This window comes from Paenibacillus sp. FSL K6-2393, assembly GCF_038002545.1.
Taxonomy (GTDB): Bacteria; Bacillota; Bacilli; order Paenibacillales; family Paenibacillaceae; genus Paenibacillus.
The window spans coordinates 1,845,487-1,903,157 of the sequence record NZ_JBBOCU010000001.1; the positions used below are offsets into that span (position 1 = coordinate 1,845,487).

Genomic DNA, 57,671 nt, shown 5'->3' on the forward strand with positions numbered 1-57,671 from the left:
TGCCAGCATTCAGGGTATCATTCCCCACAAGTGTATTGTACATAATCTTGCTATCCTCGGTAGCTCCTCGTTCCTCGTCATAACCTCCCATGGCAATACCCGTCAATCTGTTGGAATAAATTAGGTTATCCCGCAAGGTAATGTTGCTGGTTGAACGTCCGGCATGCTCTGAGGCAATTTCAATTCCGATATCGCTCCGATATACCCGGTTCTGGTCGATGATATGATCTTTCCCGCCATCTACATAGATGCCACCGGCCGAGTTGGTATCATTGGGCAGGTCTGTTCCATAGGAGGGATTGTTATTGGACGTAATATCGTATACTTCGTTGCCTCGTACAATGCCGTTCCGAGCCTGATCGTACGTGTCGTCCTCGGACGTACCTTCGTACCCGATCAGATCAATACCAATGTTGTCAGTATCATGGATGACATTATTCTGTATGGCAAAGGTATCAACATTGCCGTTGACTGCAAGTGACTCGCTTGAACCAAGTGTGAGATCATACAATTCATTATCCTTGATGATGATATTGCGTAATGCTTGAGGGTGCTCTGTGCCATAAATGGCAATACCGTGGGCATCCCTGCCCCGCAAATCGGTACCTTCAGGAGGTGCATAACTAGCAATCGCGTGTATGGTGTTGCCTAACAGCTGAATATGCTCACCTGCTCCGTGGACATAGATCCCGGTTGGAACTTGGCCCCCAAGTTTGGTTGTAAAATTACGAATTTCGAGATTCTGAATCGTGATATAACTGGCATTTTCAATTTCAATCAACCCTTCAATGCCCCGGACAGATAAACCTTTACCATCAATGATAACCTGCTCCTGAGGATAACTTGAAAATAGGGTTGGATTAGCGGAAGAATTACCGCTCCTGGTGATTTTGACTTTCTGATGATAGACACCTTCACGCACATAAATCGTGCTTCCTGGCGAAGCGTGGTCGGCTGCGTGCTGCAACGTTTTCCAAGGGGATTGAATCGTTCCTTTATTCGAGTCGTTTCCTTGGGGTGATACGTAATGGATGACCCGGGGATCAGACTTTTGAACCGAAGCGGGTTCCTTCATGGAAGATGTATGATTCTGACAACCGGATACAAGCACCATCAGAATTGGAATCATAAGTATAACTACGCGAATCAAATCGTTTCCCCCTTGAATTTAGCTTTGAAGATAGATTATAGCAGATTTGAACGGGTTAATAAGCCATGATATGCTCTAATAAAATCAGCGAGGAGACTGCTCATGAATACATTAACGATAGATGAATTAGTAGATCGGGAGAATCACGCATGGGAAGATCTCAAGGAACTCCTGGATAGTGGGCAAAATACATATGTGTATGTTCCAGCAAAACAAGAGGCTGGAGAGGATACCCTCTATCGTCTGCAAATAAGCACCAAATCCTATTTGGGGGCTGTTGCTTATGAGACAGAAGGTATTGTACTGGACCATGGCTGGATCACGCTGCTTGGTGCGGGTGGTGACAGTACCTCGGGGAGTCTGACCAGTTGGAATGGTGTGAGTGAGCAACCTTGGGTAGATGTGCTGGAAGGTATGATGGTCGTTGCATATGATGCGGCAGGCGGTTTCTTCGGACTGGATACAGGCAAGTATGGCCGCACGGGACACATTTATTATTTTGCACCGGATACACTCGAATGGGAATCGACAGAACTGGCATATTCAGGTTTCATGAACTGGCTGGCGAATGGCGATCTGGAGCAGTTCTATCAGACCTTTCGCTGGAAAGGCTGGCAGGAAGATATGTCTCAACTACAGACAGGGCAAGTATTCGCGTATTATCCACCACTTTGGACGCAGGAAGGTGACGGCGAGAGCAGCAGTAAAGCCCCAATTAGCATCATGGAGGCCTGGAAGTTCGCACTGGACGGAAAATAGTTGGCATGCTGCTGTAGGAGGAAATAAGAAAAGTAACCTGTAAGTTCAAGTTCATTGAGTGATCCACTTTGAAAAAACGGCATTTCTGTTCCAAACTAAAAAAAAGGCTCGCGCTTGGTGCGGGCCTTTTTGGTTCTGAACTTTAAACATCAATTGTCCAATGTAACAGGTTTAATGCTTGAGCGTGAAGCTCTGCTATGCCAGACGGTCAACCCGAGTGAAACAACGCAGACGAGCAACAGACAAGCATACACCACATGATAAGCTTCCTCGACCGAGACTCCCGGAATGCTGTGTAGCAGCAGCCCACACACGGCTACAGACACCGAACCACCGAAGAACTGAATCAGTTGTAACATGCCCATACCGGAACCTATTTGCGCTTTGGGCAGCACTCGTGACGCTTCATTATTCAGTGAAGCCATGGAGGCTGACAGTGCCGGTGAGAAAAAGAGATAACCACTGGTAATGATCAGTGCGGATTGATCCAGTCCGAGCATGAATAGGGCAAGTACCGCTGCGAGCAGGATGTGTCCGATGATCATAAATCGCATATTACCATAACGGTCGATCCAACGTCCGACGAAGCGGGTGCAGAATGCTGCAACAATGGCTCCAGGAGCAATCAGCAAACCAATGGCGAGCGAAGAGCGTCCATATAGATCAGCAAGCACAAGTGGCATCAAAAACAGATTGCCCAGATTTACCACCAGCACGCAGAATCCGATAAGGATTAAACGGGTGTATCCTGGCGTTCGGAATACTTGTGGATTTACAAACGGAAGACTTGCTTTCCGAATATACAAGAGGTGTGCAACAAGTGAAATAACACCAATGGCAAACCATAACCAGGACTGCTGGGTGATCGCGACGAGAAGTGTAGTTGCATTAATGACGGTTAGGATGGCACCAATAACATCAAACGGCTGATCCGTTTTGACGGATTCACGTGGGAGAAAATAGAGCAATACAGGCAGGGCGAGCAAGACAAGCACGGTTATGGCAAAAAGTCCGTTCCAGCCCCAGTACTCGCTAATGAGTCCGCCTACAATGGGGCCAAGTCCAAAAGCCATGGCGCTACCTGATGAGATCAGTGCGATGGCAGCTCCGCGTCGTTCCACCGGAATGTAACGACTCGCAATGACGAGGCCCAGACCGGCCATCACCCCTGCACCCGCAGATTGCAGAATACGTGTCAGCAACAGGATCGCGAAGTTATGCGCGAACAATCCGAGCAATGAAGATAACCCCAGGATTAGGAGTCCAACCGTTAACAGTTTGCGTACCGGAATACGGTCTGACAATCGACTGTAAATCACCGTCGACAGGGCGTAACCAATCGAATAACTTGAGATGACCCAAGACCCCAGGTCCGAGGTAATCTGCAGATCATGAATAATGACTGGCAAAGAAACATTGAACATGGTGGTATTCATCACAACGATGAACAAACAGCACGTCCAGAGTGGCATGACAATTTTATCTTTCACGGTACCATTCCTGTCTTATCTATGAATGTGAATTCGGATTGAGCTTTGATGAAAATGTGACGAAAAGCAATATATCATTTTTTACACTTCATTTTATTATATGGCAATAATGTCATACTGTATATTGCGCAGTATAAGCGAAATTTAAGAGACATAGGGTCGGGATTTATAGACTATTTCCCTGAAATTGGGTAAGATGATGGTTGGATTACATAATCATGTTTTGAAGAGATTTTGAAGGAGACTACAGTATGACTCACTTATTATTAATGTCCCACAGCGTATTTCCGACTCTGGATATGAAGCGAACGGCGCAGTTTTATGAAGAAAAGATGGGCTTCCGGGTGGTCGAATATCTTGATGCCGCGGAATCCCATATCTGCCTGTATCGTGATCTTACCGAGATTATTTTAACCCAAAGCAATGGACAGAAGGTCATTCCCAATAGAGAATTATATGGTTATGGATATGACGCCTATTTTATTACCAAGAACCAGGAAGAGCTTCAACAGGAATTGATCAACGCCGATGTGAAAATCGTACGTGTCCTTAATCACACAGACTATAATAACAAGGAGTTTGTGATCGAGGATATTGATGGACGATGGATCGCTTTTGGCATTAAACAGGGATAATTAGATACAGAAACAGGCGCTCCGATAAGGGGCGCCTGTTTGTGCATACGATATCTGCAGAACTTATGCTGCAGTGACTTGTTTGCCGCGATTGCGAATCCACTTGATGACATCCATCAGTATGACGGCAGCAAGAGCAAGTCCGCCTGCAATCAGGAACTCATTCCAGCCGAATGTATCCGGGATGGCGAAGATGCCGCGAACACCTGGAATCAGTGTGATTGCATAGAGACAGAGACATACCAGAATAGAGCCAAGCACGAATTTATTGGTCATGAAGCCCACCTGGAAGATGGTTTGTGTATTGGAACGTGCTGCAAAAGTTTGCAGACTGCGTGCCAGAATCAAGGTTGTGAAGGCCATAGCTACGCTCATTTCCTCCGAGATGCCAAGCCCGATATATTGGGACACAATAACAGCTGCACCAATCAGGACACCACGTGTAATCACAGCTTGCAGGGTTCCGCCTGCGAAGATCCCCTCGTTAATATCACGCGGTTTGCGTCGCATGACATCCGGCTCGGGTTTCTCTGTACCCAAAGCAATGGCAGGCAGGGAGTCGTTCACCAGATTGATGAACAGCAGCTGTAGGGCCGTAAATGGATTAACCCAGCCGACGATCAAGGCAAACAAAATGGCGATAATCGCGCCGAGGTTACCAGCGAACAGGTATGCGATAGCTTTTTTGATGTTATCAAATACCATCCGCCCAACACTAACTGCATTCACGATGGAGACAAAGTTATCATCCGTCAGAATCATGGCAGCCGCATCCTTGGCGACATCTGTTCCGCTACCCATCGCTACACCGATGTCGGCTTGTTTCAGCGCAGGCGCGTCGTTAACCCCATCTCCGGTCATGGCTGCAACTTTGCCTTTACGCTGCCATGCACGCACAATCCGGATTTTATTCTCAGGTGATACTCTGGCGTATACCGAGATGTGTTCAAGTTGTTGATCCAGTTCTTCATCGGACATTTTGTCCAGTTCGGCTCCGGTAATGGCGAGGTCATCCGGTTCGGCAAGGCCGATATCCACACCGATGGCCTGAGCCGTCGTTTTGTGATCTCCAGTGATCATGATGGTGCGAATGCCCGCTTTTTTGGACTCTTCAATAGAGCCGTATACCGCTTCACGCGGTGGGTCAATCATCGCTGTCAGGCCAACCAGTGTCAGATCATGCTCGTCATCAATGGTGACCTGGTTTTTGTCATCGAATTTTTTGTACGCATAGGCCAGCACACGGAAGGCGCGTTTGGAGAATGCCTCATTTTTCTCTTCAAACTGTGTGCGAATCTCGGGTGTGAGTGGCTGAACTTCTCCGTTGATAAACACATGGCTACAGCGACTGAACAGCACATCCGGTCCACCTTTGGTCAGCAAAGCCGTCTGTCCCTCGAAGGTATGCACCGTACTCATGAGCTTTCGATCCGAGTCAAAAGGAAGCTCAGCTTCACGCGGGAACTGGTCACGGATTTCATTGTAATCCTTGTTCACCCGGTTGCTGAAGGCAATGAGGGCCACTTCGGTTGGATCACCCAGTTCCTTGCCTTCCTGGTTAATATTCGAATCATTGCAGAGCACCGCAATATGTAACAAACGTCGTTCCTCTTCCGACCACTGATCGGGATCATCGGGGAATTCGTCTTTGGTGCCATGGGGAATGTAATAATCGACGACAGTCATCTTATTCTGAGTTAGTGTTCCTGTTTTATCTGTACAGATGATACTGGCAGAACCGAGCGCCTCCACGGCAGGCAGTCTGCGAATGATCGCATGTTGTTTGGCCATCTTATTTGTTCCAAGTGACAATACGATAGTCACAATGGAGGATAACGCCTCAGGAATGGCAGCAACCGCAACAGCTACGGCAAACATCAGTGCATTTACGATGGATGGCCCGATATTCTCCGTACCTTCGGTCAACCATACACGACCGGCTTCAATGCCAAAGATGAGAATCGACAAGCCGAGGATGAAAAAGCCCAGTTTTTTGCTGAAAGATTCCAACTTGCGCTGTAATGGCGTGTTTTTGGCTTCGGCATTTTCAATCAGTTCGGCAATTTTACCGATTTCGGTTTTGAGAGCCGTACCTGTAATGACAAGCATGCCCCGTCCATATACGACGAGTGAGCCACTGAAGGCCATATTGCGACGATCTCCAATAGGAGCTTCATCCGGGATGGTATCGGCGTGTTTCTCCGCAGCTTCCGATTCTCCGGTCAGCATGCCTTCGTTGATTTTCAAACTTCCTGATTCCAGGATACGCCCGTCTGCCGGGACATAATCACCTGCATCCAGCATAACAATATCACCGGGAACGAGTTCTCTTGCTGGAATGGTCTTTTTCTGCCCGTCACGAATGACCTTGGCTTCAGGAGCAGACATTTGTTTCAGCGCGTCGAGCGAGCTCTCGGCTTTTTTGGTCTGAACTACGCTGATTACCGCATTGAGCAAAATAACCAGGAATATGATCAACGATTCAATCAGGTGTCCAAGTACAACCTGTACAGCGGCTGCAATCAGCAGCACGATGACCATCGGATCTTTGAAATTTTCGAGGAACAATTTCCAGACTGGTGTTGCATCTTTACCTTTTAACTCGTTATATCCTTCCGTTTCAAGTCTCTTGGCAGCTTCGGATGTTGTGAGTCCCTTGGAGGAACTCTGCACATCCTGAAGGGTTTCCTCCGCACTGTGTCTGTAATGTTGCAATTGACCAGCTCCTTGAATATTAGATTTCTCTGTGTATTACCCTTACGGGCAAAATCTAGAATCGTTTCATTTCCGTATTTTTTAAAATTATGGATTTATACGTTTTTAGCTGTACACAGTATTTTTCATAATGATCCGAGATATGCCTTTTTTTGAATGTTATTATTTCCAGTTTGGATGATGGTCTAGAGAACTATATTTAGATGTTGGTCAGAAAGTGTGTGCACCATCACACTAGCTCATATCAGGGTCTGTTACGCTATTCCATAACGAACTGCGTTTAATCTAAGTTTGGAGGGGAATCCATATGTTTTGTTATCAATGCGAACAGACGCCGAGTGGCGGGTGTACTGTGGTAGGGGTATGCGGCAAAAACGAAACAATCGCAAGTTTGCAGGATACGATGATTTTTGCGTTAAAAGGCATTGCTGCTTATGCGACACATGCACGCCAGTTGGGATATTTTGATCCTGAGGTGGATCGGATTACACATGAGGCATTATATATGACATTAACGAACTCGAATTTTAATGTACAGGAACATCTGGAGATGGCGATGAAGGTAGGTAATGCAGCAATCCGCATTATGGATGTGTTGGATCGTGCGCACACGGACCGCTTTGGTGTACCGCAACCGATTACGGTTAGCCAGAACCAGATTGAAGGACAGTGCATTGTGGTGACGGGACATAATCTGTATGCATTGGAGGAGCTGCTGCGTCAAACTGAAGGGAAAGGAATCAACATCTATACCCACTCGGAAATGTTGCCTGCGCACGGTTATCCTGCGCTGAAGAAATACGCCCATCTCAAGGGTAATATCGGCAAAGCCTGGTACGATCAAAGAAGACTCTTCGAACAATTCCCGGGTGCTATTCTCGCAACAACGAACTGTGTTATGCCGATCAAAGGCACATATGCAGACCGCTTTTTCTCATACGAAGTGGCGGGTCTGGAGGGTGTTGCCAAAATTACAGAGGATGACTTCTCACCTCTAATTGAACGCGCATTGTCACTGCCTGCGGCTAATGTACAGTCCGAGCAAGTCTTAACGACAGGATACCATCATGAGACCGTGATTGGACTTGCGCCCGAGATTATTCAGGCGGTAAAAGACGGTCATATCCGCCGATTCTTCGTTATTGCAGGTTGTGATGCGCCAGGCAAAGGTGACAACTACTATCGTGAACTCGCGACATCCTTGCCGAATGATACTGTAATTCTGACGACATCCTGTGGTAAGTTCCGCTTCAACGATGTGGATTATGGTACGGTTGGAGACACGGGTATACCGCGTTATATCGATCTGGGTCAATGCAACAATTCCGGTTCTACGGTGAAAATTGCAATGGCTTTGGCGGATGCTTTTGGCTGTACCGTAAACGAGTTACCTGTCAGCATTGTGCTGTCCTGGTTTGAGCAAAAAGCAGTTGCGATCCTGCTTGGCCTGTTCAGCCTCGGCATTCAGGACATTCGAATTGGACCGAAACCGCCTGAGTTCATATCGGAAGGGGTCTTGGATGTACTCGTGGATATGTTTGGTCTGAAGTTAATTACAACGGCAGAAGAAGATATGAACGCGATGTTGGCACTGTCATAGGATGAAGGATGTATATTTACGTGCCTTCGCCATCTGATGGCTGAGAATGTCGTTTGTGAGTATGAAGAGTATGACTCATAAGTAAAGATGGATAAGAGCCTACATAAGAGTAGGCTTTTTTTGCTTTTTCGACCTTCATAGGTCAATATACCTTGTATAAATGAACATGCAATGTCAGGGAAATTAGTTTTTTTATCCTATTGAAGTTTTTTCATGGAAATGTGTATATAGATAGAGGCATATTAGATCATAACACATCACAAAACACGGGTTTACCGTAATATGAGGAGATTGTACATAATGCATGACACACAGATTGAAGATTGGTTGAAACTCGCAGGTGGCAAGGAGAACATCAAGCTTGTAGAACATGATAAGGGCACAACGACGCTGGTAATAAAGGACAGTACTCAATTGAACATGTCTATTCTTGCTTTCTCAGATGTTGTGGCAGATATTCGGATAACGGGTGAGCAGTGCCATCTGGCAATAAGAGATGAATCTTCACTTATCTACAATACGTTACTGGGTATGGGTGTTGCGGAATCGACAGGGACAGGGTTGCAGGAAGCAGGGCACACGAAGAAGAACAGATTCTCAATCTTACATTTTGTATCCGATGTGTTCAGGCCCTTGATGCCTGCAATTCTCGGAGCCGCTGTTATTAAAATTATAGTCGCCATTATTGCGTTAATGGATACGTACAGTTCTGCGGACTCTTCAGCATTGATGGACAGCCAGACCTTTACGATCTTCAGGATCATTGGAGACGGTGTATTTTATGTACTGCCTATATTGGTAGCAATCAGCACAGCGTATCGGTTGAAGAGCAACATCTATGTTGCTGCATCGATTGGCGGACTCATGTTTTATCCGGAGATGACGATGCTGATGTCAGGGGAAAAAGAGGTGCATTTCCTGGGTTTGCCACTGGTGTCCCAGCCTGCTTTTTACTCTACGCCCATCTGGGTCATTCTAACGATCTGTGTAGCCGCCTTCTTGGAAAGAGTTGTTGAACGATATAGTCCAAAATTTTCCAAAGGGATGGTTGCTCCATTCCTGACGTTACTGATTCTTGTTCCGCTAGTATTGATGATTCTTGGTCCAGTCGGCACCTGGATTGATGAACATCTGCCGGAGGCATTGGATTCACTAGTAGCTAATGCTCCAGTGTTGTCGGTGATGTTACTGGGAGCGGTCTTCTCGCTGATGTTAATTACGGGATTACACTACTGGATAATTGCCATCATCATTAATGAAATGGTTATGAATGGTGGCTCTATGGTGATTGCTGCCATGTTAGTGGCGATTGTAGGACAAGCAGGGGCTGCGCTTGCAAACGCTTTGCATTCGAAAGAGCCAGCATCCAGAAGACTTGCTTTCTGGGCAACGGGAACAGCCCTCCTTGGAGTTGTAGAGCCTGCATTGTATGCGGTCAACATGAGAAAAAGATCCTCTTTTTACGCGGCATTGCTGGGTGGAGCTGCGGGTGGACTGTATTTAGGACTGTTATCTGTCAAGGCATTTGCTATGGTGGGGAATCCGAGCTTGGTCAGCCTCCCGCTCTTCATCGAAGAGGGTAGCCTGAATCTGTTACACACATGCATTGGTGTGGTTATTGCTTTCGGTGTCTCAGGTGGACTGACGTATTGGATGGCAAGAAAAGGACAGAAACGGGGACAGGGGTCACCGAAGGCCAGCATTGAGTAATACGTAAAACGTAGCATTGAAGAAATATCATTAAAGTTGTAAGAAAGAGCTTGTACCTGATGGTGCGGGCTTTTTTTGTGTTTTTCTGATTAATGTAAGTATGAGATGTATAATCGCTGTCCACCATTTTATTCAAGCCATAGCTTGTTGGTTATGGAGTTGTCATGTATTTTGATATAGTGAAACCTATAAATCTGGATTACTAATCCCTTTGAAAGGATAACCTATGTCTGACAACATGGAATGGATTGCTCAATGGAAGTCAACGAATGCACTAAGCAACGCATGGATAACAAAAGGCGAGCTGCATCACTTTCCCAGTCACACCTTGATATTTATCATTGATGGAAAAGCGATCTGGAATATAAATGGACACCGAGTTCACGTCTCCTATGGAGAATTAATTGCGCTTGAAGAGAACTCTGTAATGGAGGTCATTGAAGGTGGCAACCTGGATCTGGCAGGCTGGCATGTTCAGTTCGATACATATTCGGTGCTGCATGATCGACGGGAAGCTGAGAAGTTTGAATGGCGGTTACCGTCAGGAGAGGCGTATCAGAAAGTGCAACTGTCCGGTGGAGGTCTGGCAAGTATCATTAAGCATTGGAGTGAAGTGTATACACAGGATCAGAGTGCAGAAAGGGTTGGCCATCAGCATTTGTTATATGAGTTGTTAAGTAATCTATATCGGAAACAGCCGGATAACGAGTTGAAGCCAGAACACGGTATACTTCTCTCCATTGACTACATGCAGCAGCATTATGATCAGGTCATTACACGTACACAGTTAGCTCAGATTGCCGGAATCAGTCCATGGCATTACTCCCGCAAATTTAGCGAGCGATATGGTAAGCCACCTCTGGATTATCTGGCACACTACCGGATCTACCGTGCGCAGGAAGAATTGATATTAACAGCTGCAACCTCACAGGATATTGCCAAAAAGACTGGATTTGAAGATGCTCATTATTTTAGCCGACGCTTCAAACAACTGACTGGCGTATCACCTAAGATATATAGGCAGACGATGACGCAGCGCAAGATCGTATCACTTTCTCCAATCTGTGCAGAAATTATGATTCATCTGGGTGTCATCCCCCATGCCGTAGTGGTCACCCCGATCCTGTTGTCCCCACATCATCATGAACAATTTACAGCGTATGGAGTAGAGATGCTGGAGGTAACACAGTATGAGGTGGAGATAGAACTTGTTCGACAAATTCAACCGGAGATGTTGATAGGAAACGTATTGACGGAAGAGGTCAAAAGGGAGCTGCGCACAATTGCACCGATTCTAACTGGACTTCATCAAGATGTAGAACCAATGCTCGATCAATTGGCAGTCTGGTTTCTTAAAGAAGAAGAAGCTTATAGACTGCATCAGCAGATGAAACACGAAGTCAGCGTAGCTAAGCAACAGTTGCAACCCATCATCCAATCCGCGGCCACAGTCATGTTGCTGAGGGTAGAAGCGTTTGGTTATCGATATCTGGGTGGGCATTCACACGGGGTATCACACTTGTTATATGAACAGCTTGGATTAACACTGCCGCAAGCACTGGATTCAGGTACAGCCTGGTTTAATCCTTGTTCGCTTGAACTACTGACACAAGCCAATCCCGATTATGTGTTTGTGGAGAAGCGGATCATGCAGCACTTCAGCGCTGAAGAGAATATGAGGAAACTATGGGAGAGTCCGCAATGGAACGAGCTGAAGGCTGTGAAAAATAATCGGGTATTTTACGTAGATACTCACCTGTGGGTAGACGGTCACGGAATTACGGGTCACACTCTGATTCTAAATCAGATCGTTCGCCATCTTACGGAACCTTTTCATGAGAGAGCACAATAATCCAACCGAATACGCACGATATGCTATGGAAGCAACACTTCTTATTTGATACTATTTGATAATAATTATCATTATCAATGTACATAAGGGGCGAAGTATATCATGTCACGAAGATTTAAAGGGTTAGCCATCATGCTGTTGGTGATCAGTATGATGCTGGCGGCATGTTCCGGTGGAACTACTGAAGAGAACGCTACAGCTGGAACAGCAGGTACTCCAACTGAAGGAGCAACGAATACAACAGAAGAAACAGCGACTGAAAGTGGGACTAAGGTGGTGAAGGATCAGTTTGGAGAAGTAACGATTCCAACTCATCCTCAAAATCTGGTTGTGTTTGATTCGATCTATGCCGAGTATCTGATTGAAATGGGTGTTACACCTCAAATCGTTTTGTTAACTCCAGAAGTTGAAGCGGAATACCGCCCTGATTATTTGAAAGAACATGGAGTCCAGATCATTGAAGTTGAGCAATATCAATATAATTATGAGCAGTTGCTTGCGTTGTCACCGGATATGATCCTTGCAGCTGGCGAAGGTATGGAACAGGGCGTATATGATGAATTGTCCAAAATCGCTCCTACAGTGGCACTGGATGCCAACAGTGAAATGAAACGTGCTATGCCAAAGCTGGCTGCCATATTTGACAAGACCGAAGAATCTGCCAAAGTACTGGCTGAATTTGATGAGAAAGCCTCACAAGCGAAAGAGAAAATCGCGGCAGCCCTGGGAGACAAGACCGTATTGGTTCTCCGGGTAGAGCACAATCGTTACCGTTTCATGGGTCCCAAAGGAGGAAGCAGCAGTGTTTTCTTCTATGATATCCTGGGTCTGAATAGCCCTGAAGCGATCAAAGACTCTACAGATTGGTTTAGCCAGTTCTCACTGGAGTTTTTGCCTGAGATGAATCCGGATTATATTTTTCTGGAAGATAGAACCCTCGTAGGTTATGACACGAAGAAATCCATGGAAGATCTGAAAGCAAGCCAGGTGTGGTCGAATCTGGAGGCTGTGAAGAATGATCATGTCTTCCCGTTGAAGACAAGCCAATTCGTATCCGGTGTGGGTCCGATTGGATCTGTAAAATTGATGGACTATGTTGTTGAAAAGTTGGTGCCTTAAATGACAACGGAGACACAATTAGACATCTACGATATTACGATCATTGGTGGTGGGCCTGCTGGCATGTATGCCTCATTTTATAGTGGTATGAGAGCCATGCGTACCAAGATCATCGAAGCCAAGCAGGAACTGGGTGGATTCATGCGTACGTACCCGGAGAAGCTGATCTGGGATGTGGGCGGGATTGACCCGATTCGCTGTGAGAAGCTGATTGAATCGCTGGAGAGACAGGCGAGAACGTTCGATCCAACAATTGTATTTGGGCAGGAAATAGCCGAGCTTGAACGACGTGAGGATGGTGTATTTGTACTCATTTCCAAAACAGGCAAACGTCACTACACACGCACAATCTTGTTATGTGCTGGGAGAGGTATGACGCAGGTGCAAAAGCTGGCTATTGAAGGTGCCAATCGATATGAACTGACAAATCTGCACTACACGATAACCGACCTGTCCCGATTTGCCGGGAAGCGTGTTCTGATCTCGGGTGGTGGTGATTCCGCAGTCGACTGGGCGAATGAAATGGGCAAGATCGCAAGTGAAGTTACAGTAGCACACAGACGTCATGAATTTACCGGACATGAGTCGCCTGTTGCTCAGATGAAGGCTCAAGCCAACGTCATGACGCCATATACTATCTCTCGCTTATACGGCAAAGGTGATAAAATCGATCGTGTCGAGTTGGCCCATTTAGAAACCGATGAGATCACACATGTCGAAGTGGATGAAGTTGTTGTAAGCCATGGGTATGATCGTGATTTTGGTAACCTCGTGCAATGGGGGCTAGCGCGTGAAGACTACGGCGTATCCGTTGATCAGCGCATGCGTACCAACATTCCAGGTATATTCGGAGCAGGTGATTTCATCACTTATGGAAGCAAAGTCAGGCTGATCGCTGGTGCTTTTAACGATGCGGTGCTCGCCGTCAACAGTGCCAAGACGTATCTGGAACCTGCTGCTTCCGATATGGCGGGTGTATCTTCTCACAATGCCCGGTTCTATGAGAAAAACAAAGCACTATTGTAAAATAAGAAGAACCTGTGCGAAAGGGATAAGCATAGCAAAAGCCAGTCAAACATCGAGAATATCTCGTGTTCGACTGGCTTTTTTATCTGCATTTTATATTGAAAATGGGTCTATACATTCATGTTATAGACTGGATTCATAGACCAATTTTCTCATTTTGGGCACTATAATTTTCTAATTTATAGTTAATAGTCTATGCCCCTTGTGATGGATACACATAGTATGGGGAGAAATATCACGGAGGTGAGTTCATTGTTAAATCGTCATGGAAAACGCATTTGTAGACGTAAATTTAAACAAAGCATGCATTGTCGTGTTAAGGTTAAGGTGGTAAAGGTTAGACCTAAGGTTGTTGTTAATGCACCGCAAGGCGCTCAAGGAAATTCTGGACCAATAGGACCGATAGGTCCAAAAGGGGCAACTGGCGCTCAAGGGATACCGGGACCACAAGGACCGATAGGTCTCAGAGGAGCGACCGGTGCTCAAGGGATACCGGGACCACAAGGACTGCAAGGGATTCCGGGTATACAAGGGCCAGTCGGGCCAGCAGGCGCGCTCGGAGCAGTGGGTCCGGTAGGTCCCGTAGGTCCAGTAGGAGCAGTAGGAGCAACAGGTCCGGCCGGTCCAGTTGGGGCCGGAATATCCGATTTCCTAAGTGTTTTCCGAGCAGACCCTGGCACAGGCACAGACACAGTACCTGGCAACTCACCAATAACTTTAACCGGGGTTTTGGCTAATGTTGGAGGTGCATTCACTTTTGTGCCGCCGTCCTCAACGATAACAATCAATGAAACAGGAAGTTACTTGATCTCTTTTAGCATTCATAATCAGGGCAATGCGGATTTCAACCTCACGGTAAATGGAACGCCCATAACACCTGTGCCATTCACAGGTAATGGAGGTGGACCTATATCTGCTGAAGTTATTGTTACGGTTACAACGGTTCCGACGACGATCCAGCTGGTAAATGCGAATGCAACTCCTGCACAGTTGCATAACAATCTAAATACCACTGTGACCATTCTAAAACTGACTCCTTAATTCGGATTCTCAATATAGTCTATGTCAGCATAAAAATAAAAGTTTATGTGTTTTATCCAGTCAATAAGTCTATTTATTCAAAAAGATAGTCTGATTTATCGGGGGCTTGAGAGTGGCGGGACGATGACATTAAAGGGCATCGCCGCTACTCTCTCCGTTTTCGAAGCTAAGCTCCCCAAGTCTGGGTAAAAGAATCACGGTGCTAGTAGCTACCGAAGGTATGGGGGCACTAAGATTACGACCGTCTTTATGTTCAAGCTGGACAAGATACTTAAGCAAGTGGATAGTTACTTTTTAGCTCTGCATAAGGACGGATACGATTTTTTCATCCAAATTGATGAGGATGGCTATTCGGATGGAATGTTTGAAGAGTATGTCTTTGGTTATGGGGCACTGTACTTGCTTGCCAATTCAGTGAATGTAGATGGACAGATCCCATCGCCGGATTTTGGCAGTACTCGTAGATTGAAAATAAAACCAACATAAGTTGTCCATGTTGTTGATTAACATCTGGGGAATAAACAGATCCATACTTAGCTATCGGTTATCCCACAAAAGCCTGTCCATTTGCTGATTGAAAGAGCTTTCATTTCATCCGTATACTAAAGGTGTTAGCAGGTTGGGTGTCATAATGAGGCATTCATCGTAATAGGAAAGGATGATATGAAATGGGCAGATTAACTGGAAAAGTTGCAATTATAACCGGTGCCGCAAGTGGAATGGGATTGGCAGGTATTCAATTATTTGCAAGAGAAGGAGCCAAGGTAGTGGCTACCGATGTGGCGATCGAAGCTTTGGAGGAACAGGTTAAACAGATCGTAGCTGGTGGCGGGGAAGCCATTGCGTTGAAGCTGGATGTATCCAGTCCAGAGTCCTGGAACGCTGTTGTGGAAGAAACCGTATCGAAATTCGGAAAAATAGATATTCTGGTCAACAATGCCGGAATTCATATGGCCAAAGGCATTTTGGAAGCTGAGCTAGAGGATTGGGACAAGGTTATGTCCATTAATGGTACAGGTGTATGGCTCGGCATGAAGGCAGTCATTCCTTATATGCAGAAGAATGGACAAGGTTCCATCGTTAATACCTCTTCCATAGCAGCAATCATTGGTGGAATAGCAGATGCCCAGGGCGCAGCTTATAGTGCTTCCAAGGGATCTGTACGTTCATTGACCAAACACGGGGCACAGTGGTTTTCCAAAGACAATATTCGTGTGAACTCCGTACATCCGGGTGCTGTGTTTACGGGGATGGTGGAGAAAGCAGGCATCAAATCCCAGGTGGAGATGGGGGAGAATTACAAAAATCTTGCTCCACTGCCTCCACATGCTGGTGAATCTATGGATATTGCTTACGCCTACCTGTTTTTGGCATCTGATGAATCCAAATTCATTACAGGTGTTGAGTTGCCTGTAGATGGTGGCTGGATCAGCAACTAATTAAAATAAATGTTTCGACATGATAAAGAGGTACTGTATCTCAAGCTTCAGGGGAGACAGTACCTCTTTTTAAGAGCAGATCCCACTACAGAGTCATGGCATAACTTTATCTTGATGGACTCGTTGCAGAATGGAGATTAGACCGATAAATCTCTTGGGAACGGTTCATGCGTGTGAATTCCAACAGTTGTTCAGCCATATAGGAGGCGCTGTATTTGAAGTTGCTTTTCACCCAACTCGTAACTAAACCAAGAACGGCATTAGCCTGATAACAGGCGAGAAGTTCCTTATCCAACCGTGGATCAGGTGACAGATCCGTCACATCCTCCAGATACAAGTTCTTAAGTGTTATATAGAGTGTATCCCTGAAATCCAGTAGCACGTTAGAATTAACCAGCAATGTATAGAAGGAGGCATGAGCCAGCACATGGTCGAAAATTTGAATTGCTGAGGCGTTAAGGTCCTTAATATCGAAATCTCGGAAATGCTGATAGGGTGCTCGATAGGCTAATTTTAAATCGTCAATCACGTCATTTAACAATTCATCAAACAGGTCTTCTTTGTATACATAATGCTTGTAAAATGTGCTGCGGTTCAAATCGGCGGATTTGACAATATCGGTGATGGTTATACTGGCCAATGGCTTACGGGACATCCATTCCAGAAGGGCTGACTTCAGAGCATGTTTGGATTTGTGTACTCTTCGATCGGTGTCAGCTACAGATGGAGACTTAAACATATACACAACCTCCCTTACTTATCAATGATACAGTGCACAGGCAGCAGATTACGCTTACTACAATACAAAAATGTGAATATATGGTGACTTTGGTGTCGTAAACTGTCCGTATCACTGTGTTCTACCTTATAATAAACCAAAACGGACGAGGAGATGGACTCCAGATGAAAAAACAAATATGGATCATTGCAGGTATTGCAGCTGTGATTGTAATCGGAACCTATCTGTTTGCAAGTAATACGGGCAAGGAAGAGGCGGGTGCAGCCAATGCGCCCAACATCCGAAAATTGGTGGAAGATATCAGCACAGGAAAAGAGACACCCGAATCTGCCTCCATCAATGCCAAACAGTTAATCGTAACCGATCAAGATAAAAAGACCACTACATACGATTTGCCTGAAAATGAATTTTTCCTTTCCATTGCACCCTATGTGGATCAGACCCATCCCTGTGCAATTCATAGCTTGACCGGTTGTCAGGGGGAAATGAGCAATAAGGAATTCAGTGTTACCATTCACGATTCTCAAGGCAACACTTTTATGAAAGATGAAGTGATGAAGTCTGGTGCAAACGGATTTATGGATTTTTGGGTGCCTAGAGACAGAACCTATCTGATTCGTATTGTTCGAGATGGAAAGGTTGCGGAAACGCAATTGTCTACATACGAAAATGATAATACATGCATCACTACGATGCAGTTGAGTTAATGCAAACAGCAAACAGTAGAAGGGAAGGATGGCTTTTGAGCTCTCCCTTTCCTTTTTTATTTCATAAAAGAATTGGATTAAGGTACTTTGCATTGACAAAAATCAATTCCTACGGCATAATCCAATAGTGATAATGATAATTGTTATCATATAAATACATATTAACAGGGGAGAAAAGAGATATGAAAAAAGGGTTGAATGGACTGTTGATTATGCTGGCCTTTGTGCTGGTTTTGGCGGGTTGTGGTAAAACCACGACTACAACAGATACAAGTCAAGGTAGTGGCTCGGGTAGTGCTCCGGCTGAAGAGACAGCAGGTCCTGTTACCGTGAAGCATAAACGTGGAGAGCTTAAGCTGGACAAGCCAGCAGAGCGTGTCGTTACGCTTGAATGGACATATACGGAGGATGTTGTTGCCCTGGGTGTTCAACCAGTAGGTAATGCAGATAACGCTAACTATAAAGTGTGGGTAACATCCGAAGCAGCACTGGATGACAGTGTAACGGATATCGGAACACGCAGTGAACCAAATCTGGAAGCAATTGCTGCATTGAAGCCAGATCTCATCATTGCTAATGCAGATAATAACACGGCGGTTTACGATCAGCTTAACGCGATTGCTCCAACGATTGAATATGATCCGTATGATGGTGACGGCTATGATTATGACAAGATGACAGAGATCTTTAATAACATTGCAACAGCTCTGGGTAAAGAAGACAAAGCAAAAGAAGTTCTGAGTAATCTCGATCAGCACTATGTAGAAGCCAAAGAAAAACTGGCTGCTGCGGGGAAAGAAAACTTCAACTTTGCACTGACACAAGCGTTCACATATCAAAATGCAGTCAGCCTGCGTATGTTTACCGATAACTCGGTTGTGATTGGTACCTTGGACAAAATCGGACTGGTTAACGACTGGCAGCCGGACAAAGTTGAAAACTATGGCTTCTCTACAGTAGGCATTGAATCCTTAACCGATGTGAAGGACAGTAACTTCATTTATATTACACAACCAGACGATGACGTCTTTGGCACAGCCATGAAAGATAACTCGGTTTGGAACGGACTGAACTTTGTGAAGGAAAAACGCACATATCAACTCGATAGCACAACATGGACATTTGGTGGACCCATCTCCTCCAAAGTATTGGTTGATGGGGTAGTCGAGGCGATTACCAAATGAGTTCGGTTCAAGGATCTAAGCCAGCTATGAATTGGCGCACAATAAGCATATATGGGGGCGGTCTAACCGCTCTCATCGTGCTTTTTTTTGTAAGTCTGTGTTATGGAGAAGCATCCATTCCTTTGCATGTCGTTTGGGACGCTCTTACAGGCAGACAGGATTCATTAGAGCACAATATGGTCTGGGACTTGCGCATGCCGCGTACAGTGATCGGTATTCTTGCGGGTGGCGCACTGGCTGTTGCGGGCGCTTTGCTGCAAACGATTACTCGTAATCCACTGGCTGCTTCAGATACGCTGGGCATTAATGCGGGAGCATACTTTGTGGTGGTGCTGGGAGCTATCGCTTTTCCAAGTCTATTAAGTCAGTCGCCTTTTCTTTTCGCAGCCCTAGGTGGTTTGCTGGCAGCATTTGCGGCTTATTTCATGGGCGGCGGACGAACATCAAGCCCGGTTCGACTTGCGTTGTCCGGTATGATTGTATCGATGGTCCTTGGTTCATTTACGAGTGCATTACATATTTTTTTCTCCATGGAGACACAAGGGTTGTTCCTTTGGGGTTCAGGAACACTTGTCCAGAATGACTGGAGTGGTGTGTTTTATGCTTTGCCTTGGGTGGTTGGTATTACCCTTCTCGCGTTAATCCTGTCCAGACAGTGGGATATGCTGGAGTTGGATGAATCAACGGCCTCTTCCTTGGGACAAAAGGTTGCATTGGCTCGTGCAGGAGGGTTAATCCTCGCTGTATTGCTGGCCGCCGTGATTGTCAGTGTAATTGGACCGATTGGTTTCGTGGGATTGGTTGCACCTCATCTGGTTCGATTGAGTGGTGTACGTTCCAATCGATTACTTTTACCCGGTGTGTTCATATGGGGCGCAGCGCTCCTGGTTGGAGCAGATGTCCTCGCCAAGATGGTGCATAACTCCAGCATGGAACTGCCAACGGGTGCCGTTATGGCGATCATTGGTGCACCGTGGCTCATCTGGCTTGTTCTTACACGCATGAAGGCTGCAAACGGATCAGGCATGTCAACTTCAATGAGCACAGGAGGAGCTGCGCGTCGCTTTGCATTTGGCCCGATGGCTGTATTATTCTCAGTCATAACGGTCGTGCTTATCTTGCTCAGTACGATGTTTGGTGGTATGCGAATTCCGCTGGCCGATTGGTTACCAAGTCTGTTCCAATCGGATGGACTGTTCTCCGCGCTGATTCAGCTTCGGATTCCGCGTACTCTTGTTGCCGCAGGTGCAGGAGCTGCACTGGCAATCAGCGGTGTGCTCATTCAGATGGCGGTACGTAACCCGCTGGCAGATGCTTCAATTGTTGGTGTGTCCTCAGGTGCAGGGCTTGGAGCAATGATGGTCATCATCTTATGGCCGGGTCTTCCGATATACTTGCTGCCAATTGCGGCAATTATCGGTGCAGCCATTGCTGCAGTGGTTGTGTTCTCCCTCGCCTGGAAGAAAGGACTGAACCCTTCGGCGGTTGTGTTGCTGGGGATCGCGATGTCTGCCATTGCTGGAGCAGGTATTCAGATTCTGATTGTCCGTGGTGCGGTATACGGTAGCAGCGGATATATCTGGCTGACAGGAAGCACCTATGCTCGTACCTGGGAACAGGTGAGGGTTATCGGATTATTTTTAGTTATTCTGGTACCGGTGGCTTGGTGGCTGGCACGCAGATTCGAACTGCTGGTATTTGACGACAACAGTGCATCCGGGCTTGGTCTCGGAGTACGTCGCACACGATTATTGGCCATGACAGTTGGTGTATTACTTGCAGCAGGTGCGGTTGCTTGTGTAGGAACCGTTGGTTTTATCGGGCTGATTGCACCACATATGGTACGGCTACTGACGGGGAATAAGTTAAGACGATCCATGTTCCTATCCGCATTAGCGGGTGCAGTCATGCTGGTGCTCGCCGATACTATCGGTAGAACCGTCATGGCACCGACAGAGATTCCATCAGGCATACTCATTGCGATCATCGGAACACCGTACTTCCTGTATCTGATGTATCGTTCTAATTGGCGCAAGTCTGTATAAATCGTTGAAACAAGAAGCCTGCTCCCCGAGCAGGCTTCTTGCTATCACGTGGTACCATTCAGCTGCGATCTTAAATCACCCAATGAATGTTTAGTCCTCTGAAAATGAAAAAAATCCCCTTCACGTCTACGAGAAGTAGAGATCACGTTTTCAAACGTGAAACTCTTACTCCCTGTGGACCTTGAGGGGATTTTTGCTTGAGCACATTCGAATCGTACTCCCGTTAGCTGGATTTCAGAATCCCGCTGTCATCGACGGATTGTACGGCTTGCTGCAATATTTCATTATCCTGAACAAGCGCGAAGCGCACATACCCTTCACCTGAAGGACCAAAGGCACTGCCTGGGGTTGCAATGACACCCGCATGTGTGACCAGATCCATGGCAAATTGCTCTGAGCTGTCGTAGTGCGCCGGAATCCGGCTCCAGACGAACATCGTTGCTTCAGGTTTGGCAATCGGCCAACCGAGATTGCTGAAGCCCTCACAGAGGATGTCTCTACGCTGTTCATAAATAGCTCTGACCCGTTCAACCTCGGATTGATCACCGGTAATGGCTGCAATTGCTGCTTTTTGGATCGGTAGGAACATCCCGTAATCCATATTGGATTTCAGCTTTTTCAGCATGGAGACCATGGTTGTATTGCCCACACAGAAGCCGATTCGCGCTCCGGCCAGTCCGTACGTTTTTGACAGGGAATTGAACTCCACACCGACGTCCATGGCGCCAGGGAATGCAAGGAAGCTTCCACATGACTTTCCGTCAAATACGAGTTCACTGTACGCATTATCGTGGAGCACGATAATATCATACTTCTTGGCAAAGGCAATCAGGTCAAGATAGAACTGATCCGGTGCCATCGCGGTTGTTGGATTGTTGGGATAGGAGACCAGCATGAATTTCGCTCGATGAGCGATATCTTCCGGTATATCCTGAAGCTGAATAACATACCCGTTTTCTTCTTTTTGCGGCATATAATACAGTTCTGCACCTGCCAGTAACGGCCCATCCGCGAAGACGGGATAACAGGGGTCAGGGACCAGCACGAGATCACCTTCATCGACAATGGAGAGGGATATATGTGCCAGCCCTTCCTGTGAACCGAGCAAGGAACAGACTTGTGTAGCCGGGTCTAACTCGACCTGATAGCGCTGCTTGTACCAATCGCTTGCAGCTTGCAGCAACTCACTCTGATCATTCACAGCATATATATAATTAGCCGGATCAGCTGCGGCCTCGCATAGTGCAGTTATAATATGCTGCGCAGGTGGGATATTCGGCGTACCCACACTGAGATCAATAACCGGCAGTCCGTTCTCCAGTCTGCGGCGCTTGATCTCCAGCAACCGGGTGAAAATTCCTTCGTTGAAATGATCCATTCGTTTGGCAAAGTTCATGATGATGATTCAGCCTCCAATCCTCTTCGTACACATATTCATTAATAATAAATGGACAGCGACTAAAAGAGAAGAGCAGTGGAACGCTTGAGGATTATGACTTTACTTTAAACTGACTTAATTCGTCTTGCAGTTTGCCAGATAGCTGGTTCAACTGTTTCGACAGATCCGCTACCTGTTCGATACTATCCAGCTGTTCCTGCGTGCTGGCGCTTACTTCTTCCGTCGATGCCGAGTTCTCCTCTGTGGTAGAGGATATAATCTCCAGTGCCTGGAATATCTCATCTTTGTGTTTGTGTACATTGGAGGTATTGTTGGTAATCTGCATCATACGCTGCTGTAGATCTTTCAGGTCTTTGTTAATACTAAAGAATACATGTTTGGTATCTTCGACGGATTTGGCATTCTCCTCCGCAATCTTCATACCGCGCATGGTATGTTCAACCGACAGGGTTGTTTTCTCTTCAATAACATTTACCTTTTTGTTGATTTCCTCTGTTGCCTGAGCCGTCTGTTCTGCAAGTTTGCGGACCTCTTCGGCAACGACGGCAAATCCTCTTCCATGTTCGCCAGCACGTGCAGCTTCAATGGAGGCATTCAGTGCGAGCAGGTTCGTCTGAGAGGCAATCTGTTTGACTGTATCCACAAAACTGGATATTTCATTCCGACTCAGGTCAATCTCTTGGATAATAGAGGACATTGCTTGGGTGGACTGATGGTTTTCCTCGGACCATTTCGATAATTGTTCCACCACCGCCAGTCCTTGGCTGCTCTGATCAGCAGATGTCTGCACGACCGTTCCCATAGCCTGCGCATCGGTAGCAATTTCATCGATTTGGCTGGATAAAGAGCCTGTTTTGCGTAAAATATTTTCCGTTTCGATGGACTGATAATTCGTTGCATTGGCAATCTCGTTGATGGCTGTCGATGTGTCATTCATGGTCACAGCCGTTCGTGAGGAGATGGCTTGCAGATCATTCGACGACTGGTTCAGGATTTGCGCCGAGCTGCCGACCATTTGCAGCATGACCTGAATTTTCTGCACCATGGAATTCAAGCCTGTAGCGATCTGTCCAATTTCATTATTAGATTTGATATCCAGTTGGACAGTCAGGTCACCTTGTTCAATCTGTTTAATCTTAGCCAGCAGCTGTGGTATGGAGCGTAACAGACGGCGAAGGGTAATGTAACAGATAATCACAAGTAGAAGGGTGGCTGCAGCAAAACCGCCAAGAGTAATCCACGTGAATGTTTTTAATTCCGCGAGAACTTCTTCTTCGGATATGGTCAGACCAACCGACCATCCCGTATCCTTGCTGGTAGCGTAGCCGATATAACGACGTTCCCCATTGTCGTTCATAAGCTGTACGCCGTTTTCACCGGCAAGCATTTTCTTGCCGATGTTCCCCATGTCCCCCGTACTGTCCAGGATGTTCTCCTTCAATACCTTCTCTTGATCTGGATGGTACAGAATTTCCCCGCTCTTGGACAGCAACATGGAATAGCCCGTGCTTCCAAGGGAATAACTCTCCATAATTGCCGGAATATCCTTGAATGCAATATCCGCTGCGGCAAAGCCGATCGTGTTGTTGTTGTCGTCTTTGATCGGATAAAAGATACCCATGAGTACATCGCCTGCTGCAATATCAATGTACGGATCGGAGAAATAAAGTCCGTCTGCGGCGGTAACCGGCTTGTAGTATGGACGCGACTGGATATCAAAGTCCGGTGCAGATACGACACCATCATTTTGAATCCAAAAGCCTTTTCCATCCAGACCCGCGACCCAGGCATCGGCAAACGAAGGCTCTGCCTTAACGATAGCGGCGAGTGTCGCCTGTGTTTCCGCAGCGTAGGTTGAACTTGCCGCATCCGCAGCAGATGCTGTTGTTTCTATGTATTGCTGAAATAATGTGTTGGTGGACATTTGCTTGACGAGTGCGCCCTTCTCCTTGAATAGTGCATCAAATTCACTAACAATGGCTTGTGTCTTGGTCTGGAGCATGGATTCCTGCTGTTTCACCAGAATGTTTCGTGTGCTTGCAAACATAAATGTTCCCAGCACGGCAAAGACAACTACGATAATGACCAGCAGCACAATGGACAACGTATTTGCCATACTGGATGTCCTTGCTCCCATTTTCCCCCACTTGTTCAACATGTTCGACATATTCCATCTCCCCAGATGATTAATAAAAAGCTCAAAACGCCTTAGTTATATGTCGGCATGATCTATAGTTTTATGTAGATTTCTGTCGAATAATCCTGAAAGCAACGGGAAGGAAAGGCATGAGTATAAGAACAGTAAATGGGAGGGATGAAAAAAGAGGAAAGGAATGAAAAAACGGGGATCGGTGGTGGTTCATCCAGGCGATCTTGTTTATAATGGAATGAATTGGAACTATGGGTGGAAAAGGGGGATTATCTGTGAGTGAGTTATGGCATGCATCAATACAGGGGGTTCCATGGAATGCCGAAAAGATGCACCAGGCGGTGCATCTGTTACGCCGCAGAGCAACGGTTCATTTTCGCGTTGGCGCGGATACATACGAGGACCTTGCCGAGCTCGATGCCAAAGTATTCTTTGCCCGGCCGGATCTGATCCTACACATATCACATATGGACCCTAAAGGGGTATATTCATCCGGATTTTTGGGGCGACTGGCACAGTTGAAACATGTGTCTGCCTTGCAGCTTGATCTTTCGCAGGCACAGGATTTGACGATTCTGGGTGCGATGGATCAACTGCAGTTTCTAAGATTGAATTCACCTGCAAAGGCGACTGGGCTCGATTTTATTAAACACTACACACGATTGACCTTTCTTGAACTGCGTGGCAAATTCAACGGATTTGCTTCCATTGCGGCATGCCTCCAACTGCATACGCTCATTCTGAACTGCGCGGTCGAAAGTATTGATGTGTTGGCGGAACTGCCCGTGCTTCAGTATCTGTCCCTGGATCACTGTGAGTTAAAAGGGGGACTGGATGTATTGATACAGTCGACCATCTCAATGTTGAAGCTAAGCTCTGTTCGCAAACTGACGAGTATTCAGGGACTCGAACAGATGCGTGGGGTGGAATATCTGCATCTGTCCTTGCCCAAGCTGGAGCATTTATGCGACTTTTCCCATATGACCTCTCTCAGACAGCTCGAACTGGACTATATGAAATCGTTACGGGATATCAAACATCTATGGACAGCCCGTGCTCTGGAGTCTATTGAACTGAAAGAGATGAATACAGCGCTCAAAGCGGATTCTTTTGCTGGATTAACCGGGCTGGAGCATTTGCGCCAAATCGATTTTCGTTTTATTGATGTTAACAAAGGACGGATTGCAGCTATGCGTGATCACCTGGACAAGGCCGGAAAATCCCATTTGTTATATGAGAATATCCCTGAGCATGAACGCCTGAATTCCATAGGTATTGCGCACTTGTCGCATGTATTAATGTAAACAGGCTTTTGTCCAGCATGTGTATACAGAACGAACTCCAGTGAACGGACCGATTGAGGCGGGCAGATGTCATTTCTATCTAGGTGTTCGTATCCGTTAAGGCGGGTATGTTGATCTCTTTCACGCAGGCCGCTTTGGACAAGCTGATGATACATCGAACGATGGCGACCATATCCTGCAGGGGAATGCGGGTCCCATCATACTCGGCCAGTGCACGTTCCATCCCGTCTTCATACGGAATTTCTGCCGCCAGTTCTCCCGGGTTGATGCATGTCACCGCGATGCGGTCATTCCTCGTATGCTCTCTTAGAGCTTCCGTAATACCCCTTATGGCAAATTTGGAGGCGACAAAAGAAACCTGGCTGCTGCCTGCATTGCTCAAACCGGCTGTTGAACCGATCAGGATGATCTTCCCTGCTTCAGACTGGCGGAGCTGAGGCAGTAAAGCCTGTATACATACAATCGTAGAAGTCACATTCACATGGATCAGCTGACTGATATCTGCGGGTTCATCCTTATCAAACGTGTAGTGCTCTTCAAATCCTTCCTTTTCCCAGATCCCCACGTTATAAATAAGCACATCCAACGTCTCGCCTTGAAGTTGGCTGGCAACTTGCTCCGCGGCCTGAAGCTCGGAAAGATCAGCCTGAATCCATATTCGCTGGACGCCATCCTCCACGGACAGACTTTCCGGCTTGCTGCGAGAGACCACCCAGACCTTATCACCGGATTGCGGCACACCTCTGACAAATGCATCGCCTAATCCTTTGCTTGCACCAAAGACAATTATATTTTTCAAATAAAGCCCTCCTTATCGATTAAAAATTAATAATATTTACATTAATCTATATCTTACTATAGAGGTGATACATGGAACATGAAGTTTGAATGAGGTATGCTTCATCCTTGTCAAGATTCGGGATGGTTGTTCTCCAACAATACGATATCTTCGCCCCGTTGTTGCCTGAGAGCAATATTGTCCCTCCCCCAAGCACACATGACATCCACGATGGTGTTGGCGGTAACGCCATATTCTGTAAGTCCGTATTCCACTTTGGGAGGCATCTGTTGGTAGACATGTCTGGTGACAAGGCCGTCTCGCTCCAACTCGCGCAATTGTTGAATTAACACTTTTTGCGAAATGCCAGGGATGCTGCGCTCTAATACGCTCGTTCTCTTTACTCCGGACATCAATAAACAGATGATATTGTTCTTCACGAATTATATTCGGCCTACCCCGATTGGAAGATTGATGTTTGCCGAGAACAAGAGTTGCTGGAGACGCATGATCATATGATGTTGCAGTTCCCGTTATATTGGTACAGTTACCCACCGCTGCTGAAAAAATGGTTTGATGACGTGTTCACTCATGGATGGGCGTACGGATCGAAAGGAAATCGATTGAAGGGAAAGCGGATGGGACTTGCAATGTCCATAGGGGATAAGCAGGAGAATTATGCGAAAGATCGTTCCATCGGTTACAGCGTAGAGGAACTTGTTGCACCTTTCGTAGCAAGCATGAATCATGTAGGGGTTAAGGCGCTGCCGCATTATGCAGTCTATGGTGCCTCGTTCCAGGCTACAGATGAAGAGATTAACCGAAGTGCTGAAGAATACATGCGTTATATAAAACAGTCCCGGGATTCTTAAAAGTTAAAAGCTGAAACTCTTCATAAGAAATGTACTGAAAAGGACCTGGCTCACACATGGTGAAGTCCAGGTCCTAATCAATAAGCGAAAAATTAATAACCGAATAAAACCACATTTATTCTACGCGGAAATAATCAAAATCTGCATATCCTCCGGTAGACTTCGTTGCATAATTGAATAGTGCAAACCGGTATCCCATAAAGTGTGGCAGGGTGTAAGACATTTGAAGTGTATTGCCAATGGTTGTCCAGTTGCTGCCATTCAGGCTATAGGCAAAGTAGGCTTTGTCGGTCTGGTTCGTAAAATCACAGATGACGCGTAGATAGATTCTGTTCTGGTTTAATGGCACAGTTGCTACTTCAGTCATGATGCCAGAACTGGCATTAGCCATAACGATGGATTTGGTGCTGCCCGTCATTTTTACGCCGACAAAACCATATTTGGCCTGAAAAGCAGCGAGTCCAGCATAATCACCATCCTTCATGCCTGCTGTATCCAAAGCGGTCATCCCCGTACTTTTTGGACCAAAGGTTCGTTGTGTCAGCGTGTTGCGGGCTTCTAACAAGTTTTTGCTGATTTTGCCTGCAGTTAACCGCATGAAACCCGGCCGTTGGAGCAGGGACCAGTTGGTAGCATCAGGGTTATGATTCCACTGCCAGAAAGTAGCGAGACTGGATGTACCGAAAGATGAATTGCTCGTCAGGGAGACGTCATCCAGATAAAACGCCATCAGATCATTGGTCGGGTCCGGATTCGAGTTATACGGTGTTTCCACAAAAATAAAGCTTTGAGACAAGTCTGCATTCGACGGAACGGTATACGTACCTTGAATGGTACCCCACTGTCCGCGGGTTAACGTCGCACTGCCCATAATGGTAATTCCGGTATAACTTGCACCGTTCTGGATGCTAAGATTGAACGTTTTGGTTGCAGGACCAGTAGTGTATTTGATCTTTGCCGAAAAAGAGTATGTTCCTCCCGGTACCAGCTTCCCTGTAACCATCTGTTTGGCTCCGCCTGCTGTCTGCTGTCTGCCGCTGACGAGCAGGCTTTTTGTACCCATGAATGCTTCGGCATTTGTTACGATGATGTTCGCCGTATTGTTGCTGGTCCACGGCTGAAAGCTACTTTCCTCAAAACCGCCGTTCACTAACAGTTGCGTTACTGAGGGTGTGCCTGATGTGGTTGCGTTGAACTCATCGGACCCGTAGATTTTGGCAGCAGGCTGACCTTCAACGGGCATATTCATGTTAAGTGGAACCTTGCCGTTCACCCCAAACACAGGCCAGTTATCCGACCACGTCACTGGAACGAGATAGGGGATGCGTCCAATAGCCCCGCTATCACGAAACAGCAAGCCGTACCAAGCGCCGGATGCGGTATCCACGATGCCTCCTTGGGCGATTCCCGAGTCTCTGAGTACAACTTTACCTGTGTATGGACCTGTCAATGTGTTTGCACGATAGGCAAGCTGAATGCGACCATCACCCGAAGGCCAGGCAATCAGGAATACATAGTACATACCATTGATCTTCTGAATGTGTGCTCCTTCTGCCTTTACAATCATGTTGGAGCCGGCAACACTGCTTGCGTTTGGAATCAGGACCTGATTGAGCCCGCCGGATTTAACGGCCCTTGCATCAGGTGTCAGCTCAACGATACTGATGTTATCACTGCCATGAACAAGAAAGGTTCGATTCCCGTCAAACAAAAGGGAGGGGTCATGGTAGTAACTGTTCAATGTGTAAGGTGTCCATGGCCCTGTTTCAATATTGCTGGTTTGGTAAATATACGTCTTGCCCGTGGAAAGTGAGCCAAAGGCCACATAATATATACCGTTGTTGTACCGCAAGTTACTCGCCCAGGAACCACGCCCATACTCGTTTTGCCCATTGTTCAGGTTCTGTATATCCCCGTTACCAAGCGTATCGTATACATAGTTTACGATGCTCCAGTTAACCAGATCATAAGACTTCATGACAGGGACTCCCGGATTCATATGCATCGTTGTGCTTGTCATATAAAAGGCATTACCCACCCGAATGACGTCACTGTCAGGAACATCAGCATAAATAACTGGATTGCTAAATGTTGCGGCTGAAGCAGCGGGACTTGTCAAAGGGAATGTTGTTATAAGCAAAGGAAGAGCGAGTAGAAGAGCACTGATTTTTTTCCACATATTCTATCCTCCCAATCGATCATGTCCTATGAATTAAAGCGAGTACTCCAGATAATCAATGTAAGCATCCCAAGTGCCATTATCCGTTGTTACGACCAGCTTGATTTCCTGATTGCCTGTAGCGTGAGTGATGCCGGTGAGGGTTTGAACGGTCGGCTCCGTTCCCGTGAAGTAGAAAGAACCAGCGGTTACACCCCCGATGACCAGATCAACACGAGCTGTATTATTGTTGTTGGAAGCGCCGCGGACAGAGAATTGATGGGTTGGGAATGCAAAATATTGATTGTATGCTGCATAATCATTGTTCCCGTAAAGAGCGACTCCATTAAAAGGGGAACTGATTACGCCAGCGTATTGGCCGCCAAGCGTCATATTCTCGGCTTCGTAACGGGTAACGTTTGGATTGGGATTAGGATTTGGGTTAGGGTTGCCGCCCGAACCTGATGTGAATTGCCAGTAGTCCAGTTTGAACAGATTTCCATTGCCCGAGCCTGTAAACACCAGATACAAACGATGTACCCCTGTAGCGTTGGTAACATTGGTCTCCATCTCGCGCCAAGTTTGCGAACCGCCAGTTGAACTTACGTTAAGTGTTCCAACTAGTGGGCCTGTCGGACTGTCCAGTCGAACCTCGATGTTGCCATTTCCGGTAGAAGCGACATTGGCCTTGAATTTGGAGGCTCCAGCTGAGCCAAAATCAACATTACCCACCGCGATCCAATCCCCATTATGAATGTTAGTGACATTCTGATTGGCTACAGGTCCACCGCTCGCTTGACTCGGTTCAGTGTTAATTCCTGCTTGCCAGCCAATGGTTTCGGCTTCCACCCGGACATACGGGTTGAGGTTAGTGGTCTGAGGTACACCTGTCATATTTCCTTGAACTTCCTGGATTGTTCCATCCGCATTATGTGTCAGTTTGTTGATATGTGTGGAACGGTATCCTTTGCCTTCACCGAGAAATGCTCGACTCACCGTTTGCGCATGGTACGCGACATACCATTCGTTGTTGAATTGAAACACGGCATGGTGGTTATTGCCGCCTACACCGAAGAACGTACCAGGATTTTTCAGAAAGTGTCCTTTATACGTGAAAGGTCCCATCGGGCTGTCGCTGACCATGTATCCGATCTCACCTTTTGGATATGCAGTTGGATGTGTTCCCGCGAAGTTGATGCAGTAGGAGTAATAATATTTGCCGTTATACTTATGGATGCCGGAATCCTCGAACATATAAGGAGAATCAATAGTCACAGCACTGCCCACCACACTGGTCATGTCGGCACCGAGACGAATGACCCGAGCTGTTTTGGGATTAGCAATGGAAGCAGCGTTGGTATCATTCGGAATGCCGCCTCCAGCATATAAGTAAGCAGAGCCATCATCATCGACAAGGACAGCCGGATCAAAGAGCCAGGTTACGCCGGACATACCCGGTGTACTGTGAGTCAGGAGGGCACGACCAAGTGGATCGGACCACGGTCCAATGGGGGAATCCGCCGTGAGCACGCCAATACCTCCACCCGAGTTGGCAAAATACAGGAAAAACTTTTCTTTGCCAGCAATGGTTTTCTTCGCCATGGCAGGAGCCCAGGACTGGGTAGCCCATTTGGCAATCCCTTGTCCATTATTCGCATTATTCGCGCCCGCTACCGGGATGGAACCATGGTCTGTCCAGTTCACCATGTCAGCTGAAGAGATGACGTTAATTTTCCCGATTGTGCTGTACTGGTTCTCTCGGACAGAGCCGTCGCTGTTGTACAGATATGCATCACCTGTCATATAGACATAGATTCGATTGTTATGGACGAGCACATAAGGATCGGCTCCCAGTTTATGATCGATGAGGGGATTGGAATTTCCAGGAAGTTTGGCAACGGCTGCATTGGCTGCATGGCTCGATTCAACGGGCAGGGTGACAAAGATTAGCAGACAAGACAACAACAAAACTAGCGGTTTACGAATCATACGTTTCGCCTCCATGAGATTGGATTAGTTGGTGAGCTGAAATTCAGAATAGCTGAGATGGTGAAATGCGGAAAAAACGAAGAGATGTCCCTCATGTCACCCCCTTCCTGAAATAATGGTTAGGTTGGCTGTTAGGTTAAATCTTCATGCTGTTATATATGGTTTAAGCCAGACGACCTGTGCACGGCGTACGTGGTCACGGCGGCAAGGGGAGTGGCTATAACCCGAAGTAAGACAGCATCTGTGTGTGCGATTAGAAAAGCTATAATCTGTCAGGTTTCTTTTTGTAATCGCTTTCAATAGAATGGGTTAGAACTCTGAAATTTGACGAAGAAAGAGATTTGGTCACGTCTAAATGTAATTATTTTTCATATTTTCTTTTAAATGTTTATTAACTTGACGATATCATATCACAATTTTAAGATAATACAATCTTTTTCTATTTTCAGTAGAGAATGAAGAAGAACATTATTATTCTATGTGTTTAACATTGGGCTTGATGGTAAAAATACTATCTCGTATTCTATAAAACTACACTTTCAAGCATAGCTTTGCCCGGCCAACAATTAGATACGAGAAAAAGACGTCTTAAGCTGCGACCGTTTCCCTGGAATCTACCGGGGGAACGGTCATTTCGTTATTTTCTGAAATCGATCCTGGTTACATAACAAAATCTACTCTTACTTGCTGACCAACTTTGACATTGCATAATTTCTTCTCTTTGTTGTACATATCCCAGTTTTTGTATAGCTAAAGCCCTGTGCGTAAAAGGTTGTTAAGTGATAATGGTGGATTGCCCCCTGTGTTTTGTCCACACCGTTGATTGAGTGTTTGAATATTACTATCGAGTGAGCTTATGCCAAATACTGCTAGACTCAGAGGTTCATAAAGGTGGGATGGGAAAATGGCTATTTTATCAACTGGGCCGATTGAAAACAATCTGGTTTCCGGGGTTAGACCGACCCAACAGGTAACGATTAGATTGGTAAGTCGGGCTGAGGTGGATTCTGTAACAGTATCCATTCAGGGGTATGTGCTAAGCACAACAAGAACGCTGTATGTGAGTGAAGTAATCATTATTGCCCCTAATGAAGCAGTGACCAGAAATTATTTTGCAGATTTAGATGCTTTTGAGTTTGTTTTTGGAACAGATGTGGAAGGCGTGGAGGAAGTAGAGATTTCAGTGTGGGGCAAACAAGCCTCTGGACAATTGGTTGATGCACACCGAGTGGTACAGCACGAAAAAACAGTTAATAACATCTAGCAGATCAAAATCCCCAAAAGAGGAGATGTAGCGATGAGCTTTTTATCAACAGGGCCGATTGAAAATAATGCTGTTAGCGGTGTAAGACCGACTCAGACCGTTACTGTCAGAATTGATAACCGTAGTAATGCCACAGCCTCAACCGTACAGATACAAGGGTATTACATGGAAAGTGGAATAAGAGTACTGTACGTCAGTGAGTCTTTTGACATCGTACCCAATCAAGTAATAACCAACAACTATTATGCTAATTTTGATGCCTTCGAGTTCACTTTTTCAACACCAGCGACGGTTAATGATCCTGTTCAAGTATCAGTATGGGGTAAGAGCAGCACAGGCGCATTGGTAACTGCCCATCGTTTGGTTTCTTCCGAATTGCTGGGTGAAATTCCAAGCGTCACGGGAGTCACAGGTGCAACCGGAGTAACGGGAGCGACAGGTACAGCAGGGACAACTGGAGTGACAGGTGCAACAGGCGCACAAGGTACAGCGGGAACAACAGGAGCAACAGGAGCAACAGGCACGGCAGGTACAACGGGTGTAACCGGAGCGACAGGTACAGCGGGCACAACGGGTGTAACCGGAGCAACAGGCACAGCAGGTACAACGGGGGTAACGGGAGCAACAGGCACAGCAGGTACAACCGGAGTAACGGGAGCGACAGGCACAGCAGGTACAACGGGAGTAACCGGAGCAACAGGCACAGCAGGTACAACGGGAGTAACCGGAGCAACAGGCACAGCAGGTACAACGGGAGTAACCGGAGCAACAGGTACAGCAGGTACAACGGGTGTAACGGGAGCGACAGGCACGCCAGGTACAACGGGAGTAACCGGAGCAACAGGTACAGCAGGTACAACCGGAGCAACCGGGGCTACGGGTGCGACTGGTTCTGGAACAATTATTCCTTATGCATCAGGACTTCCAGTTGTCTTGACTACAGTTTTGGGTGGACTTTTGAATACCTCCAGTTTAGTTGGTTTTGGCAACAGTGCTACCGGAGTAAGTGTTAACGGAGGAATTATTGATCTCACAGGCGCTGCAGGCACATTGCTTAACTTTGCTTTCTCGGCATCTCGTGCAGGAACGATTACTTCACTGGCCGCTTATTTCAGCACGACAGCCGGACTTAGTTTGGTTGGATCTACAGTAACCTTAACTGCACAATTATTCAGATCCACTACACCTAATAACTCCTTTACAGCTGTACCGGGTGCATTGGTAACCTTAGCTCCTCCACTGACCGGCATTTTGGCACTGGGCACAATATCCAGCGGAGTGACAACAGGACTGAGTATTCCGGTATCTGCCGGTGACCGCCTGCTTATGGTGTTCTCAGCATCAGTAACAGCCGGAATTGATGTGGCTACAACCGTAGCTGGATATGCAAGCGGCGGCCTTACCATCACTTAACGGAAAATTAGCTATATAACAATTTTAAAGACAGGGACCCTTGCCAACATGTGAGAGGTCCCTGTTTATGTGTGTGCTTTTGTTTTCAAACTCTCTTCAAATGAAAGATAAGGACTAACAAAAACATAAAAGGGCGAGGATTGCTCCTCACCTCGTACATACCGTGGTCTACTAAATTTCAGTCTGTTTTGGTTAGGCTGTCTACGACAAATTTAAGTTGGGCTTCCAACGAAATTGGATCACTAAACACGAAGCCACGGCTTTCCTCGCGATAAACGTGGTTATTCTGGACAGCAGGGAGGTTATCCCAGATAAGACCTTCAAAAACGGAATCCCCACTCTCATCACCTGTCCATCCACTAATAAAGATATAATCTCCTGCATATTGTGGTAACAACTCAAGTGATAACTTGGCCCAACCTTTGCCGCTATCGATGGCTTCCTTCTGAATGATCGGCGGTGCCTTCAGGCCAAACTCGCCATAAATAATATCTCCACCTCTACCAAAGCTCCCGTAGGCATAAAATTCTTTGGCACTTCCCGTATCAAAAATCGAAACCGTGCGATCACCTACCGCTTGCTCCACGAGTGGTTTATATTCAGCGATTTTAGCATCCCACTCTGCAATCCAGGCCTTCGCTTGCTCTTCTCTACCAGTCATCTTGCCAAAATCCATCAATTGCTCCCGTAGAGGTATTCCATATTCAACAGCGACGGTCGGCGCAATTTTGGACAGCTTTTCGATCGTTTCAGGGTCATTCCAAACGACAATTAAATCCGGCTGCAACTCCATGATTTTCTCGTAGGGTACATCGTTACCGATGTTGACAACGTCATCGAGCTTTCCTTCTGTATAACTGTTAAAGGACTCATCACCAGTTCCAACAGGCTTAAGGCCAAGAGCTAGCAAATGACCGGTAAAGGCTCCTGCAACCATTACGACCCTTTGAGGTTTTTTGGGGATTTGTATTTCACCGTTAACCGCAGAATAGGTTTGCATCTCCGAGCTTCCGTTTGTGGTGTTACTGATATTACTCTCTGCACCTACAGTTGGACTTTGCGTACTGCCAGTGCTTCCATTCGTGTTTGCTGGCCTGGAACATGCGCTAACTAATAGAGTTAGGCACAACAGTAGGGTAATTCCTACAGGTAGTTTGCTTCTATACATCCGTAAATCTCCTTTTTCGCTATGTTGATAATGATTATCATCTCTGATATCAATATAACGACGGAGTTTACGCGGAGCAATGGATGATCGAAGCCTAAGGATAGGACGATAAGAACCTTTTGTCACTTGTCCAGACTCATCCTTGAATTGCTTTGGTGTGACTCCCGTATGTTTTTTGAACATTCTTATAAAATAGGATACATCAGCATATCCAACGCTTGCAGCGACTTCTTGCAGAGATAACTCGGTTCTTTGCAACAGCATTACTGCTTTGTTCATCCTAATACCGATTAAGTAATCGATTAGACTTGCGCCAGTTTCACGTCGGAAGTACTTGGACAGATAAGGGACGCTGTAATGGAATGTATGAGCGAGGGTTTCCCGCGTCAGCGGCTTGGCGTAGTGCTCCTGCATATAGCGAATAAGCTGAGAAGCAAGGTTAGGCCTAACAATGCTTACCTGCTGTTGATCCATTTGTCTGAGCAACTCATATACAAATTGATAGAATAGTGTTTTGGTATGGAGTCGCTCCAAGCGTCCCGGTTTATTCCACTCGCCCAGCATTCGCTCAGTGATTTCGTAGAGGATGGCAGGATGATATGGAATAAAACCGTACTGGAGGTGGAATGGCAATGGTTGATCCGGTTGTTGAAGTGTATGCTGCTTGCCAGGTAGCGGTAAGGAGGCTTTGTAGAAAATCAGGTAATAATGAAAGGATGCGTTCGTTGGGATGATGTCCAGACGGGTGTTTTTGCCCCCATGAAGCATATAAAATGGTTTGGTAGCATGCTCATTTCCGTCTAAGATCACAGTCGCATTGCCATTCGTTACGTACAGAAAGGCGCTGGCAGGGAACAGGTAAGGACGTACGCACTCGTCGGCCTGTATGACAATATGTCGTACATCCATGATTTTGAGCGATGAACAATTCCAGATGAGTATGTGCTCTTGTACATTCAAGGTTGCTTTCAATAGAGAGTTGTCTTCCTTCCATGAGCTGTTGAAGCCAGCCTTTTATGTGGTGAGGTTATTATATAATAATATTAGTGGCTTCTTGCAAAAAAACTGAAATACAGCCGCTGCAATGCGATATACATATTCCGAAGTCTAAATGAATTGTGTTGCAGGTAAAAAACGATCTATAATAACAGATGTATAAAAATACATATTTTAGGGAGAGCCAAGATGGGAAAAAGATTGTTAATAGCACTATTAAGTATGATCATGTTATTTGGAGTGGTACCTGCATATGGCGCAGGAACTTCTGGAAATTCTTTAATATGGGAGGGTTATAACGACAACGGAAGAATGGTGGGTATTAATTTTACTACGTTTACAGGCAAAAAAAGCACAACGAAATCTATTTATAATAAGCAAGCTTCCCAGCAAAAAATTATTGGGAATTGGATTTATTTTTTAGTAGAGGACGAAGAAGATCATTACTCTATCGCTAAGATTAAAACAGATGGTTCGGCATTCGCTTACGTATCCCAAGATGATAATTTTGCAAGTTTTGATGTTGCTGGAGATACGATTTACTTTGTGAAAAGTGAATACAACGGTAATTTGTACGATGATTTGTCTTATGGCTCAATGAAGACAGATGGTACGAAGAAACAGATTATTTTGCCTGTATCTCCTTTTTATAATTTTGAGATTAATAAAGAGTATGTATACTATACGGAGCGGCATACAGATTTGTTTTATCGTATGAAAAAAGATGGTACCGCAACTAAATCATTATCCTCAAAAGGTGTGTCAGTATACAAATTTTATGGTAATGTGTTGTTTTTTTCTGAGATGATAGATGGAGGCTATAGTTCCAGAGGTGTCTTTGCAGAGTTGGATGGAGCCAGAAAAAAGACATTTGCATCAGATGGTTATATTCATCCTTTAGCATACTTGAATAATAAGTTTTATTACCGAAAAAATACGATAGACAAAGTAGGCAATACTAAAAGTATTATTTATGTTTATAATCGCTATACAGGTAAGAAGAATAAATTTGCTTCTATAGATTATTATGACCGCTTCTTAGGACAAGTTGGAAACAGTCTTGCATTCCTAACCTTTCCAAAAGGAGATGTGTATAAAATTGGGCTTGATGGAAAGTGAATAATAAATCTGGTCATATTCGCCCGCCTTCCTGGCGGGCTTTTTGTCACCTTTCAATATGTTTTCCTGGTAGCACTGGATTCTCCTTATATTGATCTAGTCGCTTCAACTTTCGGAATACAACTTCATATTTGTGTGACCCGCTTCTTCCAGTGTGATCACATCCGTTAGGGCAAGCCGAGACGTCTGAGCCATAGCGGACCACGAAGGTTTACTTAGTGCGATGTTTACAGTCTTCCAAAGGCTATGATCAATGCCAGAACTATAAAGAAGATATTAACGCCGAGCTCCCGGTACTCTTTACGCCGAATATGAAACAGCATTCCAAGCATTGTGACAACAGCCAAAGCGATTGCGGCGATCGGCGTAAGCACCGGAGTGATGTTCAGCGCCCACGGAAAAACAAGGCCAAGCGCTCCTAGTAGCTCCGCGATACCGATCAGAACAACTAGACTTTTTGGAACATCATTAACCCAGGCCCAGGTCTTTTTTGACGACTCGATACGATTGGTTTTCATCCATCCCGAATATACGAAACCTAGCGCCAATATGATTTGTACGATCCATAACGTTACATTCATCTTTTCTTTTCCCCTTACTTGCTCGATTTTAATATCTGCCTCTATACTAAAGTGAGAAAGCCGAATCAGGAAGTAGGCACTTAAACCTAACCAGGTAACCAAAAGTAAACCTGGGTATGGTCAGAAAGTGAGGAAAAAGAATGACGGTGTATTGCAGATTCGGAACGGCCTTGGATATCCTCACGGGTAAATGGAAATCTTTGATTCTTCTACGCCTGCTGAGCAACGGTACAATGCGGTTCAGCGAATTACAAAAAGCCATTCCAGATATTTCGAAAAAGATGCTGACCCAGCAGTTAAAAGAACTGGAGTATCACGATATTGTGCATCGGGAAGTATATGCCCAAATTCCGCCAAAGGTCGAATACTCGATTACGGAGTACGGACAGCTCATGAAACCTGTGCTCCAGACAATGAGCAACTGGGGAGCCGGCCATATGCAGCATATGGAGAAGCTGTACGGCGAAGAAGATGAAAAAGGAGCACACCCATCCTAACCTCGGAAAATCGATTCCTTGGGGGGATAGGGTGACAAGGGAGAGTTAGTTTTGAATAAACAAAAAATTGTGATCATTGGTGCAGGGATTGTTGGGGCGTGTATGGCCTATCATCTAGCCAAACGAAATCAAAATGTAACCGTTATTGAACGGCATTCAGCCGCGGCGCGTGAAGTCACGGAAAAATCATTTGCCTGGATACATACGACGCATAGAGTGGCTGCTGAATACTGGCATTTGTACGATGCAGCTGTAGAAGAATATCACACACTTCAGCAAGAGTTGTCCGAACTGAACATTCATTGGCATGGCGCGCTAACTTGGGACACTCCGCCTCTAAGGGAGCAACACTTTCAAAAATTAAACCGGGAGCAGCTTGAGGTATTGGAGCCCAATCTGAAGGAATATCCGGATGAAGCCATGTTTGTCAGCGAAGAAGGTGCGGTGGACCCTATTGCTGTAACGGAGCTGTTGTTGAGCAAAGCGCAAGAGTTCGGAGCAAAGATTCAGTTCGACACCAACGTTACACAGCTGAAGCAAGAGGGTTCCCGTCTGGTTGGTGTTCATACGTCCAAGGGTTTTGTGGAGTCGGATGTTGTGGTATTGGCGGCAGGAACAGGTACACCCGAACTTTGTAACCCGTTAGGTTGTCACGTGCCGGTAACTTCGTCACCTTCGATTCTGATTCGGATGAAAACTGCTAATAAACTGATACACACATTAATCTCCAATGCGCAATTTGAAGCGCGTCAACTGACAGATTATACGCTGCTGGCTGCGGAAGATTATATCGACGAGTCGGAGGAAAACGGACCACAGGCGGTCGGTAAGCGAGCTTACGACACATTGCGTCGCAGTCTCAAGCACGGAAATCAACTGGAACTTGAGAGCATAAAGGTTGGATGGAGACCCATGCCTGAGGACGGTTATCCGATTGTGGGCTTCCATGATCACATTGATGGACTTTATCTGACGCTAATGCATTCTGCAATTACGCTGGCGCCGCTGATTGCTGATCTGGCTGCAAGTGAAATTATTGATGGCAAATCAAGAAATGAATTAGACCCTTGTCGCCTCTCACGGTTTTAGGATCACTCCACAACGAAAAGTACATCGCTCAAGTCGCGATGTACTTTTCGTTGTATATATTTGTTGGAGTCTTCTACACTTCCCCAGTAGCCACCGGATTCTCCTCATAACTAATCGCTGGCGATTGGCAATTCCATGCTAGCCATTTATCTACCTGTGAAACTAGCTAGCGGATTTGGCACCTTGACTTTCAAGCCACGGGATCAGCTCGGCTGAAAAATTACGTTTTGCTGTGTCCAGTGGAGTTGTTCCATCCCAGGTGGCTATCCAGTTCAGTTCGGCGCCGTGGTCAAGCAGGTATTCGGCTGTTTCTCTTTGACCTCCATGGCAAGCGCACCAGAAGGCAACGGTTACTGCATCGGGAGGAGAAGGGGAGGTGCTTGTTCCCCAAGGATAACGTTCCGGGAGTTGGGCTCCTTGGAAATGTTCTTGTATGGCGTCAATATTTCCAAGGGCGGCCGCATGCCAAAGGGCAAAGATCGCACCGCGCTCAACCAAGCGTCGTGCTGTATCCCATTGTGCAAAAGCAATAGCATCGTCCAGCGGTGTGCCACCGGCGATCACCGCGCCAGGCGCTTCCATGTCTGCGCCAGCATCAAGAAGGGCATCGAGCACTTGTACATCATTGGAGCTTGCAGCCCAATGCAAAGGTGTCTCGATGTTTGGACCAACCAAAGGAGCGTTCACTTCCGCACCAAACTTGGTTAATACTCTCACGGTATCCGCTCCATGAGGGAAGTGCCCCGGCCAATCCGTCACCACGTGCAGCAGCGTTCGAGCGATGCTAGAGTCTGAATCTACGTTGTCAGGCTTTCTTTCCAATATTCTTATCTTTGCCAATCCCGGATTCTCTTCCAGCAGTTGCTGTAACGATGGAATATCTCCTGTGTGAATGGCTTGAATAACGCTCACTGCAAGTTTTTCATCTTCGTAAATAAATTCCATGCTCAAACCTCCTTTCAGGCTTATATCCATATTCATGTATATGGTTCTTATCACATAAGCATCTGAACTGCGCATCTGGCATGATACTCCGCGAGACCTTTAGCAAATTGCTGATCGGGGAATTGTCTGTGAAGCAGCTTCAATCCTCCTGATATCAAGGACAAATGATGGCAAAATCGATAAAATGTCATCCGCTCCGGGTCGAGATTGTTATTTTTTAAGTAGTGATAAAAGTCTCCAAATCGAAACTGGAGAAAGCTATGCTCATATTCGAGATCGAAGAATCCTGCGCCCTCAATATCAATAAGGCATGGTTGCATAGCATGATCTATCCATATATGATCCGGACCTAGCTCTCCATGAATGAAACTATAGAGATCTCTGGGTTGAATTGCTGCTTCCAATTCGTAAAGTTTCTCAAGCAGCCTTTCGTTATTTTTCCTGATATCTGTCATATGTTTGGATGCATAGGATAAGGCTGTTTCGGTATCCAACCGCTGAACTTGGTAGCAAGGCCCAGCCTTTTGGCTGTTATCGTTGGCGTTTCCATAAACGTTTCTTTGGATGTTATGCATATTAGACAACATATCCCTGATCCGTTGAAACAACTCATCCCGATCTTTGTGATTTTTATGCTGGAAATAGACTTCGGCTTTCTGTCCATCCACATACTCAACAAGAGCAAAATCATAAGAGTACCGGTCTTTATCGTTATTCAGATCATATAAGGTCGGCGTTCGGATTCCATGTTGAGCGAGAAAGCGAGTATTCAAAGAGAAAAGTTCGCTGCCATAGGAACTGTGGAAAGTGGGTTCATTCAAGATCTCTTCCTGAAAATAGTTGCTGGAAATATCCCAAACGTACAGCATACAAGTGAAACCATTCGTGCAGTCAATTTTGTAAATGACTTTTTGTGCACCGCCATGAATTCTTGCGCACTGCGTTATGAAGTAACTGGCACCAAATACTTTGTGCACATAATCCTGTAATTCCTCACGAGTAAGATGGTTGTTGGACATCATCGATTTATGCTCCGTTTCAACTGTATTTTTCCGGCCAGCAACATAAATATATAGAATATTTTCCCAAAAATATAGACTGTTTCTTTTCAATCTGTTAAAGTGTTGATTAAGGTCTGTATATTCATATGTATATTAAAGAAAGGGGTCGGGTACTCACGTTAGTGGGTGATCCGGCCCCTATTTTGCATGCAAGTTGACTCTCTGTTGACTATATATGACCAATGATTTTTAAGGAGCTGGGAAGCCATCTTACATTTCAATGAACATCTTTTATTATGGAACAAGGCATCTATTAAAATAATGGATATTCGCCATATAACTATGCAAAGGAAGGAGGGACTTTACTCCTATCGATTCCCTGCGAGCTGTTTCTTATACACGGTGCGTGGCAATGCTGTTATACAGTTGGATGGAGAAGATCATCAGGTCTCGCGATTCCATGTTTTGCATGGTGGGAAGGGCTGTTGCCTGAACATTTTGCCTGTTGAAGAGGTCCTTGAATATTATATGATTTATTACAAAGCCATCATCCCGCTACCTGAGCGTCAGGATATCCTGGTCTTGATGGAGCACCTTAATCCCTTCAAGCTTCAATATGGCTTTGCACCTGAACATCCTGTTTCCTTGTTAAGCAAAGTACAATACATGATGACAGCTTGGGAAGAGCAAGAGGCACTGGAACAGTTCCATGTGAAGTCATTATTTTATCAATTTGTATACGAGTTATTATGGCAAATCCACAATCGACGCTTGCCTACAATAAAGCCAGACCTGGTTGCACAAATGAAATACTATATGCAGGAACATTACGCTGAACCCATTACAATGGACCTGTTAGCAGAGCTTATGGACAGCAGTCCACGTCACTTATCTAGGCTATTCAAACGCCAGACTGGTCATAGTCCGATTGATTTTGTCATTCAAATCCGGATGAACAAAGCGAAGGAACTGCTGCTTGCTACAGATGCTACTTTACAGGAGATTGCCAAGGCTGTTGGTTATCCGGATGGTTATTATCTTGCTAAAATATTTAAAAAATATATGGGGATTGCACCTATTCGTTATCGAAAGCAGCATGAAAGTCCTAATGTACCATCGAATGTGGCACGATTAGGCATTGTACAGGATCTAACTTCCTTATATATTGATAATGATTATCATAATCAGCATATATTTGAGGAGGAATTATTGATGTACAGAAGTAGAAAGACACCCTTGGCTATCACATTATTACTTTGTTTAACCCTATTGCTCAGCGCTTGTTCAACTGGTGGGACAGGAAGTCCTTCAGCCAATGAAGGTTCTCAGAAGCCAACGAATCAGGTAGCCGCTAACAACGCTAACAATACAGATACACAATCTCAAATGAAGACCGTAACCACCATAAAAGGTGATATTGAAGTACCGGTTAATCCACAACGAGTGGTTGTCCTGTATCTAATGGGTGATTTGCTTGCTTTAGGCGTAAATCCTGTGGGGATTTCTTCTATAGAAGAAGGAGCGGCTTTTGCGAGCGAACTGGAAGGTGCCACCTCATTAGGAGCATTTAAACCGGACCCGGAAGCAGTAACTGCACTTAATCCCGATCTCATTATTGTTACCAATGAAGAAATATATGAAGGACTTAAAATGATTGCTCCTACAGTATATATTCCTTATGACCTGCCAGTAGAAGAACGTATGAATATGCTTGGAGAAATTCTGGGTAAAGAGGGACAAGCTCAGGAAATGTTAGATAACCTTCACAAAAAGGTTGAGCAAAGCAAGGAAAAACTTGAACAAGCAGGTATTTTGGATAAAACCGTCACAATTATGGAAAGCAACAAAGGTTCCATGGCTGTAATGACAGGCTTGGGTTATGGTCGGGGTTCGCAGATTATTTATCAGTATTTAGGGATGAAAGCACCTGAAGTCTTGCAACGTGAAATTGAAAATGCAAGAAACGATGCGACAAGCAAGGACGTTTCTTATGAAGTATTACCTGAATATGTGGGTGATTATATATTCCGTTCTTCCTTTGAAGGAATGGTTGATCTGTCAGACAATTCAATTTGGAATAACATTCCGGCAGTCAAAGAAGGTCGTCTGATTGATATGAGCTTTGGTTTATTCTTCTACAATGATATTTATTCGTTAGACAAACAGCTTGATTTTATTGTGGATAACTTGCTTAAAACCGCGGAATAATTGGAGGGGCTATTTGACCCGTATAATTGATTGAAAAGCTCTTCATTCGAAAAGGAGACATCATTCTTTGAACTATTATTTTCTGGAATCTCAATATCCACGTAGAGGGTTTATTAGTGGCGGAACAACCTTCACTCCCCAATTAGATATGAATTATTTGGCGATAGAGAATCCGTTGCCAGAGGGGACAACAGCAGAAGTTGAGCTACTGTCTACGGTACGCAACCTGAACGTAGATTATTTTGAGACGATCACAGGAACGAGACACGTATCAGATCGTTTTAAAACGCTGTTGGAGGAAACGAAAACAAATACACAGTTTATTCCGACAACCGTGTGTTACCACAACGGTCGTTCGGTTGAAAACACCTATTGGACTGCACATCAGCTGGATCGTTTGGATGTTTTCGATTATGAACGTTCGGAATATGGGCGCAAAGCGGTCATTGCTGCTTCTGTACAACAGCCTCCACGTAAGATCGTCAAAGTTGTATCTCAAATCTGTCTTCATGAAGAGCGAATTGGCGAGCATGAATTTTTTATGCTGGATTATATAAATATCTTCAAACCCATTGTTTCAAAAGATTTTTACGAAGTATGCCGAACTCATAGGCTGAATCTGAACGTTACAGAGGTCGGAAATGTAAGCATCTAAAATGCTACATGAATATAATGAAAACACAGAGAAGCCCGCGCAAAACGTGGGCTCTTTAGTCTTTATTTTTCCTCTAACGTATAATCCAATGGATGTAGTCTTGTATCATTTCTTTGCTTCGTGTTCGATTTATCTTATCCGGCTCTAGATACAAATTGAGAGCCATCCCATTCATAAAGGCATACAGTTTTTCTCGTTCCTTCTCTTCATCGGTTGTGCGCAGAAGTCCTTCATTTGTCAAGTACATAATGCAGTTCTTGATTGCGTTTTGCAGGTCCTCATAATTGGCGTCGAACCCTTTTTGCGTTTTTCCATAGCTTACAAATGCAAACCAAACCTCCATTTCCAATAATGTTTGTTCATCCGTCGGGACTAGTTCGAGCAAGTATTCAACAATTCTTTCTTGAGGCGCCAGTTCTCTTGCATTTAGATTTTTTAGTCGAGTAAGTACCTTTTCCTTAACTAACTCCATTGCAAACGCCAATAGGCTCTCTTGTTTTGAAAAGTAATGTCTTAAAGCGCCTTGTGATAATCCGGCCTCCTTTGCAATCGTTCTTGACGTTGCATGATGAATGCCTTTCTCACTAATGATTTTCCAAGTAGCTTCAGCGATAATATTCTTCATTTTCTCATGATCCACGATTTTTGGCATACACACAGAATATCATATTATTTAACTCAACTGAAATAAATAGACGATTAAGATGGAATGTGCTAGAGTTTATTTAACTCAACTGAAATAAAAAAAGAAGGGGGCAAACGCGATATGCCACTCAAAGGAGTGCAATTGGAATGAATCAGCAATTCAAAGTAATGCTTCCAGCATGGGGAAAGGCAACCGGCTTATTATGTATGATCATTATATTTGCTGCTGTATTGTGGTTAGTGTGGACCGGAAACTTGAATATAAGGTACACGGCTGATCGTGAGGAAGTGATTCCAATATGGCATAGTATGTTGCCGGCATTCCTTGGCATTTTTCTAATCCGTATGATTCCTTATAAAAGTCAATATCATCCGTATTTCCAACAAATGGAGAAACAGCACTTGGTCGTTCAATCGATTGTATTATTGCTATCAGGCGTTTTATTTACGGTTTCTCTGATAACGATAAACCAGCAAGGATTACATTTCCAGCTATATTATTTGGCGTTCAAGTTGACGACACTATTGTTCATCCCGTTGATTTTATTGCTGATTTATCGCAAAATGACTGGCGGGCAACAAGACATTATCTCGGTAAAACCTCGCACTCGCAGACACGTCATCGTACCACTAATCGTTATTGTGGTCTGGTGTTATCTAAGGTTTTATTCCCCAATTGCACAACCAGAAGGAGCAATCGTAGCAACCGATATGACAGAATTACTTCTCTTGATGTTGATTGGTTTTATGATCAATAGCGTATTGGAGGAAGTTTTTTATCGGGTATGGCTGCAGACCCGATTGGAGGCATTGCTTGGAAGATGGCCCGCCATACTACTAGTTTCAATACTATGGTCCATTTGGCATGTCGCCATTCAAGGAAATGGTCAGTGGGATATTGATGTGGCAACAGTAATTGCAAATCATGGGGTTACAGGTCTGTTTCTTGGTTATTTATGGGCCCGCTATCGTAAAATATGGGTGATTATCTTGATTCATGGACTCATGAATGCTTCTCCTCATTTTCTTTTGCAGATCCTGTTTCATTAAGCGAGAAAGGATTGGGTTGGATCAGTCTTCCCATGCAACGATGCCTCTATCTCTCCCGTATTTCCGGGTGATGCTTAGTCACTGAAAATGCACCGCCCTAGGCATCAGCCTGCATGGCGGTGTATTTGTCTTGAGACACTGTAGACTTCTGCTCCGTACTACTCTTCCCCGGTAGCTACCGACTTCCCCTCATAGCTAATCCAGTCACTCCAACTTCCGGAATACAACTTCAGATTCGAGAATTCCGCTTCTTCCAGTGCAATCACGTGCGGACAGGTGATTATGCCTGAACCGGAGTGTAGTAGTATTCCTGTGGTGGTATCGGATACATAAAAGACATACATAATTTTCCTGTAACTTAATTTCGTTTGTTCCAATCTCTGAAGGAGGGTCCTCAGTTTACTAGAAGTATTTTAGTTTTACACGCCTTTCATATGATAAGTATATTGACATGTTGTTTATTTTTATAAGTTTATTCTTGATATTTAGCTCTATAATGTTATTTTTATTGACAAAAAAATATTGTTGTAAATGTATTTATATGTTATTGTGTGTTTGTGTTAGAAAATATTACATAGTATAGAGGGGGAGCGTAATGTTTATTAACCGAACGATTAGGAAATTTGGGGTTTCAGTAGGGATTATAAGTATGTTTACATTTGCTCTACCTTCAGTGGGCTTTAGTATGCCACTGCAACCAACAACCCTTGATAAGGTAGAAGGTGATTATTATGTAACGTCTGCGATTGAGAACATTCGCTGGGGATCACTGCCTAATCGAGACAGCTCTCCGATTCTAACTGTGCCATCAGGAAGTGCTGTAACATTTGATACGGTATCACATGAGGGATTGATAGAGGATCAAGGGAGAAATCCAGTGGAGTACTTCGGTAAATTCGGTATCTCACCCGATGGAGTGTTGGATGATGCGAAGGCAATTGCGGCTTCTGCGATTAAGCATGATTATGTAAAAGACGGACCTCATATTATCACTGGGCCGGTAGCGATTGAGGGAGCGGAGCCAGGAGATGTTCTTAAAGTAGAAGTCCTTTCGTTGCAGACTCGAGTTCCGTATGGTGTCATTTCTAACCGCCATGGTAAAGGTGCTCTTCCTAACGAATTTCCAGAAAACACAGGTCCACAAGAGGGAGCTAGCGCAACAAAACCGGAATTATATAATAATGTATCTATATTTACGCCTATTGAAGAAATCAACGGCAACTGGTATGGGGTATTACCAACAAAAGCTGGCAAGAATGTACGTTTCCCAATTAACCCGTTTCTAGGTGTAATGGGGGTTGCACCAAATACCAGCGAAGTTGTGAGTTCGATCCCACCTATTGAAACAGGAGGCAATATGGATATTAATGAGTTGGGTGTTGGTGCAACTATTTATTATCCGATTCAAGTTAAAGGCGGGCTATTCTATACTGGAGATCCACACTTTGCTCAAGGAGATGGAGAAGTAGCGTTAACTGCATTGGAAGCTTCCTTAAGGGGGACAGTTCGGTTAACGGTGTTAAAGAAAGGTGATCCATCACTACCACACAGTGGAGAATTCACGCAACCCTTTGCTGAAACAGAGGATTACTGGATTCCAATTGGACTGGACCCTGATTTGGATGAAGCCATGAAAGAATCAGTACGTGAATCGATTCAATTCTTATCCGATAAGCTTGATATGGATAGAAGTGTAGCTTATGCGTACCTATCGGCCGCAACGGATTACGAAGTATCTCAGGTCGTGGACCGAACGAAAGGCGTTCATGGACTCATTCGAAAGACCGATTTCCTTGAATATGTTGACGTTGCCATGAATGTAGGTGGTACGACAATCAAACCGGTTGTTCATAACGATGAGTTCTACGTACCGATTCGAACCATTTCCGAGCTATTGGGCGGTACAGTAGTATGGGATCATAAGACGCGTACAACTCAAATCAAATTAGGCACGAAAAATATAAGTGCTCAAATTGGTTCAGATGTGTATTCAATTAACGATAAACTAGTGTTCAATAGTAACGTACCAAAGCTTTTAAAAGGCGAAACCGTAGTTCCGGTTTCTGTTATTAATGAAATACTAGGTGCTTATGTAAACTGGACGACGATCGACAAGACGTTAACAGCTAATGTATCGTTAAGTAAAAAGCAATAATAGATTTCATTATTCAACCGTGGTGGACAGATGTTCATCACGGTTTTTTTTGTTTTTTTTGTTATCATGAATCAAAAAAAGCTGCCACTTTATGTCTGCATCGTACAGAAAGGCGCTTGCTGGAAACGAATAAGGAGAGTGTTGACCGCCAGCTACTATAATAATGTGTCGTATATCCATAATGCTTAACGCTGTCCGATGCCAGACTAACAGCTGTTCTTGTGTATCTATGGTTGCTTTCAATGGAGAGTGTCTTTAATTCGAACAGGATATTTTCTCAAAGGGCCAAACGAAGTTTATAGCCGAGTTTATTAGGTTAGGACCAGAAACCCGCGAAAAACGCGGGGTTTTGTTATATCTAAATATGTTGTACGGTTAGCAATTCAATATCAGTCCGGTTTCACGGTATTTATAGGCTGCTTAGTTTTCGATGATAATTCTGTCCAACTTGAGATTAACCGGATGTGCCAACGTATCTCCAACTGGGCACTTGCTCTCCAGGAATTGTACAAATGCTTCAACCTGCTCTTGGGGAGAATCTGTTTTGATACGGAATGTATACCGAATATCGGAATAGCCCGGACGCACCTCTGATTTGTCGAAAAAGCCATCCAGGTCAATATCGCCTTCTACATCCACAAAGAAATCCTTGAGATTCACCCCAAATTTAGGTGCATATACCCTAGCTACGATCGACTGACATGCTCCCAGCGAGGCGAGTAAAGCTTCCACCGGATTCATGCCGGTATCGGTTCCACCCAAGTTTTTGGGCTCGTCGATAATAAACTCGAAGTTTCGAGATGTTACTTTCACTTGAACTCCGTTTTGCAGATGAGCAGATGCTTTAAACGTTTGGAGGGCAGCCATTTTGTAGTCTCCTTTAGTGGGTTTATTGATACTGATTTTAATCAAAGTTTTCCGCTATGATTATATTAAATTGGATAACTTGCGCTGTCAATCCTCAATTTCCCAATATTTTGATTTCGGAAACAGCGCAAAGAAGCATATGCTGGTCTCTAACGTTGCTTAGGCGGACTGCTTATTACATTTAGAAGCGGGTGATTACCAAAAAACCACCCCTGTCCCGCAAAATTGAGGGAGAGAGGTGGCTGGATGAACGATATTTAATTCCTTAGATTAATGATTTTTTAATGCTGCGTAAAATTGATGGTTTTTTAATTCAGCGTATCAATGGTACAGCTTCAATTCAGCAATAGACCACCACCACTCAGCATTGTCCGTAGTCAAAGCAATTTTGACATATCGTGCCTTCTGGTTGGTGAATGTCGCTGAGATTAAAGAATCTGTTCCCACAGCTTCTGAAACCGAATTCCAATGCTCGCCATCCGTTGAAGTGACGATTGTAAAACTGCGGGCATAGTCATTGGTACTGCTGCCTGAGTCCATAGTTAACCGGCTGAAATTCTGAATGCTTCCCAGATCGATCTGAATCCACTGGTCTGCTTGTTGTCCGGATGCAGAGGTCCAGCGTGAGTTCAGATCATCATCCAGCAGTGCACCAACGTCTTCAGACGTGGAAGCTGTAGCTGTCCAAGATGTCCGATCCAGTTCGGTAGGCAGCAGATCATCCTGTTCCCCGGGTGTCCATGGTGTCTGATCGGCAGTATAAACTGCGATTTCAGCTACAGACCACCAGTGAGAATCCGTTCCGGTCTGAACTATTTTGATATAGCGGGCCTCATGAGCAGGGAATGAAATGAAGAGCAAGGCATTTTTCCCTTCACCCATAGCCACAGCTTTACCCCAATCCATGCCATCCAGAGAGGTGTATACTTCATAACCGCGAGCATAATCCTCACTGTTGTGTGCACTATCCAATACAATCCGGTTCACTGTCTCTGAATTGCCCAGATCCAGTTGAAGCCACTCACCGCCTGTTTGTGCCTGACCGGAAGTCCAGCGTGTTTGGTTCGAGCCATCCAGTATCGCCGTTGCAGCTTCCTCATCGGAAGACGCTGTGACGGACCATGCATCTGAAAGCAGACGTTGTTGTTTTCCTGTTCCATAGTGATTAACGAATAGCTCAGAGACCGACCACCATTGATCGGATTCACCCATCTGCATGATCTTCACATAACGAGCCTTCTGCTCAGGGAAGGTGATGGAGAGACGTCCTGACACGCCTTCGCCTCCAGCAATAGAGGTTCCCCAGTTTTGCCCGTCATCGGAAACGAAAATGCGATATTGCCGCGGATAGTCATCCTTCGCGTTCCCCGGGTCCAGCTCTACTGCGTCAAAAGCACTCGTTTCCCCAAGATCAATCGTAATCCACTGTCCGCTCTTTTGCTTTCGCCCGTTCGTCCATAATGTGTCTTGTTTTCCATCAAGCATGTGAGCCGTGACATCCGTTCCTTGCGTGGAGGAAGCGGTCACGATCCAGTTTGACCGATCGGACAACGGAGCTGGATTTGGATACTCAGGGATCTGAGGCAATTTTCCAAATCGGGCGAGCTTGAGTTCCGAGATGGACCACCAACTGTCTGCGGGAGCAGTCAATACAATTTTGATATAACGCGCCGTCTGCATACCCAAATCGACGGACAGGCTTGGAGATGAGCCTATTCCCTGTGCAATTGGCTTGCTCCAGTTTTCATCGTCCTTCGAAACGTAAACTTCATACCCGTGGGCATAATCACCTCCGCTGTTGCCGGAGTTCATGAAAAGTGTGTCCATCATCTGCTCGTTGCCCAGATCAATATGGAGCCAGTCTCCAGGCTGTTGCGTTTGTCCAGATGACCAGCGGGTAGTCAAATCTCCGTCAATCATGCGTTCGACTGCTTCCGAACTGGAAGAGGCGGTAATCGTCCATTCGCTGCGATCCAGATAGGTGACGCCTTGTGAGGCATCTGGCTGCTTGACTAATGTATGCTCCAATGGATTGACTTTCACTTGAGCTTTCGCATAGACGGTAGTTGAACCCAAAGCTCCGCTGGCATTATAAAAACGAACCGTTTTAGCGGTGTCTGACGGATTCCAGATTTGCGCCGTGTAGACACCATCCTTTTCGTATACGGTTGCTGCGGGAGAATCTGCCCAAATATCCATGGTACGTGTTCCTGTGGATGCCATGCTATGCATGAACCAGTAGGCGTTAAAGACTTCGTTTTGCTGCATCTCTTTTGTATCCCACTTTGCAAGAGCAGTCTCCGGGTCCCCGATGGATTGGAATGGCCAGATGATGTGTTGCCATGTGTGCTCCTGCTGACCACCAAGATCCTTGATCAGACCGTTGTATAGTGCCGCGGTATTCTTCGGATCACGACCATAATAGGTCATCCACTCTGCGGGCGGCAACCAGTGAATGCCATAAATATGCTCGGCCTCGTTGGAGAAGTACGTGCCATACAGGTAAGCACTGCCATATACATGCCCTACGGTAGCGTGTTTGTATCCTTCCGGCCAGTTGTCCCCATCGTAGTTGAACCAATATTGCTCGGCCGCTTTTTCCTCGGTGACGAAGCCCCAGATGCCTGCATCGCGATAGGCTTTGTTCCCCGTTACTTCGCCCCACATATATTGTCCGACCCAACTGAACAGAGCTTCGCCTGCAGCTTCCTGATTGTTTCCGCTGCGATTGTCGGCATAACCGCCCGCCCAGGAATGACCAGAATAAGGATCAAAATTACGCATCCATGGGAATTGATCGTCTGTGTGTGAAGGATTGGCATAATCCCGGATCAGCAGTTCAACCATATCGCCATAATCCTGTACAAAAGCTGGATCATACATAGCCAGCACCGCAGATGCAAAAACGTAATAGCCATACGTAAAATGATGATCCGTCAGTCCGGTATTGACCCCGAACCCGCTTCCATAAGGGAAGATCGTTCCCCATTGCTCCGAGTAATAGAAATAATAGGAGTGCAGACGTTCATCCGGTGAATAGGTGTACCAGTCGGTCAAAATGCTTCTTAACAGGGACAGGTAGTGGTCCCGACGTTCCTGATCTCCAAGCTGATCGCTAATGAGCACACCTAGTGCAAGCGGATGAAGCTTTTTCCCCTGCCAGTAGGGATCTTCACTCATTAAATTGCCTGACGTATCTGCATCAAGCTGATCCAGATAACTGATTAATTGCGCGCGTGAGTATGTCGGATCATCCGGCTCCACAAATTGCGGAATAATGCCGTAGAAACGATCCTGTGTCGTAAAGCTGTTGCCTTCGCTCACTTTCATCATTCCACGAATAGAAGGATAAGCGAGCTCCGTGAGTGGAGTTGTTGCAAGTTTCCACTGGTGCGGGAACAAAGCCATTAATGTGTCGGCGGAAAAGTTGGCACGCTTCGTTTGTGTAACGGAGTTAAAGGTCGTTGTAACTTGTGAAGTGCTCTCGTTATAGTCGTAATCGACCTTCGTATCCGTTACAAAAGCATAGGCGTGTTGGTAATAGTATGCTAATTCTGATGCAGATGGCAGGGTAGCGAGCGACAAATAATTTTCGCTTGATCCCAGCTTAATCTTAAGTGTATTGCCCAGCTTTATAAATGTGGTTCCTTCAGGTGCATAAAGACCATAGTTTCTTGTAAAAGTTTGCGGCGAAGGCGCTCTGTCCTGGTTGGTGACTTCTACACCGATATGATCTCCTGTCCATGATTCCCCATCCTGCAACACAATCTCACGGTTTTGATCATCAAAGAGACGTGTAATGCTCGGTGAACGAATCAGGATGGTGTCAGGGTTCTCAAACGTGTTGTACAGGAAAGGGGAGCCTTTTACAAAGGTTGTATTGACCTTTGCCGTGTCATCATCACTCATGATGATGTTAGCGGAGTAATCCCCGTATCCTGCGATCTTGGTAATGACCTTGGCTGGGTTCATATCGCTTGTTGTCAGGATGAGGTCTGCTTCACCGTCTGCATCCATCGAGTTGCCATCAGCAGAAACGTATCCAGCACCAGGATTCAAAATATGAAGCCCCTGTTTGGTGTATCGATTTTTGAATGGGAGCGTGACCAGACTGTTTCCATCTCCTAAATCCGAGACGAGAATCGATTGCCACCAGTCATTGGATGGAATCGGGGCGGTGATGTCAGCTGTGCGATTTTTAGGGTTTTTCGGCTGCAGCATCGTGATGTCATTAATGGCATAACTGCCAGCTCCGACTTGTACCGAGCTCATCTCCGGGATAGACGGAATGGTGTAGACCGGTTTTTCATCTCCTTGAATATACTCATATACATCAAAGGCATAGAGTGAATAACCGTTGGTTGTACCTCGGCCATGACCTGCGAGCTTGACATATCTGGCTTCTGAATATACAGGAATTTCATCCCGTCCTCCATTGCTGTGTAACTCCCGATACAGCGTAGTCCATTGCTTTGCGTCGTTGGATACCTGAATGTCGTAAGCACGTCCAAACGCATTTTCCCATTGCAGAGAAATTTCTCCGATTTCCTGACGTTGACCAAGGTCCACAACAATCCATTCCTGATCCTTGTATATGGAAGACCAGCGTGTACCTGGATCACCATCTGTCACATTGCGCGCTTCATAATCGCGCTTCTCCATCTTGGCCTTGTCTTCGGCGGAGCGGCTAGGTTCGTCAATCTCTTCCGACGACGCTATAACCGATTTACCAAGAGCAAGGTTGGCGGCAGTTGGTTTTGGAGGTGGGTTTGCTCCACCCGTTCCATACACATCGAACGCGTACAGAGAAATACCATAGGCTTGCTGCGCCCGTTCATGACTGAACAAACGCACATATCGTGCATTGACGGAAACCTCCACTTCTGTCAGACCGCCTAGACCCTTCGTTGTGGAGTACACTTGCTTCCAGTTGACTTCGTCATCCGACACTTCAAGGTCGAAGGCGGAAGCATAGGCATTTTCCCACTCAATCGAGATGTTGGAGATGGAAGCAACTGCACCCAGATCAACATAGATCCACTGAGGGTCCTGTTGCCACACACTTTCCCATCGGGTATTTTTGTTGCCATCCACGGCATGATCGGCTGTATTCCCACCAAGGGATGAGGAGCTATACACCGGTCTGTTCAGGGATAAGAGATATGACTCTTCTGCAGCAGCGTTTGCTGCCTTGCTAGGCCATAGCTGCAAGCTGCTGACCAACAATAGCATGGATAACAGCAAGTGCACGCAGATGCTGCGTGTGTTTCGTTTGTGACTCGTTCGTCCCTTCATATCTTCTCTCCTTTGTTAGTTCCTGCCTTTCAACCAGACAGAACTTTCTCTGTTTCCTAACCACCTGTTATATGTATTGTTCTGTTCTCCCGTGCCACATTTCTGAGGTAGATTTCAGGATGCATACATGGGATATGCGGATGTTCATTTGTTGTATATCGAACATTTTGTGTGGATTATAAAGATTTTTTAATCGTTTTCGTAGAAAAGGAGACATATGTCCTACATGAGGTAAGTGTGGTGTGCAACTATGAAATGCTGAATTGGGATTACGGTCTGATAGCAATAAAATGTTTTCTTTTCGTGTTATAGGAACAAACATCACAGGAATCAACTTGCGAAGAACTTCACTCGATTTTTGGGGGAGAAACGCGACCTAATGACTTTATAAATTATGTGTAATAATGTAATGTCGATGTGAGGGGGTGTGAAAAAATGGATATTCAAAAAGCTACGGAAGAAAAGCTTGAACGTAAAATGCAAATGGGAGTTCCGATTGATGAAACTATGCTTGAAGGTCTTATACAAAACTAAATATTGAAGAACAGCGAAAAAAAATAAAAATCTCATTGAAAGCTCATTAATTTTTTCAGAGACGTCTCCAAATAGCCAACTTATTGAATAAAACTATTTATATTCGAATTCCCATCGAGGGTGTTCTAGCTATAGAACTACTGGATGGAATAAATACACTGGATGAAATATCGAATTTATAAAAAAAAGAATCACGATGTTGAGGTAGATATTATTGATTTTGTGGAACCTTTATTAGAGTTAAACCTGATTCATAAATTTAATGATGAAGTCTTGGTTGCTCTTAAGGCAAGTAACAATGAAGGCAGAATTAGAGAGAAGGTTGGTAGATTCTTCTTTAACAAATTGACAGTTCTCATTTATTTAACTTTTTTTATTGCATCTTTAATTATTTTTACGTACAACCCTGAATTTCTTCCGTCTTATCAAGATTATTTTATTTTTAATGAGTCAGTTGGTTTAAGTTGCTTATTCTATTTTTAATATCATGGAGTTTAACGATTTTGCATGAATCTGCCCATTATTTTGCAGCAGTATCACACTCGGGGTGCCAGTCAATTTTAAAATAAGTATAAGATGGTTTTGGATGGTTATTGAAGCCAACATGAACTCTTTGTGGTCGATTGAAAGGAAAAAAGATATTTGCCATTTCTAGCGGGTATGGCATGGGACTCAGTGATTCTTTTGCTTGCGCTCGTGTTCCAGTACATCTATCAACAGGATTTAATAATTGTAGGATACATGAGACTGATAGTCCTCATACAAATATATAAGTTTTTATGGCATCTTCTCATTTTCTTCAGAACTGATCTTTATTATGTTTTAATCACTATTACAAATTCTTCGAATCTGTTGGGACAAGCAGTTCTTTATTTGAAAAAAATCTATAGTAAAAGTGCTCGTATTGAATGGAGTAATTTAAAACAGAATGAACAAGCTATCTCAAGAGTATTTTCATTTATTTATTTATTTAGTAGGTATACTTTCGGCAATATTGCTCTTTTCATTCTTTTCTATTCCGGGTTTTTTGATAGCGGTATCTAAAGCTATTACTAACCTAGCAAATAATTCTTGGCAGTCCTTATACTTTTGGGACGGTACAATTGTGATAGTTTTGGCCTTCTTCAATCTGGCTCTATGGATTGTGGGTGCTTACAACCGTTCTAAAGAGTTAAAAAAAGCAACTTGAACTAAAAATACATGAAAGCAGGTGTAAACATTAATACTCATGTCTTAATCTACGACGGGTTTGTAAATTTTGAAATAATGCTGGCAACTTATTTAATGAAAACTCAGGGGGAAATTATAACAGTGGGTTTAAATTCCGAAATGGTCAATTCTTATGAGGGCTTAATTGTTAAACCCCATAAAGATATAAAAGAAATTGATTTTGACGAAGTAGAAATACTGCTTATTCCAGGAGGAGATATTGGCGCAATAGAAGGAAATCATCAGCTAACATCACTTATCAAGAGACTGGATACTAACGGGAAATATATTGGTGCCATTTGCTCAGGAGTTGAACTTGTTAAACAAGCAGGGGTTTTAGAAGGAAAGGAATTTACTGAAAATAGAATAAACAATGACGAAACATACACAGTTAGTCAGAACATAATAACTGCAAAAGCCAACGGATATGTAGATTTTGCGATTGAGCTAGGCAAAATGTTAAATATTTATTCCGACGAAGATGATTATAATGAAACAATCAGATTTTTTAAATATTTTGAGAATAACTAGTTATATGAAATGAGTTCAATCGTTGTTATCTATGTAATGACCACCCTGAACTATAAACTCAGTTATTAATGGAGTTTCACCATGTACATTTAATTGCTGTGGGTCTATACCAAGATCAAGAATTAAATCTACTTCAGCACTCTTATCAAGTTGTGAACAAAGGTATAGTAGGCTGATTCCTTTAAAGTCGCACAAATTTGGATTCAGACCGTTGTTTAACATTAATTATTTAGATGGGCTAGGAGGTTGTGATCCTCGTTTAAAAAATTGGACCCGCACAATAGTGCGAGCCACCAAAAGTGTTACTTAAACATAATTTGTGCGGTGTTGTATGCTGTAGCATGTTAACTCTGTTATTTTTCTGTGAACTTTCTGCTATATTGAAGGAGGTGTGTCTCCCTCTCTCTATTTTCATCACACTAACAGTGGTTGTTGAGTATCGGACTTTATAGTCTTTATATATACTGTTGCTATTCACTACATTGTTCATAGCATCGTACACTTTTTTTACATACTGGTACATTTTTAGCTGGTGGTGTTACACGTTTATTAAAAGAGAAACGTGAACGATCTTCCAGTTTTACCACTT

At 45.0% G+C, this 57,671-nt stretch carries 45 protein-coding genes and 2 pseudogenes (1 of these 47 running past the window's edge); 28 read left to right on the forward strand and 19 right to left on the reverse strand.

All coding sequences use genetic code 11. The annotated features are described in order from the left end of the window. A protein-coding gene (locus tag MHI14_RS08090) for a DUF5123 domain-containing protein (protein ID WP_445670331.1) crosses the window boundary here: on the reverse strand, positions 1–1,150 show its 5' portion. It extends 338 nt beyond the left edge of the window; only the first 1,150 of its 1,488 coding nucleotides appear in the window; it begins with the start codon at positions 1,148–1,150; its stop codon lies off the left edge, out of view. Between the two features lie 102 nt (positions 1,151–1,252). Between MHI14_RS08090 and MHI14_RS08095 the strand changes: the two genes are divergently transcribed. Beyond that, positions 1,253–1,909, forward strand: coding sequence for a DUF2625 family protein (locus MHI14_RS08095; protein WP_341130155.1), 657 nt, complete (start codon positions 1,253–1,255; stop codon positions 1,907–1,909). A gap of 149 nt (positions 1,910–2,058) precedes the next feature. Here MHI14_RS08095 and MHI14_RS08100 read toward each other — a convergent pair whose 3' ends face one another. Then, positions 2,059–3,399, reverse strand: a complete 1,341-nt coding sequence (locus MHI14_RS08100; protein ID WP_340913787.1) for an MFS transporter — start codon at positions 3,397–3,399, stop codon at positions 2,059–2,061. Between the two features lie 251 nt (positions 3,400–3,650). Here MHI14_RS08100 and MHI14_RS08105 point away from each other — a divergent pair, with 251 nt between their 5' ends. After that, positions 3,651–4,034 (forward strand): VOC family protein, encoded by a 384-nt coding sequence (locus MHI14_RS08105; RefSeq protein ID WP_133385715.1) that lies wholly within the window; start codon positions 3,651–3,653, stop codon positions 4,032–4,034. A gap of 63 nt (positions 4,035–4,097) precedes the next feature. Here MHI14_RS08105 and MHI14_RS08110 read toward each other — a convergent pair whose 3' ends face one another. Then, the gene (locus tag MHI14_RS08110) at positions 4,098–6,749 is read right to left on the reverse strand and encodes a cation-translocating P-type ATPase (protein WP_341130156.1); all 2,652 of its coding nucleotides are present in this window, start codon (positions 6,747–6,749) and stop codon (positions 4,098–4,100) included. 307 nt (positions 6,750–7,056) lie between these two features. On the opposite strand from MHI14_RS08110, the gene hcp reads away from it, so the two are divergent. From hcp to MHI14_RS08150, 9 genes and pseudogenes are all read left to right on the forward strand, one after another. Next, entirely contained in the window at positions 7,057–8,349 is a 1,293-nt protein-coding gene (gene hcp, locus MHI14_RS08115; protein WP_341130157.1) for a hydroxylamine reductase, read from the forward strand. A gap of 300 nt (positions 8,350–8,649) precedes the next feature. Further along, a complete protein-coding gene (locus MHI14_RS08120; RefSeq protein ID WP_341130158.1) occupies positions 8,650–10,059 on the forward strand; it encodes a PTS transporter subunit EIIC in 1,410 nt (469 codons plus the stop codon). A gap of 226 nt (positions 10,060–10,285) precedes the next feature. Then, positions 10,286–11,911, forward strand: a complete 1,626-nt coding sequence (locus MHI14_RS08125; RefSeq protein ID WP_341130159.1) for a helix-turn-helix domain-containing protein — start codon at positions 10,286–10,288, stop codon at positions 11,909–11,911. Positions 11,912–12,013: 102 nt separating this feature from the next. After that, a complete protein-coding gene (locus MHI14_RS08130; protein WP_249912063.1) occupies positions 12,014–13,030 on the forward strand; it encodes an ABC transporter substrate-binding protein in 1,017 nt (338 codons plus the stop codon). Further along, on the forward strand, positions 13,031–14,056 hold the full coding sequence (locus MHI14_RS08135) for an NAD(P)/FAD-dependent oxidoreductase (protein WP_091028141.1): 1,026 nt from the start codon (positions 13,031–13,033) through the stop codon (positions 14,054–14,056). 135 nt (positions 14,057–14,191) lie between these two features. Continuing rightward, positions 14,192–14,245: pseudogene (locus tag MHI14_RS31105) on the forward strand (hypothetical protein); the annotation flags it as partial. 138 nt (positions 14,246–14,383) lie between these two features. Further along, positions 14,384–15,097, forward strand: a complete 714-nt coding sequence (locus tag MHI14_RS08140; RefSeq protein WP_341130160.1) for a collagen-like protein — start codon at positions 14,384–14,386, stop codon at positions 15,095–15,097. Between the two features lie 249 nt (positions 15,098–15,346). Next, positions 15,347–15,583 carry a hypothetical protein gene (locus tag MHI14_RS08145; RefSeq protein WP_091028144.1) on the forward strand — a complete coding sequence of 79 codons (237 nt, stop codon included), beginning with the start codon at positions 15,347–15,349 and terminating at the stop codon, positions 15,581–15,583. A gap of 182 nt (positions 15,584–15,765) precedes the next feature. After that, positions 15,766–16,536, forward strand: coding sequence for an SDR family NAD(P)-dependent oxidoreductase (locus MHI14_RS08150; protein ID WP_341130161.1), 771 nt, complete (start codon positions 15,766–15,768; stop codon positions 16,534–16,536). A 106-nt stretch (positions 16,537–16,642) separates the two neighbouring features. Here the strand turns inward: MHI14_RS08150 and MHI14_RS08155 are convergent, their stop codons facing one another. Next, positions 16,643–17,275 carry a TetR/AcrR family transcriptional regulator gene (locus MHI14_RS08155; protein WP_341130162.1) on the reverse strand — a complete coding sequence of 211 codons (633 nt, stop codon included), beginning with the start codon at positions 17,273–17,275 and terminating at the stop codon, positions 16,643–16,645. Between the two features lie 164 nt (positions 17,276–17,439). Between MHI14_RS08155 and MHI14_RS08160 the strand changes: the two genes are divergently transcribed. From MHI14_RS08160 to MHI14_RS08170, 3 genes are all read left to right on the forward strand, one after another. Beyond that, a complete protein-coding gene (locus MHI14_RS08160) occupies positions 17,440–17,982 on the forward strand; it encodes a CueP family metal-binding protein (RefSeq protein WP_341130163.1) in 543 nt (180 codons plus the stop codon). A 182-nt stretch (positions 17,983–18,164) separates the two neighbouring features. Then, positions 18,165–19,166, forward strand: coding sequence for an ABC transporter substrate-binding protein (locus tag MHI14_RS08165; protein ID WP_133385711.1), 1,002 nt, complete (start codon positions 18,165–18,167; stop codon positions 19,164–19,166). Beyond that, positions 19,163–21,211, forward strand: coding sequence for an iron ABC transporter permease (locus MHI14_RS08170; RefSeq protein WP_091028157.1), 2,049 nt, complete (start codon positions 19,163–19,165; stop codon positions 21,209–21,211). Before MHI14_RS08165 ends, MHI14_RS08170 begins: the two co-directional genes overlap by 4 nt. A 223-nt stretch (positions 21,212–21,434) precedes the next feature. Here the strand turns inward: MHI14_RS08170 and MHI14_RS08175 are convergent, their stop codons facing one another. After that, positions 21,435–22,607: an aminotransferase class I/II-fold pyridoxal phosphate-dependent enzyme gene (locus MHI14_RS08175; RefSeq protein WP_341130164.1), complete on the reverse strand. Its 1,173-nt coding sequence runs from the start codon at positions 22,605–22,607 to the stop codon at positions 21,435–21,437. A 94-nt stretch (positions 22,608–22,701) separates the two neighbouring features. After that, positions 22,702–24,777 (reverse strand): methyl-accepting chemotaxis protein, encoded by a 2,076-nt coding sequence (locus MHI14_RS08180; RefSeq protein ID WP_176872539.1) that lies wholly within the window; start codon positions 24,775–24,777, stop codon positions 22,702–22,704. Positions 24,778–25,034: 257 nt separating this feature from the next. Between MHI14_RS08180 and MHI14_RS08185 the strand changes: the two genes are divergently transcribed. Next, complete coding sequence (locus MHI14_RS08185; protein WP_341130165.1) at positions 25,035–26,063, forward strand: hypothetical protein; 1,029 nt, start codon at positions 25,035–25,037, stop codon at positions 26,061–26,063. Positions 26,064–26,142: 79 nt separating this feature from the next. On the opposite strand, the gene MHI14_RS08190 is transcribed toward MHI14_RS08185, so the two are convergent. Both MHI14_RS08190 and MHI14_RS08195 read right to left on the reverse strand, forming a co-directional pair. Beyond that, positions 26,143–26,862 carry an SDR family oxidoreductase gene (locus tag MHI14_RS08190; RefSeq protein WP_249912069.1) on the reverse strand — a complete coding sequence of 240 codons (720 nt, stop codon included), beginning with the start codon at positions 26,860–26,862 and terminating at the stop codon, positions 26,143–26,145. A gap of 110 nt (positions 26,863–26,972) precedes the next feature. Continuing rightward, the gene (locus MHI14_RS08195) at positions 26,973–27,281 is read right to left on the reverse strand and encodes a winged helix-turn-helix transcriptional regulator (RefSeq protein WP_341130166.1); all 309 of its coding nucleotides are present in this window, start codon (positions 27,279–27,281) and stop codon (positions 26,973–26,975) included. A gap of 30 nt (positions 27,282–27,311) precedes the next feature. Here MHI14_RS08195 and MHI14_RS08200 point away from each other — a divergent pair, with 30 nt between their 5' ends. Continuing rightward, entirely contained in the window at positions 27,312–27,713 is a 402-nt protein-coding gene (locus MHI14_RS08200; protein ID WP_341131686.1) for an NAD(P)H-dependent oxidoreductase, read from the forward strand. 115 nt (positions 27,714–27,828) lie between these two features. On the opposite strand, the gene MHI14_RS08205 is transcribed toward MHI14_RS08200, so the two are convergent. Then, a complete protein-coding gene (locus MHI14_RS08205; RefSeq protein WP_341130167.1) occupies positions 27,829–29,892 on the reverse strand; it encodes a beta-xylosidase family glycoside hydrolase in 2,064 nt (687 codons plus the stop codon). A gap of 33 nt (positions 29,893–29,925) precedes the next feature. Then, positions 29,926–31,860, reverse strand: coding sequence for a carbohydrate-binding protein (locus MHI14_RS08210; RefSeq protein WP_249912071.1), 1,935 nt, complete (start codon positions 31,858–31,860; stop codon positions 29,926–29,928). A 904-nt stretch (positions 31,861–32,764) separates the two neighbouring features. Here MHI14_RS08210 and MHI14_RS08215 point away from each other — a divergent pair. Both MHI14_RS08215 and MHI14_RS08220 read left to right on the forward strand, forming a co-directional pair. After that, positions 32,765–33,124 (forward strand): hypothetical protein, encoded by a 360-nt coding sequence (locus MHI14_RS08215; RefSeq protein ID WP_091028171.1) that lies wholly within the window; start codon positions 32,765–32,767, stop codon positions 33,122–33,124. Between the two features lie 33 nt (positions 33,125–33,157). Continuing rightward, entirely contained in the window at positions 33,158–34,537 is a 1,380-nt protein-coding gene (locus MHI14_RS08220) for an exosporium glycoprotein BclB-related protein (RefSeq protein ID WP_341130168.1), read from the forward strand. 178 nt (positions 34,538–34,715) lie between these two features. On the opposite strand, the gene MHI14_RS08225 is transcribed toward MHI14_RS08220, so the two are convergent. Then, positions 34,716–36,614 carry an AraC family transcriptional regulator gene (locus MHI14_RS08225; RefSeq protein ID WP_341130169.1) on the reverse strand — a complete coding sequence of 633 codons (1,899 nt, stop codon included), beginning with the start codon at positions 36,612–36,614 and terminating at the stop codon, positions 34,716–34,718. Between the two features lie 276 nt (positions 36,615–36,890). Between MHI14_RS08225 and MHI14_RS08230 the strand changes: the two genes are divergently transcribed. Beyond that, a complete protein-coding gene (locus MHI14_RS08230) occupies positions 36,891–37,820 on the forward strand; it encodes a DUF5050 domain-containing protein (RefSeq protein ID WP_341130170.1) in 930 nt (309 codons plus the stop codon). A gap of 227 nt (positions 37,821–38,047) precedes the next feature. Here MHI14_RS08230 and MHI14_RS08235 read toward each other — a convergent pair whose 3' ends face one another. Next, positions 38,048–38,401, reverse strand: coding sequence for a DoxX family protein (locus tag MHI14_RS08235; protein WP_341130171.1), 354 nt, complete (start codon positions 38,399–38,401; stop codon positions 38,048–38,050). Between the two features lie 140 nt (positions 38,402–38,541). On the opposite strand from MHI14_RS08235, the gene MHI14_RS08240 reads away from it, so the two are divergent. Both MHI14_RS08240 and MHI14_RS08245 read left to right on the forward strand, forming a co-directional pair. Further along, positions 38,542–38,898 (forward strand): winged helix-turn-helix transcriptional regulator, encoded by a 357-nt coding sequence (locus tag MHI14_RS08240; RefSeq protein ID WP_341130172.1) that lies wholly within the window; start codon positions 38,542–38,544, stop codon positions 38,896–38,898. Between the two features lie 51 nt (positions 38,899–38,949). Next, positions 38,950–39,987 carry an NAD(P)/FAD-dependent oxidoreductase gene (locus MHI14_RS08245; protein WP_341130173.1) on the forward strand — a complete coding sequence of 346 codons (1,038 nt, stop codon included), beginning with the start codon at positions 38,950–38,952 and terminating at the stop codon, positions 39,985–39,987. 162 nt (positions 39,988–40,149) lie between these two features. Here MHI14_RS08245 and MHI14_RS08250 read toward each other — a convergent pair whose 3' ends face one another. Further along, positions 40,150–40,899 carry an ankyrin repeat domain-containing protein gene (locus MHI14_RS08250; protein WP_256332203.1) on the reverse strand — a complete coding sequence of 250 codons (750 nt, stop codon included), beginning with the start codon at positions 40,897–40,899 and terminating at the stop codon, positions 40,150–40,152. 83 nt (positions 40,900–40,982) lie between these two features. Then, positions 40,983–41,954 carry a phosphotransferase gene (locus MHI14_RS08255; protein ID WP_341130174.1) on the reverse strand — a complete coding sequence of 324 codons (972 nt, stop codon included), beginning with the start codon at positions 41,952–41,954 and terminating at the stop codon, positions 40,983–40,985. 300 nt (positions 41,955–42,254) lie between these two features. On the opposite strand from MHI14_RS08255, the gene MHI14_RS08260 reads away from it, so the two are divergent. Further along, on the forward strand, positions 42,255–44,141 hold the full coding sequence (locus MHI14_RS08260) for an AraC family transcriptional regulator (RefSeq protein WP_341130175.1): 1,887 nt from the start codon (positions 42,255–42,257) through the stop codon (positions 44,139–44,141). A 67-nt stretch (positions 44,142–44,208) separates the two neighbouring features. Beyond that, positions 44,209–44,796, forward strand: a complete 588-nt coding sequence (locus MHI14_RS08265) for an imm11 family protein (protein ID WP_341130176.1) — start codon at positions 44,209–44,211, stop codon at positions 44,794–44,796. Between the two features lie 73 nt (positions 44,797–44,869). On the opposite strand, the gene MHI14_RS08270 is transcribed toward MHI14_RS08265, so the two are convergent. Further along, on the reverse strand, positions 44,870–45,448 hold the full coding sequence (locus MHI14_RS08270; RefSeq protein ID WP_341130177.1) for a TetR/AcrR family transcriptional regulator: 579 nt from the start codon (positions 45,446–45,448) through the stop codon (positions 44,870–44,872). Between the two features lie 140 nt (positions 45,449–45,588). Between MHI14_RS08270 and MHI14_RS08275 the strand changes: the two genes are divergently transcribed. Next, on the forward strand, positions 45,589–46,491 hold the full coding sequence (locus tag MHI14_RS08275; RefSeq protein WP_249912080.1) for a CPBP family intramembrane glutamic endopeptidase: 903 nt from the start codon (positions 45,589–45,591) through the stop codon (positions 46,489–46,491). Between the two features lie 158 nt (positions 46,492–46,649). Here the strand turns inward: MHI14_RS08275 and MHI14_RS08280 are convergent. Beyond that, positions 46,650–46,790: pseudogene (locus MHI14_RS08280) on the reverse strand (sulfurtransferase); the annotation flags it as partial. A 296-nt stretch (positions 46,791–47,086) separates the two neighbouring features. Here MHI14_RS08280 and MHI14_RS08285 point away from each other — a divergent pair. Then, the gene (locus MHI14_RS08285; protein ID WP_133385694.1) at positions 47,087–48,646 is read left to right on the forward strand and encodes an acetamidase/formamidase family protein; all 1,560 of its coding nucleotides are present in this window, start codon (positions 47,087–47,089) and stop codon (positions 48,644–48,646) included. A gap of 9 nt (positions 48,647–48,655) precedes the next feature. Here the strand turns inward: MHI14_RS08285 and MHI14_RS08290 are convergent, their stop codons facing one another. The 3 genes from MHI14_RS08290 to MHI14_RS08300 form a co-directional block, all read right to left on the reverse strand. Further along, a complete protein-coding gene (locus tag MHI14_RS08290) occupies positions 48,656–48,889 on the reverse strand; it encodes a hypothetical protein (RefSeq protein ID WP_341130178.1) in 234 nt (77 codons plus the stop codon). A gap of 177 nt (positions 48,890–49,066) precedes the next feature. Then, complete coding sequence (locus tag MHI14_RS08295) at positions 49,067–49,513, reverse strand: OsmC family protein (RefSeq protein WP_076332250.1); 447 nt, start codon at positions 49,511–49,513, stop codon at positions 49,067–49,069. 321 nt (positions 49,514–49,834) lie between these two features. Further along, a complete protein-coding gene (locus MHI14_RS08300; RefSeq protein WP_341130179.1) occupies positions 49,835–54,808 on the reverse strand; it encodes a discoidin domain-containing protein in 4,974 nt (1,657 codons plus the stop codon). A 696-nt stretch (positions 54,809–55,504) separates the two neighbouring features. Here MHI14_RS08300 and MHI14_RS08305 point away from each other — a divergent pair. The 3 genes from MHI14_RS08305 (at position 55,505) to MHI14_RS08315 (ending at position 57,082) form a co-directional block, all read left to right on the forward strand. Beyond that, the gene (locus tag MHI14_RS08305) at positions 55,505–55,825 is read left to right on the forward strand and encodes a hypothetical protein (protein WP_341130180.1); all 321 of its coding nucleotides are present in this window, start codon (positions 55,505–55,507) and stop codon (positions 55,823–55,825) included. A gap of 445 nt (positions 55,826–56,270) precedes the next feature. Further along, a complete protein-coding gene (locus MHI14_RS08310) occupies positions 56,271–56,531 on the forward strand; it encodes a hypothetical protein (protein WP_289389968.1) in 261 nt (86 codons plus the stop codon). An 11-nt stretch (positions 56,532–56,542) separates the two neighbouring features. After that, on the forward strand, positions 56,543–57,082 hold the full coding sequence (locus tag MHI14_RS08315) for a DJ-1/PfpI family protein (protein ID WP_256332206.1): 540 nt from the start codon (positions 56,543–56,545) through the stop codon (positions 57,080–57,082). Positions 57,083–57,671 lie beyond the last annotated feature (589 nt).

Bases quoted from the DNA above. Each gene is read 5' to 3' on its own strand.
- MHI14_RS08220 (WP_341130168.1), top strand. From the start codon at position 33,158: ATGAGCTTTTTATCAACAGGGCCGATTGAAAATAATGCTGTTAGCGGT.
- MHI14_RS08155 (WP_341130162.1), bottom strand. From the start codon at position 17,275: ATGTTTAAGTCTCCATCTGTAGCTGACACCGATCGAAGAGTACACAAA.
- MHI14_RS08235 (WP_341130171.1), bottom strand. From the start codon at position 38,401: ATGAATGTAACGTTATGGATCGTACAAATCATATTGGCGCTAGGTTTC.
- MHI14_RS08160 (WP_341130163.1), top strand. From the start codon at position 17,440: ATGAAAAAACAAATATGGATCATTGCAGGTATTGCAGCTGTGATTGTA.
- MHI14_RS08130 (WP_249912063.1), top strand. From the start codon at position 12,014: ATGTCACGAAGATTTAAAGGGTTAGCCATCATGCTGTTGGTGATCAGT.
- hcp (WP_341130157.1), top strand. From the start codon at position 7,057: ATGTTTTGTTATCAATGCGAACAGACGCCGAGTGGCGGGTGTACTGTG.
- MHI14_RS08230 (WP_341130170.1), top strand. From the start codon at position 36,891: ATGGGAAAAAGATTGTTAATAGCACTATTAAGTATGATCATGTTATTT.
- MHI14_RS08150 (WP_341130161.1), top strand. From the start codon at position 15,766: ATGGGCAGATTAACTGGAAAAGTTGCAATTATAACCGGTGCCGCAAGT.
- MHI14_RS08215 (WP_091028171.1), top strand. From the start codon at position 32,765: ATGGCTATTTTATCAACTGGGCCGATTGAAAACAATCTGGTTTCCGGG.
- MHI14_RS08205 (WP_341130167.1), bottom strand. From the start codon at position 29,892: ATGTGGAAAAAAATCAGTGCTCTTCTACTCGCTCTTCCTTTGCTTATA.
- MHI14_RS08285 (WP_133385694.1), top strand. From the start codon at position 47,087: ATGTTTATTAACCGAACGATTAGGAAATTTGGGGTTTCAGTAGGGATT.
- MHI14_RS08305 (WP_341130180.1), top strand. From the start codon at position 55,505: ATGAAATATCGAATTTATAAAAAAAAGAATCACGATGTTGAGGTAGAT.
- MHI14_RS08095 (WP_341130155.1), top strand. From the start codon at position 1,253: ATGAATACATTAACGATAGATGAATTAGTAGATCGGGAGAATCACGCA.
- MHI14_RS08225 (WP_341130169.1), bottom strand. From the start codon at position 36,614: ATGGATGTACGACATATTGTCATACAGGCCGACGAGTGCGTACGTCCT.
- MHI14_RS08310 (WP_289389968.1), top strand. From the start codon at position 56,271: ATGAACAAGCTATCTCAAGAGTATTTTCATTTATTTATTTATTTAGTA.
- MHI14_RS08175 (WP_341130164.1), bottom strand. From the start codon at position 22,607: ATGAACTTTGCCAAACGAATGGATCATTTCAACGAAGGAATTTTCACC.
- MHI14_RS08120 (WP_341130158.1), top strand. From the start codon at position 8,650: ATGCATGACACACAGATTGAAGATTGGTTGAAACTCGCAGGTGGCAAG.
- MHI14_RS08300 (WP_341130179.1), bottom strand. From the start codon at position 54,808: ATGAAGGGACGAACGAGTCACAAACGAAACACACGCAGCATCTGCGTG.
- MHI14_RS08275 (WP_249912080.1), top strand. From the start codon at position 45,589: ATGAATCAGCAATTCAAAGTAATGCTTCCAGCATGGGGAAAGGCAACC.
- MHI14_RS08270 (WP_341130177.1), bottom strand. From the start codon at position 45,448: ATGCCAAAAATCGTGGATCATGAGAAAATGAAGAATATTATCGCTGAA.
- MHI14_RS08145 (WP_091028144.1), top strand. From the start codon at position 15,347: ATGTTCAAGCTGGACAAGATACTTAAGCAAGTGGATAGTTACTTTTTA.
- MHI14_RS08240 (WP_341130172.1), top strand. From the start codon at position 38,542: ATGACGGTGTATTGCAGATTCGGAACGGCCTTGGATATCCTCACGGGT.
- MHI14_RS08125 (WP_341130159.1), top strand. From the start codon at position 10,286: ATGTCTGACAACATGGAATGGATTGCTCAATGGAAGTCAACGAATGCA.
- MHI14_RS08260 (WP_341130175.1), top strand. From the start codon at position 42,255: ATGGATATTCGCCATATAACTATGCAAAGGAAGGAGGGACTTTACTCC.
- MHI14_RS08105 (WP_133385715.1), top strand. From the start codon at position 3,651: ATGACTCACTTATTATTAATGTCCCACAGCGTATTTCCGACTCTGGAT.
- MHI14_RS08165 (WP_133385711.1), top strand. From the start codon at position 18,165: ATGAAAAAAGGGTTGAATGGACTGTTGATTATGCTGGCCTTTGTGCTG.
- MHI14_RS08315 (WP_256332206.1), top strand. From the start codon at position 56,543: ATGAAAGCAGGTGTAAACATTAATACTCATGTCTTAATCTACGACGGG.
- MHI14_RS08170 (WP_091028157.1), top strand. From the start codon at position 19,163: ATGAGTTCGGTTCAAGGATCTAAGCCAGCTATGAATTGGCGCACAATA.
- MHI14_RS08295 (WP_076332250.1), bottom strand. From the start codon at position 49,513: ATGGCTGCCCTCCAAACGTTTAAAGCATCTGCTCATCTGCAAAACGGA.
- MHI14_RS08180 (WP_176872539.1), bottom strand. From the start codon at position 24,777: ATGTCGAACATGTTGAACAAGTGGGGGAAAATGGGAGCAAGGACATCC.
- MHI14_RS08210 (WP_249912071.1), bottom strand. From the start codon at position 31,860: ATGATTCGTAAACCGCTAGTTTTGTTGTTGTCTTGTCTGCTAATCTTT.
- MHI14_RS08135 (WP_091028141.1), top strand. From the start codon at position 13,031: ATGACAACGGAGACACAATTAGACATCTACGATATTACGATCATTGGT.
- MHI14_RS08255 (WP_341130174.1), bottom strand. From the start codon at position 41,954: ATGATGTCCAACAACCATCTTACTCGTGAGGAATTACAGGATTATGTG.